Origin of the sequence: Chryseobacterium paludis (genome assembly GCF_025403485.1) — a bacterium.
Lineage (GTDB): Bacteria > Bacteroidota > Bacteroidia > Flavobacteriales > Weeksellaceae > Chryseobacterium > Chryseobacterium paludis.
Genome location: NZ_CP099966.1, coordinates 1211103 through 1268773 on the forward strand (window position 1 = coordinate 1211103; position 57671 = coordinate 1268773).

Sequence of the window (57671 nt, forward strand, 5' to 3'; positions counted from 1 at the left end):
GTGGGAACGGAGGTAACTTTGCTCCGTCGTTATTTGCCGGGGGTACAGTAGGTTTTCTTTTTGCCATGATCTGTCAACAAATTGGTTTTGAAGATGTACCTGTTACCAACCTTGTTCTTGTCGGAATGGCTGGAGCAATGAGTGGAGTATTGTATGCACCTCTTACTGCCATTTTCCTTATCGCTGAATCCAGTTTCGGATATGATCTATTTATTCCGTTAATGATCGTTTCTGTGATGTCATATCTAATGGCAAAATGGTTTTCACCAATATCTCCGGAATTAAAAAACATGGCTGATGAGGGAAAAATATTTACGCATGAACATGATAAAAACCTGATGTCTTCTCTCCGTACAAAAGATTTGATTGATATAGATTCTCAGATCGTTAATTATGATGCACCCATTAATGATCTGTATGAATTAATTAAAAATGGGAAAAAGAATATATTCGCAATAGTAGACGATGAAAAAATGCTCAAAGGAATCTTAACCTTAGATGATATACGTCCACTTCTTTTTAACCGGGACAAAGATGTATCATTTACAATCCAACAGATCATGAAAGCACCACCCGCTGTTATTCATCCTGAAGATGAGCCTTTAAAGATCATTCAGGTTTTCGATGAAACAGGAGTGTGGAATTTACCTGTTGTAGATGTACATAATCGATTTATAGGATTTATTTCAAAATCTACCGTTTTAATGAGTTACAGAGAATTACTAAAAGAATACTCCGACTAAAACTTTTTCATTTACCGAAACAATATTTGATACATTTGTACTTATGAACATCCTAATCATAGAAGATGACCAAAGAGTAGCCCAACTTACGCAAAGAGGTTTGGAAGAACAGGGTTTTATGGTAACGTTGGCTTATGATGGGCTTTCAGGAAAAAAATTAGCATTACAAAATGATTATGCTCTGGTCATTACAGATATCGTTCTTCCTAAGATGGATGGTATTGATCTTTGCAGGGAAATACGTCAGATCAAACCAGATTTAGCGATCATTATGCTTACTGCTTTGGGAACAACAGACGACAAGGTGGAAGGTTTTGATGCTGGTGCAGATGATTATCTGGTAAAACCCTTTGAGATGAGGGAATTATTGGCACGCATCAGGGTTTTATTAAAAAGAAATAATAAATCATCCAAAAACCTGGGCTTTATTTTGCGATATGCTGATCTTGAAATGAATCTCCATACCAAAATGGTCAAAAGAAATACTAAAGATATTAATCTTACTCCCAAAGAATTCAAATTACTGGAGTATATGCTGCAAAATCCAGACAGGGTTTTATCTCGTGTAGAGATTGCTGAAAAGGTATGGGACACCCATTTTGATACCGGAACCAACTTCATAGACGTGTATATTAATTATTTACGAAAGAAAATTGATAAAGATTTTGATCAAAAGCTCATCCATACCAAATCTGGTATGGGATTTATCCTTAAATTAGAGTAATGCAAATCAAAACCCGGCTTACCATATTATTCACCATTATTACAGCAACTATTTTATTGATATTTGCATTTGTAATCTACTTCTCTGCAAGCAAAAGTCGTGAAACTGAGTTTTATGCACTTTTAAATAAAGAGGCCTTTACAAAAGCAAATTTGTTTCTCAAGGCAAAGGTAGATAAACGAACTTTGCAGGAGATCTATCATAACAACCGTAAAACATTAAATGAAGTAGAGGTAGCCATTTATAATACTGATCATCAACTTTTGTATCATGATGCAGTAGATATTGATTTCGTAAAAGAAACTCCAGAAATGCTTAATGAGATCAATTCTAAAGGCTCCATAAGCTTCTATCAGAATAGCTGGCAGGTAATTGGAGTAGTATATCAGCATCAGGGGCAAAAATACCTTGTTACCGCTGCTGCCTATGACCAATATGGATACAGTAAGGTTAATAATTTACTAAAAACAATCGTCATTGTATTTATATTCTCAATCATTATCATCTTTCTGGCTGGAAGAATATTTTCCAGAAAAGCATTTCAGCCTGTCAATGAAATGACAGAAAAAGCAAGAAACATTTCAGCGACCAATCTTGATCTGCGTTTAGAAACCACCGGAAATAAAGATGAACTGTCCCAACTTGCCAATACATTCAACGATATGCTGGATCGTTTGGAAAGTTCTTTTGATGCTCAGAAAAACTTTGTATCCAATATTTCCCACGAATTAAGAACACCACTTGCGGCGATTATTACCGAGCTGGAACTTTCTATTTATAAGGACCGAACTACTGCTGAATACAAAATGGTAATCAATAACGTATTGGATGATTCTAAAAGACTGGTTCGCTTATCCAATAGCTTATTAGATTTTGCCAAAGCAAGCTATGATCCTACCGAAATTTCATTCAAGCCTGTAAGGATCGATGAGATATTACTGGATGCCCGCCAACAGGTTCAAAATTATAACCATAATTATAAAATTGATCTTAATTTTAAAACTGATATTGATGATGAAAATCAAATTTCAGTTAATGGTAATGAATACCTCTTAAAAGTAGCATTTGTCAACCTTCTTGAGAACGGCTGCAAATTTTCTGATGATCATAAAAGTACGGTCTCCATTATATTCAGTGATGATCAGGTGATTCTGGCATTTTCTGACCTTGGAATAGGTATTTCAGAAAAAGACATGAACTTTATTTTCGCGCCATTTCACAGAGGGGAAAATAAAGAATTTGCAGATGGTAATGGGATAGGGCTTCCGCTTACCAAAAAGATTGTTGATCTTCATAAAGGTACGATCAATGTATCTTCACAAAAAAACACAGGAACTACTTTTACTGTGGAATTACCCCATTTATAATTTCTCTAATAAAATTCTAATTTTTTTCTACAGATTCTCTAACCGGGTCTAAGGCAGATAGTACAGACCTTTGTGCCAGCAAATAAAAGAAGAGGACTCATGGGAATACTGGAATTTACAATAAGACTTTTAAGCGGAATGTTATTAGGTTCCGCCATTGGTATCGAAAGACATTGGCGTCAAAAAAGTGCGGGTTTGCGTACCAATACTTTAGTCTCCCTTGGCGCAACAGCCTTCATTCTTCTTTCTATAAAAATAGGTGGTGATGCTACCGGAAGAATTGCTTCATATATTGTGAGCGGTATAGGCTTCCTCGGTGCCGGAGTTATCATGAAAGACGGACTCAATGTACAGGGACTTAATACTGCTGCAACGATATGGTGTTCTGCTGCAGTAGGTGCCTTAAGCGGCATGGGTTTACAAATGGAAGCCGCAGTAGTTACCGTTACCGTTATGTTTACTCACATTATTCTCCGCCCGATAGGGATTCAGCTCAACAGATTAAGCTTCGTGAAATCCGGCAATGTACAAACCGATTATCTCTTTACCATAAAATGTACGGCAGAAGTAGAAAATCATATCCGGGTATTGCTAATGCAAATGCTGGGTAACGATGAAAAACTATTGCTTAAATCCTTATCGAGCGACGATACTGACAATAATGTCATCATCACCGCGGTCATCGTAACAGCAACACCCCAGGACAGTCTTATCGAACGAACGGCAAGCCGCCTTACTATTGAAGAAAAAGTACATAAGGTCAGTTGGGAGATTATAGGAACCCAATCGGAATTATAATCTCTTTTTACCCTTCAGGAAATACTGCCATCTCAGGCAATCTTATCAATATTCATTACAACAAACATCAGCTTCTATGAAGCAGGGTATTCTATTCCTTTAACTCATAAACAAAATGAGGAATCATGTTAAAGCTAAAAGAAAAAATTAAAAATCCATTTCATTCCGTGATTAATTCTGACGGAATGAATGTAGGAACTATTACTAAGCTGCAGAATGCATCCAGCCAGGATGATAAATTCGTATTCGCTATGCTGGAAACCAGTGAGGAAGGCATAACAAAAATAACGGCGGATGAACGTAAAGCCAGATTTGGGCATAATGAAATTCAGCACCAGAAAGCTCCAAAATGGTATATACAGCTGCTAAAAGCTTTTGCTAATCCATTTATTTATATCCTGATGGCTATTGCATCGGTATCATTTCTCATTGATGTATGGCTACCTTCTGCAGAAGAACGGGATTATAAAACAGTGATCGTTGTATCTATTATGATACTGATCAGTACTTTGCTGCGTTTCATCCAGGAATACAGAAGTAACAATGCTGCCGAAAAACTGAAAAGTATGGTCAAAACGACAGCTACTGTTCTTAGAAAATTTCAAGGTAAACAGGAAATACCGATCAGCGAGCTCGTTCCGGGGGATATCATTTATCTGTCTGCAGGAGATATGATTCCGGCTGACTGTAGAATTGTCGTAAGTAAAGATTTATTTGTGAGTGAAAGTATGCTTACAGGCGAAGCATTACCCGTAGAAAAAAACCATCTTCCTATCCGTAATGCTGAAAATAAACAGGTTATCGAACTGAACAATCTCTGCTTTATGGGAACCAATGTTGTTAGTGGTTCTGCAACTGCTGTCATTGTGGTTACCGGAAGCTATACCTATTTTGGAAGTATCAGTAAATCCATCACTGGAGAACGTCCTGAAACCAGCTTCGATAAAGGAATTAATAAAGTTAGTTTTCTATTGATCCGCTTTATGCTGGTTATGGTTCCTGTGATATTTTTAGTCAATGGACTTGCAAAAGGAAACTGGCTTGAGGCATTATTGTTTGCTATTGCTGTTGCCGTAGGATTAACTCCCGAAATGCTGCCTATGATCGTTACTGCTAATCTTGCCAAAGGTGCCGTAAACATGAGCAAGCGTAAAGTCATTGTAAAAAGATTGAATTCCATTCAGAATATTGGGGCAATGGATATCCTTTGCACTGATAAAACAGGAACCCTTACGCTAGATAAGATCGTTCTTGAAAAACACCTAAATGTACATGGAATAGAAGATGATGAAGTGTTGAAATGGGCTTATCTCAACAGCTATCATCAGACAGGACTGAAAAACCTTTTAGACAAAGCTGTTCTGGAACATGTTGGACTTCATGACTATCTTAAAGTAGAAGAACAATATCTTAAAATAGACGAGATCCCATTTGATTTTCAACGCCGCAGAATGTCTGTTATCCTGAAGATGAATAATGGGAATCATTTACTTATCTGTAAAGGAGCTGTCGAAGAAATGCTGGAATTATGCAGCAAAACTTTTGACCCTGGAGACAACAGAAATATCCATATTGAAAATGATAAAGCTGTTCCCATGGATGATGCGATGCGCAAGATCGTTTTGAAAACTTCAAAAAAAATGAATGAAGAAGGACTACGTGTGATTTTGGTTGCCATCAGAGAATTTGACGCTTCAAATCCGCTTACGTACACATTAGAAAGTGAAAAAGATCTTACCCTAACAGGTTTTATTGGTTTTCTGGATCCTGCTAAACCATCTGCTAAACCAGCAATTGAGGCTTTACAAAAACTAGGCGTTAGTGTAAAAGTACTCACCGGAGATAATGAGATTGTTACCCGCAAGATCTGTAAAGATGTTGGGATTCCGGTACATCATATTATTAACGGAAGAGATCTGGATGAAATATCAGATGAAATATTGGCAGAAAGAATGGATTCAGTTTCTGTATTTGCTAAACTAAATCCTTTGCAAAAAGTTAGGGTAGTACAGGTTTTACGCAGCCAGGGACATACTGTTGGTTTTATGGGAGATGGAATTAATGATGCAGCAGCCCTCAAAGAATCCGATGTAGGGATCAGTGTGGATACTGCTGTTGATGTAGCGAAAGAAAGTGCTGATATCATCCTTCTCGAAAAAGACCTTATGGTACTAAGAAAAGGAGTGATCTATGGGCGAAGAACCTTTGGAAATATCATTAAATATATCAAAATGACAGCAAGCAGTAATTTCGGGAATATGTTCAGTATGTTGGGAGCCAGTGCATTTCTTCCATTTCTTCCAATGCTGCCGGTTCATTTACTGATCCAGAATTTATTATATGATATCTCACAGATTTCTATTCCCTGGGACCGAATGGATGAAGAGTTTTTAGAAACCCCTAAAAAGTGGGATGCAGGCGGAGTGGCTAAGTTTATGTTCTTCATAGGACCAATAAGTTCAATCTTTGATTTTGCAACATTTGCGGTTATGTATTATGTATTTAAAGCAAATACAGCTGAACATCAGACCTTATTCCAGACAGGATGGTTTGTTGAAGGGCTACTCTCACAAACCCTGATCATCCATATGATCCGGACGAGAAAAGTACCTTTCATACAAAGCTGGGCTACAGCACCTGTGGTTGCTTTAACCTCATTGATTATGATCGTAGGAATTCTTTTGCCATTTTCTCCTTTTGCCACCGCATTAAAAATGCAGCCTTTACCGCTGAGTTATTTCCCTTGGCTATTAGGGATACTCACTTGTTATTGTCTGCTTACTCAATGGATAAAAACATGGTTCATCAAGAAATTCAATGCCTGGCTATAATCACACAAAGAAGCTGTTTTGTTTAAAACGGTTTCATTTAAAAAATAAACAATTAAAAATATTAACGTAATGACGATCAAATCAAAACGATTGAGGAGCGGTATGCCAACAATGCTCATACTTACTACAGCCTCAGTGATCCTTTACTCCTGCAGTGGTAAAAAAGAACCGTCTGAAAATACGAATTCTTATATTACCAAAGGAGACACTATTGCTCTGCAAAAAAACTCTCCAATTACTTCTAAACTGAAATTATATACGGTAAAGGAAGAAGAATATAGTCCCAATCTTATCACGGTCGGAACAGTTAAGGCCATTCCCAATACCTATGCTGAAATAGCTTCCCCATTTGCGGGAAGGATCTTAAGATCCTACGTTAAACTGGGACAAAAGGTGATACCTGGATCACCTTTGTTTTCAATAAGTTCTATAGATTATTTTGCAGCACAAAAAGACTATCGTGACGCTCAGCAGGAATATCACCAATCGGAGCTTAATCTTAAACGTCAACAGGATCTTTTAAAACATGGAGTAGGCATACAACGAGAAACTGAAGAAGCTGCTACTGAATATCAGATAAAAAAAACAGCACTTTCCAACGCTTCTGCAGCATTAGAGATTTTTAAAAACACTGGTAAAATGTCTGCCAACACACCATTAGTTGTCGTATCACCAATTAAAGGAGAAGTCGTAACCAATAATATTGTGATAGGGCAGTATTTAAAAGAAGATGCACCTCCGATTGCGGTAGTTGCTGAATTATCCAAAGTCTGGATTGCGGGGCAGGTGAAAGAAAAAGACATCCGTTTTCTTCAGAATCTTACTGGAGTGGAAGTAAATATCAGTGCCTTACCTGATCAAAAAATTACAGGAAAAATATACCATATCAATGAAATTGTAAATGAAGAAACACGAAGCGTAGAGGTTTTGGTGGAATGTGATAATAACGAGCGTCTTTTAAAACCCGGAATGTTTGTGAATGTAAAATTTACCAATACTTCAGAAAAGAAAATCTTTGTCCCTGCTAAAGCTGTCCTTCAGTTCAATGACAAAAATTATGTTCTGGTACAGACATCAAAAAATGAGTATGTAAAAAAATATGTAGTAACAGGGATCACAGAAAATGATAAGATTCAGATTACAAATGGATTAAACTCTGGAGAAACCATTATCAGTGATGGAGCTTTTTACTTATTAGATGCTAAATAAAAGACTCAATGAAAAACATATTAAACAATATAATTGCTAAACGATGGCTAATTCTGGCATTGTTTACACTACTCGCTCTTTTTGGATACTACTCATGGAAACAACTCTCTATAGAAGCTTATCCAGATATTGGAGATGTTACATCACAGGTCGTAACACAGGTTCCGGGCTTAGCAGCTGAAGAAATTGAACAACAGATTACTATTCCTATTGAGCAGGCTATCAATGGACTTCCCGGAATGCACGTGATGCGGAGTAAAAGTACTTTTGGATTATCCATGGTCACTATTGTATTTAACGATGGGGTAGATGACTACTGGGCAAGAACAAGAATTAAAGAAAGACTGGGTGATCTGGAACTTCCTTATGGAGTAGCTCCCGGACTAGATCCTTTAACATCGCCTACAGGAGAGATATACCGATATATTATTGAAAGTAAAACCCATGATCTCCGCGAGCTTACTGATCTGCAGAATTTTGTGATCATTCCTAAAATAAAGCAGGTTTCAGGAGTCACTGATGTAACTAATTTTGGTGGAATTACCACTCAGTTTCAGGTAGAACTGGATCCTGTAAAATTGGAACAGTACAATATTTCCCTTAAAGAAGTCGCAGAGAAACTGGAAGCTAACAATGCTAATTCCGGCGGAAGTGTAATGAACAGGGGAGACCAGTCTTATGTTATTCGTGGTATAGGCTTGGTAAAGTCTTTAGAAGATATGGGCAGCGTAGTTGTAAAATCAGTCAATGGAACACCTGTTTATATGAATGATATTGGTAAAATAAAATACGGAAATCTTGAACGAAAAGGAGCACTAGGTTATTCTGATCAACGCGGTGTTAATTATTCTGATAACATTGAAGGTATTGTTTTATTACTGAAAGGTGAAAACCCATCCGTTGTATTGAAGGGAGTGAATGAAGCTGTTGATGATTTAAATAAAAACATTCTTCCAAAGGGTATCCAAATTCACGTTGTATTAGACCGTACAAATCTTGTTGAAAACACTTTACATACTGTTTCTAAAACTTTACTTGAAGGAATGGCATTGGTTATCATTGTATTGATTGTATTCCTGGGAAGCTGGCGTGGTGCATTACTTGTTGCCATTACAATACCATTATCTCTGCTCATTGCATTTATATTAATGCATTTTACCAATATTCCAGCTAATCTTTTATCGCTTGGAGCTATAGACTTCGGAATTATTGTAGATGGTGCTATTGTCATGCTGGAAACTATTTTAAAGAAAAGGGAAGATCACCCTGAGGACGAGCTGGAAGAGAAAACAATTACCCAGAAAGTAAAAGAGGTAGCCAAACCTATATTTTTCGCTACTATCATTATAATCACTGCTTATTTACCATTGTTTGCTTTTGAAAGGGTTGAAAAAAAGCTATTCACCCCAATGGCATTTACAGTAGGATATGCATTAATCGGAGCATTAGCTGTGGCATTATTTCTGATTCCTGGATTGGCTTTTGTGATCTATAGAAAGCCCCGTAAAATTTACCATAACCGCTGGTTAGAAAAGTTAGGAGCAGCCTATCATCGCAGGGTTCAGAGGATCATGAGCCATCCTAAAAGGATATTTATCCCTTTAACAGTTATCCTGTTAACTACAGGAGGATTAACTGCAATCGTTGGAAAGGACTTTTTACCTCCATTGGATGAAGGGTCAATTTGGTTACAGGTTTCATTACCACCAGGCATTACCGTTGAAAAATCGAGGGAAATGAGCGATACCCTTCGTGCACGAACCCTTAAACATAAAGAAGTAACCTATGTCATGGTACAGGCGGGTAGGAATGATGATGGAACGGATGCATGGACACCCTCACATTTTGAAGTCAGTGTAGGATTAAAACCTTATAGTGAATGGAAATGGGGTAGAAATAAAGCCGGCCTGATCAAAGAACTTGAAGCTGAATATGCAACAATGCCCGGCTATAATATTGCTTTCACCCAACCCATGATCGATGGTGTCATGGACAAAATCTCAGGAGCACACAGTGAACTGGTTGTTAAGGTGTATGGAAATGATTTCAAAGAAACCAGGCGGATCGCTGAAGAGGTGATGACGGCTTTGAAAAAGGTAAAAGGCGCAGTAGATCTTGCGATAGATCAGGAACCACCATTACCGCAGTTACAGATTAAAGTGGATCGTGAAAAGATTGCTCAATATGGACTAAATGTCTCCGATGTTTCAGACCTTATAGAAGTAGCTATTGGTGGAAAAGCAGTTTCAAAAGTCTATCAGGGAATTAAAGTCTATGACGTTATCACCCGTTACAATGAAACAAGCCGGAATACGCCTGAAAAAATTGGCAGCCTTATGCTAACAAGTGAGTCTGGAGCGAAAATCCCCCTTTCCCAGGTGGCAGATATACAAATGAATACCGGGGAAAGTATGATCGCCCGTGAGATGAATAAACGTCATCTGACAGTACGTCTCAACCTTCGTGGGATTGATCTGACTTCCTTTTTATCTAAAGCTGAAAATGCCATTGAAAAAAATGTACAGTATGATCATGAAAAATACAATATTAAGTGGGGTGGACAGTTTGAAAATCAGAATCGTGCCTACGGTAGGCTTTCGGTGATTGTTCCTTTGGCACTTTCTATCATGTTCATATTGCTTTATGGAGCCTTTCAATCATTTCGTCAGGCGGGACTTTTAATAAGTATTGTTCCGTTAGCCCTTTTTGGAGGAATGCTGGCCCTTAATCTCCGCGGAATGACCCTGAATATTTCATCTGCAGTAGGTTTTATCGCATTATTTGGGGTCGCTATCCAAAATGGGGTGATCATGATTTCACATATTAACGATTTGAGAAAAAAAGGGTATGATCTCAGAAGAGCTGTTATTGAAGGAGCTTCACACCGCTTCCGTCCTGTTTTAATGACGGCTACTGTTGCCATACTTGGATTATTTCCAGCCTCACTGGCAACAGGTATCGGATCTGATGTACAAAGACCTTTAGCTACGGTCATCGTTTACGGTCTCTTATTTTCTACCATCATTACCTTATTTGCACTTCCAGCTCTTTATTATCTGATAGAGAACAAATGGGGGAAAAATTTTAACGCTCCAAAAGAAAATTAAAATGATTATCAAAAACAAACATATCAAGCTCTTTTTGAGCAGTATCATCCTAAGTGTGTCATGTTCTATCAATGCTCAGAAAGTAGACACTGCATTTGCTAAAAAGATGATTGATTATACTACTTTCATTAATCTTGTAGGAAAGAACAATCTGGCTTATTCAGCAGAGAAATTTAATATTAACATCGCTGATGCAGCCATACAAACAGCCAGAATATTTCCGGATCCCCAACTTGGATTTGGATGGTTTGATAACGGACAGCGAAGAATGAAAATGGGTTATGGTTTTAATTCTGAAGTAAGCTGGACCCTAGAGATGGGTGGGAAGAGAAAAGCACGAATAGAAGTTGCCCGTAATCAGGCACAGCTTAGCCGTCTTCTCTTTGATGATTATTTCCGTAACCTTCGTGCTGATGCAACATTAGCTTATTTATCAGCTCTTCAAAATCGAATTGTACTGGATGTGGAAGCTGATTCTTATATGCAGATGAAGAAACTCGCAGAATCTGACAGTATCAGATTTAAATTAGGGGTTATCACTCAGGTAGATGCCCGGCAATCTAAACTGGAAGCGGGTACGATGTTAAATGATGTTTTTTCAGCAGAAGCAGAATGGAAAACTTCATTAGCAAATCTCTCGCTCTTGTCGGGGAAAACAAAAAACGATTCATTATGGTACCCTCAAGGTGACTTTTCCGGTTTTGGGCGTCAGTTTTCTTTACAGGATCTGATTATTGAAGCACAGAACAGCAGAGCCGACTTAAAAGCAGCATTACAAAGTAAAAATGTCTCCCAGAGTGTATTGAAGCAAGCTAAAGCAGATAGGGCAATGGATCTTGGATTATCGTTCGGTGTCAACAATGCTTCTTATGTAAGAAATACGATTGCTCCTACTCCTGCAATGACCACAGTGAATGCAGGAATAAGTATTCCTCTTAAATTTTCCAACAACCGATCAGGAGATTTGCGTGCCGCACAATATGGCACCTTACAGGCTGATGCTGTTTACAAACAAACAGAGCTTCAGATCCAAATCGAAGTTACCCAGGCTTATTATACCTATATCGCTGCTCAAAAAAAGGTAAATCAGTTTAAATCAGGTTTATTAAAGGAAGCTCAGGCAATCCTTGATGGAAAAATGTACAGTTATAAGAGAGGACAGTCTTCTTTACTGGAAGTACTGAATGCTCAGCGTACCTATAACGATGTTCAACATGATTACTATGGAACTCTTCACGATTATGCTGTTGCTTTGGTAGAACTGGAAAGGGCTGCCGGAATATGGGATATTAATCTGTAATAAAAAAACAATGAAAAAAATATTAATTATACTTATTATCATATTGGGGCAACAGTTTTCGTATGCCCAAACCATATTTGAAAATAACAGTTCTTCAGAAATTGATACTTTTGAGCTGAATACAAATCGTATAGGCTGGGGAGTGAAAGCCGGACTTAATTACTATAATTTCTATGGTAAAGAAAGAGACTTTATTTTTGCAGATTCAGATACGAAATTCAAACCGGGTATTTATGTGGGAATCTTCGTTAATACAAAGATCAACAGAAATATTGGGCTTACTCATGAACTGATTTTTAATCAAAGAAGAGTAGGTGTCATTTATAAAGACACTGATGATCATCTCTATAAATCGGCCATTAATAGCTCTTATATTGATATTGTTCCTGCCAATATCAATTATCAACTCTCAAAGTTCCGGCTCTATGCTGGACCTTATGTAAGTGTTTTAGTAGCTGCCAACACAAAACGGAAAGACCAAAATGGGGATCTTTTCCGGGATAAGAGTATTTTTGGAGATGCTGCTAATGATGAAAGTAAAAGCTATTATCTTCAAAAGTTTGATTTCGGAATAAACCTTGGTGTAGATTATCAACTAAAAGACAGATGGTCTGTTGGGTTCAGATATAATCACGGTTTTACAGATCTCTTTCAGAATGCCAACAGTTCTGCCAATGGAAATTCTAAAAAAGATAAGATTAAAATATATAACCGGGGGTTTATGCTTTCATTGGCCTATGACCTGGCATCACATCATTCTTCAGCTGAATAATGTATACAAATAGATTCAAAGCCTGAAGGTATTTTAAGAACTGGGTTAAAATCTCTTTCTATTTAGCATTTTATTCTCTCGCAGATTGAGCAGATGACATAGATTTTTTTATTAGAGTTTACGAAAGGGTTTAAATACCAACTTTGTCATTGTCTTCCTCAAACTTTCAGTTTTCGCACGAATTCTAACTAAATCCATATTCATTCGTAGACTCGTATATGTTCCGTATTATCAATAGAGCCTGGCTTTAGCCAGGCTTATTTAATCTAACATGCATTGGCTTTAGCCAAAACCTATAGTATTTTGTAAGTTTTGGCTAAAGCCATTGAATATGTAAAAGAATAAACGGGCTAAAGCCCGTTTCTATTGATCTTTTTTCTCTCACCGATCAAAGAGATCTGTTCAATCTGTGTCATCAGCGAGAAAGAAAATAAACATCCATTTTGTCATTGACTTCCTCGAACTTTCAATTTCTTTGAGAATATAAACCAAACCATATTCTTTTAAAAATCACTTTTCACATATAATGGGTACTCCTGTTTTGCTTCTTTAGATTTTTCTAAGTCAATTTCATGGGTTATAAATTTATCCTCAGCAGAAGATCTCCCTAATAGATTTCCGTTCATCGGTTCTGCGATCCAACCTGTACCTCCCCATTCAAAGTTATTCTCACCCAATCCTGATCTGTTGGAACTTAAACAATATGCTCCCGAAATAATAGCGACAATTTTCCCACAGTTAATCCACTGTTCTACAGAAGTTTTCCCTGTTGCTCTCGGACAGAACAGAATATCAATTCCCTGTTTTCCATAATGACGGGCTTTTTCTGTAAACCAAAGTTCAGTACATAAGAGAATCCCTATTTTAAAATTTCCGAGATCAAATGCTTCAAAAGTAGCGGGCTCTTCTCTGTCAAACCATGTTTCCTCCCAAAAATGAGTTTCTTCAGGAAAATAAGCTTTTGTATGAAGTCTGTGGTGTCCTTTCCCTTTTTCGAATACATAAGCGGTGTTCAGATATCTATCTTCCACAATTTCCGGTATAGAATACACTACGTATTGAACTCCAAGAGTTTCTATTTCTTTCAACCATAACTGATGTTCCTTTACACTTTCCTGTTTTAATTCATCCGATGTAACATTGCTAGCTGACAACCATTTATAAAAAGGCATTTCAGGTAATAGTAGAAGGTCAGAGAATGTAGTTTCAAGATAAAGCTTTAGATCTTTCCAGTCATTTTGAAATTGTTGCTTATTATCGCTAAGCTCGCAAACGGTAACTTTCATATTTAAATGTATTAGAGTAAAAGGGATCCAATATAATTTTTAATTCTGCCAAATTAGAAATTGGCTAAAAATGATATGGTTTCGTAGTACCACAAATTTAATTCTTTAAATTTCTGAAAACAAGTTTCCATAAAATGAATTTATAAAAACAATCAAGATTTATTCATCGCGTGCAATACCATAGGATTGAGGTTTAACCAAAATTTAGATTTTTTTTTGGTTTCGGTTAAAGCCATTAGAATGCATAAAAAAGTAAACGGGCTAAAGCCCGTTTCTATTGATCTTTTTTCTATCACCGATCAAAGAGATCTGTGTCATCTGCGAGAAAGAAAATAAATATCCAATTTAAATCATGAGAATATTTTTGACGTTTCCTCAATCAGGCTCTCCATTAAAACCGATGCATTTTTATACTTTAAAATAGGAGCAATCTGACCTCCCCAGAAAAATACCATTTCATTCTTTCCTTGTTCCAAGGCAGCTTTTCGCAATGGTGACATGAAAGTAGTCTGCAATGGAAAAGGTAAGTGGGCGATTGACTTTTCAGAAAGATCTTTTAGTATTTCAGTAGTAATTCCTCTACCAAGTCGTCCCGTGTAAGCTCTTGAAAGCCTTGTATTTTTAGAGGCTTCAGAAAAAAGAGCTTCTCTATGGTCAGGTAGCGCGCCAGATTCTTCACATGCCAGAAAAGCTGTTCCGATCTGTACTGCTTCAGCACCTAACGTTAATGCAGCAGCAATACCTTTTCCGTCTGCTATTCCTCCTGCAGCAACCACAGGAATTTTCACTTTATCTTTAATAAGCTGAATCAGAACAAAAGTTCCTGTCGTGGAAAATTCAGCTTTATCGAGAAAAGAAGGTCTGTGGCCTCCGCTTTCAAATCCTGAAGCAACAATGAAATCCACTCCAATATTCTCCAGAGCTATCGCTTCATCTAATGTTGTAGCATTCCCCGCGAGTAAAATTCCCCTTTTATGACATTCTTCTACAATATCCGGATCCAGTAAACCAAACATAAAACTGAAAACTTTGGGCTTGATATCCAGAACTGCCTGCAGCTGATTCTGGAACCTGGATTCAAAAGAGGGTGGAAGAGTAGGAATCTCTATTCCTAAACGATCAAAATAAGGTCTAAACGTCTCTACCGTTTCTTTATATTTTCTTTCAGTATCCTCGTGATCTCTATAATCCGTATCAGAGACCCAGAGATTAAGATTATAGGGATTTTTTGTTTGTGATCTGATCTGTTGATCTTTCTCATAGATCTCCTGTGGACTAAGAGTATATGCACCAAATCCTCCCAATCCACCCATATTACTAACCGTAGAGGTCAATTCAACAGTAGATAAGCCACCACCAAAAGGCCCTTGCCATATTGGGTATTCAATGCCCAAGAAATCTGTTATTCTTTTTTTATTCCACATAAATAAATACGATTGATTTGGTTTAAATAACTATTCTACATCCGTAAGGGTTTTATTGACGATCAGCCATTTACCATCGATTTTATGAAAAGTAATAAAATTATAGTAATTATAATTGTACATCTTTACATTTAATTTTACCGCAGCAATAGAGTTGATCACATCAATAGAAATAATTTCCGGTTTAAACTGTACCCCTGCTTTTTCAGGACTTACCCTGTTACCCACACCTTCTATGTATTGTGCTGCTGTTTTATGATAAGCAACACCTTTTACATCTCCAAAAAGAAGCGCATCCTTAAAAAATACTTCTTTCAAAAGTTTTGTATTGCCCTCAAAAATACCTTTAAAATAATATTGCTCAAGAGCCTTTCTTATAGCGGTTTCTTCTGTACTATTTTTCATAGTGTTAGTTTTTTGAGCATGGCTGTTTATTGGGAAACTAAGCAGCCATGCCATTAATAATACAATTTTCATTACAGATAATGACCGGCTCCCATACCGCCATCCACATTAATAATAGCTCCAGTTATCAGCTTATTACAAGCAATACTATACACCATATGTGCTACCTCTTCCGGTTCACCAATACGGTTTAACAGATGAAGTCCCGCAGCTTTATCAATATTTTCATCATGCATTGGTGTCCTGATCAGTCCTGCAGCAACAGTATTCACTCTGATATTATCCTTTCCAAATTCAGCAGCAAGCTGATGCGTTAAAGCATGGATCGCCCCTTTGCTGGATATTGGAGCTGTAGAAGGTGATCCTGCCATAGCATGATAGACCAATGGTGATCCAATATTAATGATTACCCCATCTTTCTGCTTTTGCATCTGCGGAATAACCGATTGCGTGGTAAAGAAAGTTCCTTTAAGATTTGTTCTTAAAAACTTATCAAAATGTTCTTCTGTTACTTCTAAAAATGGTTTATTTTCGTAAATTCCTGCATTATTAACCAGCACATCCACAGAGCCAAATCGCTCAAGAGCGGTTTTTACCAATAAATCACCAATAGATTTGTCAGCAACATCACCAGCAACCATGGCAAGCTTATCCCCACCTCCCAATTCATTGAAAACCTGTTCTAATTTAGAAAGTGTTTTTGAATTGATTACAACGTTATCTCCCTTTTCCAGAAAATATCTTGCTACTTCCAATCCTATTCCTGATGAAGCTCCTGTTACAATAACGGTTTGTTTTTTCATTTCTTTACTTTTTTTCCGTTGAAAATCCTTGTTCTTTTAATACAGAAACCTGTTCTCCTGCATATCCCCAGTTATCATCTTCTTTTTCATCAATCACTACATGGGTAAGGTGTGGATCTTTATTCAATACTGATGTTACCAATTCTGTTACTCCTTTTATCAAAAGTTGTTTTTGTTCTCTGGTAACTCCGTCACGTAAAACTTCTATTTTTATGTAAGGCATGATTTTAAATTTTAGATGTTAAAAATTATTTTCAGCTGCTTCTGCAACCAAATTAATATTAAGGTCGAAATTGTTGTATATCAGGGTATCCCCAAGATCGGTAAAGAAATTCCCTGATCTAAATTTCATATTATACTTGGTTCTATCAAGAACAATTTTGCTTTGAACAGTAGCTGTGTTTTCCTGAGTCGCAATTTTCAAAACTGCATCAACAGGGTGGGTGATTCCTTTAATCGTAAGGTCACCGGTTACATAATACAGATGATCGTCTCCTGGTTCTGCATGCTTAATCTGAAATATTGATTCAGGATACTGATCAGAATTAAAGAAATCATCGGAAGCTAAATGCCCTGCAAATTGTGCATTGGTTTCAGCATCTTCAATATCAAGAATTTTTATGGAACGGGTGTCAATAATAAATGTTCCAGAGGAGAGTTGGTTGTCCTTAAAAGAGAATGTCCCTTCTTTAATTCCAATAGTTCCGTTATGTGCTCCGGTTATTTTTCTTCCGGTCCATTCTACAATGCTTTTTTCATTGTTTATTTTAAAATTTTGTGTATTCATTTTTTCTATGTTTAAATGTTGACACAAAGTTCCGTTGAGACCATCAAAAAGTTACGTGACCTGGGTCACTATTTATACAACTGAAGAATTATATTTAAAAGAGATTAAGCGTGATATAATCTGCTGAGCGTTTCTCTGGAAACTCCAAGGTAAGCAGCAATCAGATGTTTAGGAACCAGATTATACAGTTGCGGATACATTGATAAAAGCTCTTCATACCTGAATTTTACGTCATTATTCATCAGTGAAAGAAGTCGCTTCTGTACAGCAACATAACCTTTATTTGTTCTCCACCTGAAAAAATGCTCTATCTCATGAATCTCACCACATATTTTCTCCCTGTTTGCATTGGATATGGCCAATACCGTTGCATTGGTAATACAATCAATATTTACCGTTGCCTTCTGATGACTATAGAGTGCATTATAATCCGAAACCCACCAATTAGGCATGGCAAACTGAAGGATAAACATTTTCATACTATCATTTACATAAAAAGCTTTCAGACAGCCATCCAGTACAAAATATTCCTGATCTATGACAGTACCTTCAGATAATAACATTTGACCTTTTTTTAAAGTGATCATAGTAAAATGGGAAAACACATATTCCAATTGCTCTTCGTTCAGAGAGACAAATTGTGATAAATGCTGCTGTAATATCTCTTTAGGATCGGTCATTATGTTCTGTTATACTCTTACAAATATACAACGTAAACAGTTTTGATAAATGATTTTGTTAAACCTCATTTTTATTTTTAATAAAAGAATATAGCCAGTGACATCTAGTAATTGTAAGACAGCATTTTATTAAAAACAACAGAAATACTATTTGACTTACAATCACTTTCATTTTTAACTGATTCATTTTTATTTTCTTTTCTACAAATGATCATTATAAATTTGAATGCTGATAATTTTGTCACGGCATCTGTCTGCTCATCAATTTCAAAATAATCCAACAGCCCATATTCTTTAAATTCCTTCTGTACAGCCTCCATGTCATAGAAAAAAAGCTGTCCTCCTTTTCCAATTTCAAAAGTATCCTTTCCGATCCCTTTTCCTTTTCCATAGTTTGGAGAATTTTTAGAAATTACCGAAAAGACCATCCAGCCTTCATTTTGTAATTGATTAAAACAATCACTGATCATTTTCTTTCTTTGATCACCATTTAATAGATGAAGAAGTGCATAGCAGAAAATTCCATCATACAAATGGAGGTCAAAGGGCATCTCTGTGACCGATCCCTGAAAAATTTTCATTTTATTTTTAAACTGCTCTTCAGCCAGTTTAATGGCAGTTTTAGAGATTTCTATTCCTGTTACCTTAATTTTATTTTCTATAAAGATCTGAGCATTCCTACCATATCCTATCCCTGGAATAAGAATATTATTCACATCCTGTTCCATAAACAGTTCTTTAGTCAGTACTGCAGAATGTGAAGGTTCAAAACCCCACATGGTCTTATGTTTAATAAAACTGTCGTCCCAAAATACTTTCATATCTTCTGCTGAATTAATCCCACCAATATTTATTTTATCTATTATTTGTCCACAGTTGAAACCTAATTTTCCAGCCTCTGAAATAATAAGTTCAGTGTCCACTGAGCATCCATCAACCTGAAGCAATACCTCAGAATTCTGTTTAATGAAATCAATATTACAGTCAGTCAAAACATTTCTCAAAGCTTCCAAAATAGGATCTGTATCATCTTGTCCATGAAGGTCTGTTTTAAATATCCATCTATTTTCCATTGAATTTTTTTAACTTAAAATTTCTTTATTTATCCTTTTAGGTCCATACACAAGAACATACATGAACAGGATCAGCATAACAACAGCACCAACCCACATGGCCTGTTTCCAACCATATACAAAAGATTCACGGGCAATGCGAATTAGTAAAGCAGATTGATCACCTGTTTCCGGAGCAACAGCAAGTGCATTAGAAATGCCTTCTCGAGCCAACGTCGCAGCATGCGTAGAAATTCCATTTAACTTTTTATCGATCATACTCTTGTAGCCTGCACTTACCAGAGATCCTAGTAAAGCAACCCCGAGAGCTGTTCCGAGTTCCCTGGTAATATCATTAAGCGCAGAAGCGATTCCCTGGCGACTAGCAGGCAATGCTGAAGTTATAGCTTCGGTAGAAGGAGTCATACTTAATCCCATTCCAAATCCCATAGCAAGCATTCCGGGAAGTACCGACAGATAACCGCCGTCTACAGATACAAATACAGCCATAAGAGCAGCACCAAAACCGCCTAATAAAATCCCAGATGCCATGGTAAAACGTCTTCCTATTCGCATGGCTACTTTAGGAGCAAAACCTGAAGCAAGCATCATAAGTAAAGCCATAGGCATCATCGCAAGTGTAGAACGTAGACCTGACCAACCTAATACACCCTGAAAATAGGGGAAGAGCACTACAAATATTCCGGCTTGTACCCCAAAAATCGCCAGTAATGATATAGATCCACTGGATAAACCACGTTCCATAAAAAGAGATACATCAAGGATTGGCGCTTTCTGGCGCAATTCCCAAAGCACAAATAGTACAGCCGATATCACTCCTGTAATCAGGGATCCTAACGTTAGTGGTTCTGTCCAGCCATGAACCGGAGCTTCATGTAGTGTATAAACGATGCCAATTACTGCAATTATCGATAGGAGAGAACCTACCAGATCAAACTGCGGTTCTGTTTTTTCTGTAGAATCGGGAACATATCGAATCGCCAGAGCAATTGATACCAAAGCAAGGACCACAGGAATAACAAAAAGCAGACGCCAGGTGGCAAGGTCAACCAAAACCGCAGAAAGGTACATCCCCAGAATCCCGCCACCTCCAGCCACACCGGTCCAAATACCAATGGCCTTCGAACGTTCTTCCTCAGGAAATGTAGATGTAATAACGGCAAGTGTCACGGGCATGATCATTGCCGCACCAACACCACACAAAAATCTAGCAACAATCATCATAAAAGAAGAAGTTGCCCAACCCGACATCATACTTGCTATTCCAAAAATAAATAAACCAACAAGCAGTATTTTTTTGCGTCCAATTCTGTCGCCAATAGCACCGAGAGGCAATAGTAAAGCGGCTAAACTTATTGTATAAATGTTGATCATCCACAATATATTAGTCTGAGATGCATTGAATTCTATTGCCAATTTCGGTTGTGCCACATTAAGCCCGCTTACAGAAGCAATTACTGCCATTAACGCAAGGCAAACTGTGATAAGTATCATTCTTCTTTGACGCTTACCTTCATCAAAAATTGTTTGTTTTGTGAGATCTTTTTCTTTCATGCTACAAAATTAATTACCTTTACTATCCAAATGATATTACTTCCCCTTTGGATAGCACTATCCAAAAAGAAAGTAAGTTAAATACTGTAACTATTATGATACCTGATAATGATTGTTCAAAAGCCATGTTATCTATAAAAGACGCTTTGGATGCAGTAGAGGGCAGATGGAAACTATTGATCCTTTATTCATTGTGCAGTGGACCAAAGCGTTTTAAAGAGCTCTCAAGAGAGGTCCCTGGAATAACAGACAAAACCCTGTCAAAAGAGTTAAAGAATTTACAGGCTAATAAATTAGTCAATAGAGAAGTCTTCGATACTTCCCCTCCAACAGTAGAATATACCATGACGCCACATGGTATGTCATTAAAAAATGTATTGTTTGAACTTTGGAACTGGGGGCTTATTCATCGTGAAGAGGTGATAGGAAAGTAGTATTGCAATCTTAGATGGTCAGTTCAAAATCATTAAGCAGATTTTTAAAGAATAAGGATTACTCAGAAAGCAACTTACGATCTTTTAATAATGTTTAAAATAAAAGCCGTTCAAACTAATAAATGTTTTTTTATTATTCAATATTAAAAATTATACCGATTGGTATATTTATTTTATATCTTTGCAACTTATTTTGAATCCGACACAAAACGAATAAAAAAAACAAAAACAGCTTTAATAATTAAGTGTTTTTTTTGAAATAAAATATACCGATCGGTATATTAAAATATTATAAAAACTTTAGAAATGAAGAGAATAATTCTTATCATAACCGTGATCTCCGCAGCTATAATGGAACTGATAGATACTTCCATTGTGAATGTAGCCCTTAATTATATGAGCGGAAATCTTGGTGCCACCTTAGAAGATATTTCCTGGGTAGTTACAGCCTATGGTATCGCCAATGTGATCATCATTCCTATGACCAGTTTCCTTGTAAATAATCTGGGGCGCAGAAATTATTATATCGGTTCTATTATACTATTTACCGTATGTTCCTTTATGTGTGGGAATTCAACCAACCTTTGGGAATTGGTGATGTTTAGATTCCTTCAAGGTATTGGAGGAGGGGCTTTACTTTCTGTATCAGCAATGGTGGTGTATGAATGTTTTCCAAAAGAAAAACAGAACATTGCCAGTGCTTTATTTGGAATCGGAGTTTTCATCGGACCTACTATTGGCCCTACACTAGGTGGGTTTATCACCGATAATTTTTCATGGAGATGGATTTTTTACATTAATATTCCTTTAGGTATTCTGGCTGCGATTTTATGTTTCCGTTTACTCCCGGAATCACCGACAAGACAGAAGGTTAAAAAGATTGACTGGTGGGGAATTATTTTATTGATTATTGGAATTGGCTCTTTACAAACCGTGCTGGAACGTGGAGAAACAGAAGACTGGTTTGCTACAAGATATATTGTTTTTCTCACTGTTGCCGCTGTTTTGTCGCTTGTTTTATTTGTACACAGAGAACTTACTATCCCGCATCCGGTGGTTAAACTATCAGTACTTAAGCATCCTTCGCTCAGTATATCGGCTATTCTTACTTTCATAACCGGCATTGGTATGTTTACTTCCATCTATCTTACTCCGGTACTTGCTCAGCGATTTTTAGGATTTAATCCTGCTCAGGCAGGTCTTTTGCTCCTGCCAGGATCTATTATTGCCGTATTTGCACTGATCATTACCGGGAAAGTACTGCAAAAAGGAGTCCCACCTGCTTTAGTTGTATTATTGGGATTTTGCTGTTTTATTTACTTTAACTGGTCTATGGGTCAGGTGAATCTGGAAGTTTCATTTGCAACAATTTCTATTAATTTAATATTTAGAGCACTGGGAATGGCTTTACTTACGGTTCCGTTGGCATCTCTTGCTGTTTCCTCTTTGAAATCAGAAGATATGCCACAGGGAACAGCGATCAATAATATGATGCGACAGCTTGGCGGATCTTTTGGAATATCAATCATCAATACTTATATCGCAAGAAGAGTAGCCCTACACCGCACCGATTTAATTTCAAATCTTACTCCTGATAACAGATCAGTGATGGATCGATTACAAACCTACACTTCTCTTTTTCAGAGCAAAGGTTTTGGATTTCCTGAAGCTCAGCAAAAGGCAATTGCCTTAATGGAAAAAATAGTTGTAAAACAGTCCTTTTTTTTAAGTTATATTGATGCATATATGGTTATTGGTCTGGCATTTATATTTGTATTACCTTTATTATTATTTTTTCTGAAAAGAAATAAGAACAAAAAAATAGTGATCGTTTCGGCAGATCATTAGAAAGAACTAAATAATATTCAATAAAAATCTATAAAATTATCATGAAAGAAGTATTTATTGTATCAGCAAAGCGCACCCCTGTAGGTGGATTACTTGGAAATTTATCTGGTTTTTCTGCACCACAATTAGGAGCTTTAGCCATTCGTGAAGCATATAAAAGCATTTCATTGGAACCCGAATTATTAGACAGTGTTTATATGGGAAATGTACTGAGTGCAGGAGTAGGACAGGCTCCGGCAAGACAGGCTGCTATTTTTGCTGATATTCCTTATGACAAAGATGCCACAACAATTAATAAAGTATGCGCCTCAGGAATGAAAGCCACTTCATTGGGAGCACAGCAAATTCAGACTGGTTTAGAACATCTTATCGTAACCGGAGGTATGGAAAGCATGAGCAATGTTCCACATTATGCTTTTCTAAGAAACGGAAAGAAATTGGGTGATATTACCCTTACCGATGGGATGACCAAAGATGGATTATGGGATGTCTATCATAATTTCCACATGGGAAGTGCAGCAGAGCTGGGTATAAAAAAATACGGACATACAAGACAGGAGCTGGATGATTATGCCTTATCTTCTTATCAAAAGTCGCAAAATGCAACGGCTCAGGGAAAATTTAAAAATGAAATTGTTCCTGTTGAAGTCACCAAAGGAAAAGAGACGGTTACAATCGATAAGGATGAAGATATTTATAAGCTTATCCCGGAAAAAATAGCTCAGCTGAAACCTGTTTTTGAAAAAGACGGATTACTTACTGCAGCTAATTCCAGCAATTTAAATGATGGAGCTGCTGCCTTAATTCTGGCTTCTGCAGAGGCTGTACAAAAATATCAGCTAAAGCCACTTGCCAAGATCATAGGATATGCAGATGCCGCTCAGGCTCCGGAATGGTTTACCACTTCGCCAGCGTTAGCAATTCCAAAAGCACTTTTAAGTGCTAATCTGGATCTTTCTGCAGTAGACTATTTTGAAATTAATGAAGCTTATGCTTCAGTAGTTCTTTCAAATCAGAAAATCCTGGGATTTGATCCTGAGAAGGTTAATGTTTATGGCGGAGCAGTAGCTATTGGTCATCCGATAGGAGCTTCGGGAGCAAGAATCCTGGTTACCCTTCTTAATGTGTTACAACAGGAAAAAGGAAAATATGGAGTAGCAGCGATCTGTAATGGTGGTGGGGGAGCTTCAGCGATGGTTATTGAAAATTTAAATAGGTAGAATGAAATCTTGTTAAGATCAATCATTTCTAACTTAATAGAAAAAAATGTCTGACCGAATTTACAACAGATTCGGTCAGGCATTTTCTTTTTAATTAATGAAAATATTCAATTAGCTATGCCGGTAATTGATCTAAAAAAATTCTGATATCCTTACTTATTTCCTGTACATGAGTTTCCAGTGCAAAGTGACCGGTTTCATAAAACTTTATGGTAGCATTCGGAATATCTCTTTTATAAGCTTCTGCTCCCGGAGGTAAAAAGAAAGGGTCATATTTCCCCCAAGCGGCTAATAATTGTGGTTGATATTTTCTGAAATATTCCTGAAATGCAGGATATAAAGCAACATTAGTACGATAATCCAGCATCAGATCCAATTGGATATCATTTCTTCCCGGACGGTCCAGAAAATACTGATCCAATGCATAGGACTCCGGAGCAATAAGCGATACATCACGAACTCCTTCTTCGTATTGGAATATGGTCATCTTTTTTGAAGTAAAATCGCTTAGTGCTTCTCGATTTTCCTTACTTGGATCTTGCCAGTATTTTTTCATAGGATTCCAACCTTCACTTAAACCTTCTTCATAAGCATTCCCATTTTGAGAAATAATCCCCGTTATTTTTTCAGGATTGGCTAAGGCAAGTCTGAGACCCGTGGGAGCACCATAATCAAAAATATACAGAGCAAATCTTTTTAGTTCCAGAGTATCAATAAACCCTTGCATAGTTTTAGCAAGATTATCGAAAGTATAGTCAAACTGCGATGGATCCGGAGCATCGGTAAATCCAAAACCCGGCAGATCAGGAGCTATGATGTGGTATTTATCATTTAAAGTAGGAATCAAATCCCGAAACATATGTGAGGAAGTAGGAAATCCGTGAAGCAGCAATAGAATTGGAGCATCTTTTGGTCCCGATTCACGATAAAAAATATTCAGGCCGTTAACATCTACGTTTTTGTAATAAATAGTTGGGTTCATAATTGTTTTTGTTTTTTGTTATTTCAAAATTACGTCATATATTTGATTACATAAAACGATTAATTATGATTGCAACTATCACAAAAAATGATATATGAATTTAAATGATCTTAAAATATTTGAGGCAGTAGCGGTTCACGGAAGTTTTACTAAAGCTGCAGATGTGATGTGTACGGTACAGTCTAATGTTACTGCAAGAATAAAAACATTAGAGGAAGAATTGGAAGCTCAACTTTTCACCCGTACTTCAAGAAAAGTTTCTTTAACCAAATCCGGACATGCATTCATTCAGTATGCGCGTCAGATTTCTCATATTATTGATGAAGCTAAAAAAGAAATCAAAAAATCGGATCAGATAGGGGGAAATTTATGTATTGGATGTATAGAAACCACTTTAGTATTTAAGGCTCCGGGTATCCTTTCAAATTTTATGAAAATATATCCACATGTAGATTTGGAATTCAAATCAGATTCCCGTACCAAACTGATTGATGATGTATTAAATTATAAACTGGATGCTGCATTTGTTTCGGTTCCTATTCATTCTTCACAACTTGAGCAGGTCCACATTAAGGAGGATGAATTGGTTATCGTTTCTTCTCTTGAAGAAAAATCAATCAACCAGATCCTTAAAAAAGAAAACCTAAGTATTGTTGTATTTGAACAGGGATGCGTGTATAGAGCAAGGCTTGAAGCAATGCTTAATTCAAGGGGTATCATTGAATACAAAAGTATGGTATTGAATTCCATAGAAGGTATTATTAATTTTGTTGAGGCTGGTCTCGGAATCACCATACTCCCTGTTGAACTGATCGAACAATATTATAAGTCCCGTAAGTTAAAGGTATTTAAACTTAACAAAGAGATAAGCAGCATATCAACTTCACTTATTTATTTAAAGAATATTCCAAAATCTCAAGCTTTAGAGGCATTTATAGCAATGCATACTTAATTCATTAAACAGAAAAGGCTACCTCATAAATTGGCAGCCTTTTCTGTTTAATATTACTTAATGTCTATAGCTCAGCAGCTATTGGCCAATCTACGGGTATCTTTGTGACAGCATATAAATAATTGGTTATGGTCTTATCACCAATAGCAATAATCACATCAACTAAATTTCCTTCTGTATATCCTTCATTAAAAAAGTTTTCTTTTGCTTCATCAGATATTTCTCCTTTTTTACTTACTACTTCCTGAACCAGATTAGCCAAAGAACTTAGTTTTGAGTCAAAAGAAATATTTACTTTTCTGATCTCTAAAATTTGTTCATCATTAAATCCATTAAGCTTTGCGACAGCAGTATGAGCACTTAAACAGTAAAGACATTTATTATATTGACTTACCACCAGACTCACCACCTCTTTTTCTTTTGCTTTTAGAGAAGATTTTGCATTTTGCAATCCCATATAGGTACTTAATCCATTTTCAGAATGAGCGAAAGTGGCAAAAAGGTTAGGAACATATCCAATCCCTTTTTCCAGTTGATTGAAAATACTTTGGTTAGCTTCTGAAAGTTGTTCTTTTTGAGGAATTTGAAAATTTTTCATTTTTAATTATTGTTTAAAATTAATAGTACAAAGTTGCACCATCACTGACCTAAAAAGAATAGAGTAATTTCCCGAAAGCTTATGCTTTTTTCCCTTTTATTAAATAAGCCTGTACATTCACATTTTGCTAATCTGTTCTAAATTTATTTCTTTATATTAGTATTTAGTATGAGGAATTATTCTTAAAAAAAATAAACACAAATGATAAAGAGACTGTCATTATTAATAATACTACTATGCTCAATTGTTCTTTTTGGGCAAAATAAACAACCTTCCGATGAGTATGCTAACGCCAAAGAAATCATTAAAGATTTGGATTCGATTGCTAATCCCAATGGAATCCAGGAAAGATATAAAGCTCAAATTGGAGGGATAGATCAATGGGTATATGTAAGAGGACAAAACAAAGACAATCCTATGATTTTATTTGTGCATGGTGGTCCTGCATCTCCAATATCTCCGGTGATGTGGATGTTTCAAAGGCCTATTGAGGAATATTTTACGGTCGTCAACTATGATCAGAGAGCATCTGGTAAAACATATAATGCGAATGATACATTAAGATTAAACAATACTATAAAAATTGATCAGTATGTTGATGATGCAATACAGTTGGCCGAGTTGATTAAACAAAAATATAAAAAGAAAAAAGTGATCCTCATTGGACATAGTTGGGGAACTGTAATTTCCATGAATGCTGCATTAAAAAGGCCTGATTTATTTTATGCTTATGTTGGCATCGGGCAAGTAATTAACACCAAGGATAACGAACGGTTAAGTGTTGATTATGCAGTAAAGGAAGCTACCAGATTAAAAAACACTACTGCCTTGAAAGAACTGGCCACAATAGCACCATATCCTGGGAATATTCCCATTACAAGGCAGCGGATTATTATTGCAAGAAAATGGCCTCAATATTATGGAGGCTTAACAGCATTTAAAGATAACTCAAAGTATTTCTTCCAGGCTCCACTGCTATCTCCTGAATACTCTGATATAGATGCCGAAGCAATTGGCAAGGGAAGTCTCTTTACTCTCGGAAAAATTCTTCCTGAATTTCTACAGGTTGATTTCAAAAGCATCAAGAAATTTCCTATTCCAGTCTTTATGTTTATGGGAAGACATGACTATACAACTCCTTCTGAGCCAACCGAAAAATGGATACAAAATGTAAAAGCGCCTACAAAAAAGGGGATATGGTTTGAAAATTCAGCTCATTTAATTCCTTTCGAGGAGCCTGGTAAAATGTTAGTTACTTTATTAAATGATGTTAAGCCTGTTTGTCAATAGCCTTTTTGAGCATTCATTTTCATTTTTTAACCAGCAATTTAAGCTCCAAAAAAAGCCTCCCGAGGGAGGCCTTAAAAAACACAAATGATGAAAAAAAATTATTTCGAAGTGCAAATATAATAAAATATATTATGTAACACATTGTAATTTTATTAATATTTTAATTTATTTATTAATAACATATTAATGTTATGCATGCATATAATTAAAATATTTTCAAATATACATTTTTATTCTTTAATAAAAAATCAGCTGTTCACGGGCATTTATTCCCTTGCAGTAGATCAAAAAAAACCTTCAGGAATTCCTGAAGGTTCTCTGAAACTTTTTATTTCCTAAAATTTAAACACACAGCCGCAAACGCTCATTTTGCCTTCAACAACTGTTGTCCATTGTCCATTCCAAGTACCTCCATAAGATGCACAAATAGACGGACATATTTCTTTAGCATCATCATTACTCCAGATAGGTCCTGCAAGAACGTCTAAAGTATATTCAGTATCCCCTGAAGGAGCAGTATCATACTCAACTTCAATTACACTCATTTCTCCCTCAACAATGGTACTCCATTGTCCAGTAAATTTTCCTAAATGTGCCGCAGCGATACGGCCACCTAATTTCTGTGCTTGATCGTTGCTCCAAAGCGGACCTGCTACGATGTTAATTTTGAATTTTGACATGGTTTTTGTTTTTAAAGTTTAACATTCCAAAATTGCGATTATAAAAAAACAAATAGTAGAGTATAAAGCACCATTTTTTTTATTCAGTACTTATACTTAGCATGCCCATGACCAGTGCTTTTATCCGATTAATAAAGGATAAAACAATATTTATTATTTCTCTTAAAATTGATATAAATGTATTTTAACAGTAGGAAAGTGATAGAAAAGTTGAAAGCAAAAGAAAAAAAATATTGACATTATGAATCTCAACAAATATTGGAGACGATAAAAAAAGACGAAGCTATAAATATTACTTTACAGCCTCGTCAATTTTTAAAATCATTTGGTTTTGTTGTTTACAAATTTAGAGCAATCAGTATGAGAGGTACAGATACAGTTGATGTTTTTTATTAGGGTACAGATCACCAGGCTTTAACAATTTTCCCGAGGGTCTGGAGGTCAGTGTTTATTTTCTCATTCCATTCCATTGCAAAATTCAGTCTCATACAGTTGTTATATTGATTGTATTGAGTAAACATCCTTCCCGGAGCGAAACTTATATTTTGACGGATGGCAATATCATACAGTTTTACGGTATCAATTTTTTTATCAAGCTCCAACCATAGCATAAAACCTCCTTTTGGCTGAGAAACTTTCGTGTTATCCGGAAAAAAATCCTCTATTCCTTGTTGAAGTTTTTGACAATTAGCCTGTATTGTTTTTCTGAAAGTCCGCAAGTGATGATCATATCTTCCGTTCTCTAAAAAATGTGATATCGTTTCCTGATAAATTGCAGGTGTAGAAAGTGTTTGAATTAATTTTTGCTGAATAATCCTGTCTTTGTATTTTCCAGGAATAATCCAGCCTACACGATAACCTGGCGCCAGTGTTTTAGATACAGAATTGACCAGCATTACAATGCCAGCTTCATCAAATGCCTTACAGGGTTTTGGCCTTTCTGCTCCATAATAGACTGTCCTGAATATATCATTTTCTACCAGTGGAATATCACGCTCCGTAAGCATTTTTACCAGTTCTCTTTTATGATCGTCAGACATCAGAGTGCCCAAAGGATTATTAAAATTTACTATAAAGCAACATGCACTTATCGTAGGCAAAACCTTTTTAAGAGCTTCCAGATCCAAACCGGTTGCAGGATCTGAAGGTATTTCTACAGCTTCAAGTCCCATGGCGCTTATCATCTTAAGGATTCCGAAATAGGCTGGGCTTTCAATAGCTACTTTATCTCCAGGTTTCGTAACTGCCATCAGGCACATAAACATTCCATTCATAGCCCCTGATGTTACCACGACATCATCTTCAGTTATTTTACCTTCCAGCATAAACGCCCATCTGGCAACGGTTCTTCTGAAGTTAAGATTACCCTGTACCGATTCGTAGGTTGCACCACCGTTGGCTAAAGTGCGCATCACCGTAGCGACACTTTTGTTAAGCTGAGCAATTGGTAGAAGACTTTTTTCAGGCAAGCCAAGAGAAAAATGGGTAATATCTTTATTATCGGATGAAGCAAAAGTTTTATTAAAAAGATCTTCAGGATGTTTTTCTTTCTGTAATGATTCTAATATAATAACCGAGGGAAGTGAAAATTTCCTTTGAGAAGCCCGACTTACATAATAACCCGATTTTGGAACAGGCTCTATTAATGATTTACTTTCAAGTTCCAGAAATGCCTGTCGAACAGTATTGATACTTACATTATACACTTTCTGTACAGTTCGTATAGACGGGAGTTTATCGCCAAGCCTTAAGGTTCCATTAAGAATTTGTTTCTCAATGATTCCGGCAATCTTTAAATACAGGACTTCTTTTTTCATTCAATCATTTTATGTATCTGTTAAAATTAAGAAATTTAATTCCCTTCTCCATGAAATTATTACAGAGTCACCAGATACCAACAAAAGAGGGTGTATATATTAAATTGATTTCAAATAAACAAAATGATTTCTATCAGAAATACCCATCAATACTGTATATTTCATACAAAAGTGAACAATATGCAAAATATTGTTCTATCACATTATTAAATTGTATGATAAAAAACATTAATTTTAAGTGATTTTAGGTTTTTTTGACAATTTTTAACAAAAATTATATTTCTATTTTTGCAACCAAATCTTTAAATTATGAAAAAAATTTTATTAACCTTTTCCATTTCTTTTGGAATTTTTGCTTCTGCACAAGAGGTAAAAACTGAAGCTCCTGTAGTAGATACAACTAAAGCATGGAGCATTCAGGGTCAAAACACTTTAATGCTAAACCAAGCTGCATTTTCGAATTGGGTTGGTGGTGGAGCTAACAACGTGGGTTGGCTTGCAGGTGTAAATTACAACCTTACTTATGAAAAAGGAAAAGATCTATGGGAAAACATTATTATTCTTGGCTATGGGCAAAATAACACCCAGGGAGTAGGAACTAGAAAAACACAGGATGTCATTAATCTCTCCAGTAATTATGGTAGAGAGATTGCCAAAAACTGGTACGTATCCGGTGGTGTAAGTCTACAGACTCAGTTTGCAGCAGGATATGAAGATGGAAATAACCCTGATGCTAAAAAGATCTCGAATTTTATGGCTCCCGGTTATTTAAATGTAGGTGCCGGTTTTACTTACAGACCTAATGATAACTTTACCATGACCCTACGTCCAGCTAATGCAAGAGTGACATTTGTATTAGATAAAGATCTGCAATATGCCGGAACTTATGGATTAAAAAATGATGGAGATTCTTCATTATTCCAGTTCGGTTTCTTAGGAACAGCTATTTATAAACTGAAAATCATGGAAAACATCAACCTTACCAATACAGGTTCCGTATTTTCTAATTATTTAGATCATCCAGATCGATTGGTTCTTTCTTACAGTGGAATTTTAAATATGAAGATCAATAAATTCATTTCTACTAATATAACTCTAGACTTACTATATGATCACAATCAGATCAGAAGGACACAGCTAAAACAAACTTTAGGAGTTGGTTTTGCTTATAATATCGACAATGGTAAAAAACGCTCTGATAAAAAAGACAATCAGTCTTGGATGAAAAAATAAATGAGTCCATCAATACAAACAAAAAGACTAACCTTTCCGGGTTAGTCTTTTTTTATAAATCAGATGATGAGAAGTAGTTTAAAATCACCTTACTCATGACTGTTCTTTCGCATTACCAAAACCAAAATGGCAAGCATACCACCTACAGCACCGAATATATAAATAGACTGGTAGCTGAACCATCCGGCAATGATCCCGGCTATTGGACCTGCCAATCCTAAGGAAAGATCAAAAAAGGCTGAGTAAGCTCCTAAAGCTGTTCCTCTCATATGTGGAGTAACTTTCTTGATTGCCAAAACTCCCAGAGAAGGAAATACCAGGGAAAAACCTATTCCTGTAAGAGCACAACCTACAATAGCCATCCATCCTGAATGAGAAAAACCAATCAATAGCTGACCAATAATTTCAATAACAAATGAAACCAATGCAACCTTATAACCACCATATTTATCAGGGAAGGAAGAAAATAATATGCGGGTAAGAATATAAAAGCCCCCAAAACAGATAAATCCCAAAGAAGCATTATCCCAGTTTTTTTCAGCGAATAGTAAAGCGATAAAAGAAGCTATACAGGCAAATCCTAAAGAAGAAAAAGCCAATGCCAATCCCTGATCCGAAACCTTTCCTATTACTTTATAAAATGGAGTTCTTATGTGGGTCGGATCAACTTCAAGAGTCGGTAGTTTAGCGGTAGACAGCCAGCTTATACCGGATAATGCAAGAATCAATAAAAAAGGAACACCTGTTCCAAATCTATTTCCTAACCACATACTTAAAGGCGCACCTATAGCAATTCCTGCATACATTGAAATTCCGTTCCAGGTCATTACTTTACCTGATTTATGAGGTCCTACCAAACCAATTCCCCAAGTCAAGGCTCCTGTTACCATCATACTTTCAGATATACCGTGTATTATCCTTGAAAGGATGAGTATCCCAAGTGCTATTAATGGAAAATGGACTGCGGAACTACCTATAATATAAAAGACTCCTGCGATTAAAACCAGAAATATTCCCCGGTGATTACTTATTTTAGCACCAAGTGTATCTGTAATTTTCCCAGCATAGGCACGAGTTAATAACGTTGCCAAAAACTGAAGCCCCACCACAATTCCTACAATGAAAGTATCAAATTTTAATTCATTTTTGATTAATGGTGGTAATGCACCCAAAGCGATACCTATTGTAAGGTAGGCCGAAAATACGGAGACCACTATTGGAGCCAAAACTTTTGTTAGTGGGATTTTTTGTTCCTTAACAACAGTAGCATCTGGACCCTGAGCTACTGGATTTGTACTTTTACTTGCCATATTGCATCGTTTTTTTTAATTATTTTACGAGTACAAAAGTAAATTTGAAGAGCAAATCTGACGATAGCTATTCCATGGCTATAATTGGACAAATAATGGTTTTCGTTTTCGGAACTGAGATGCTGTAAATCCTGTTTTATTTTTAAAAAACCTGGAAAAATAGGCGTAATCTTCATAACCCAGTTCAAAGGCAATCTGTTTTATATCCAGATTGGTATAATATAATAGCCGTTGAGATTCAATAATAATTTCCTGCTGTATCCAATGACTGGCCGCAAAACCTGTAATTTCTTTTACTACTTCATTCAGATAAAGAGGAGTTATATGAAGTTCCGATGCATATTCTTTTACCTGCTTCAATTGTTTATAATGCGTCTGAATCAATTGTTTAAACTGAAGTACAGTTTTATATTTCTGTCCGGCAATAATCTTTTCAGAATGTCGGTTCTCTATGAATACTCTAATAATAAGCCCTGTCAAACTATCAGAGAGCGAACTTATAAGGTTATTCTGAAAAGGAGCTTCAGGATTCTTTAAAATAGAATCAAAGACAGGAATAAATGAAAATAAATCACTATCTCTTGTTATTGAAGCTACCTGATTGGAATTAAGATAGGTATTATAGATCTCAAGATACGTTTTAGGGATTAATGCGGTTTCTATAAATACAAACCAACCTTTACAATTTTCATGTTTTAAATACCGATGAACCTGACCTGGTGCTACATACAAGATTGATGTCCCAAATAATTCAATTTCACGAAAATCAAGTTCCCATAAAGAATTACCTTCCTGTTGAACAACAAACATAAAATGCTCATCCCTATGTGGAATTTGTAATATTTTATCAGGCTTAACAATAGGGCAGATTTCAATACCAATAATGGGAAGCTCGTTTTTATGGAGTGGTATTGTAGATTTTACCATGGTATATTTATTAGAACGTTTATCAACGTAAATGTAATAATAATGCAGAAAATAATATACTAAAACAAAATTCTCCCATATTGCTTTTATTGTAAATTATAAAAAATTTCAATCTTAAATCTACTATCGGTGTAAAAATAGGATAAAGAAAGCTTCATCTATTTTTTCATTTTAATCCAGATTAAAAAATAGGATTAACTATTTATTCTGATTAAATAATCTTTCTAAAACCTGAAAACGATAATCAAAAATATGCTCAAGTTTCTTTTTAACAAATAAACCATGTGCAATTTCTCCTAAAAATCCCATAGGAAGTTCATAATCGATAGTATCTCTTATCAGTACTCCTCTTTCATTAGGAATAAATTCATGAAAATGATTCCACAATTTATAAGGTCCTTTTTTCTGAAAATCTGTAAAATTCTTTTGAAAAGAAACCTGGGTAATTTCTGTTTGCCAGGCCATTTTAACTCCCAATAGAGGAGAAACATAATAATCGATGATCATTCCTTCATAAATCTCATCATTTTCCAGCTTGGTAAGAACAATAAAATTCATGTCTTTGGGTGTAATTTCAGACAGATTATTAGCCGAAGAAAAAAAATTCCAGGCCGTTTCCAGATTACAATATAATTGTTGCTCACGCTGAAGCTGATGTACCATACTTTTCAAATTTTTATTTATTGATCCTTTAAAACAAAGTAAGGTATTACTTTCTAAAACTGCGTTTCTTTTTCATTTTTTTTTACCTGATTTTTTTTATAAAAAATATCTTTTTAATTCCCTTTTAATATCATTATTCTCATATACTGTAAAGGTATACTTTAGTAGATAATAGTATAAGATAATTAAGGGTTTCAAACTATCTTTTCAAACTAATTTTATTAATAAAAATGAAAAATAAACCCTTACACAATTTTCATATTCCTGTGATGGGACTCGCCTATACCATAGACAGTCCGATACGGGTGGCACACTATGGAATTTCTTCTGTTATTTCTATCATAGATGATGAGATCATCGAAAAAATGAAAGACTTTTATAACAAAAAATTCAGTTTGGATTATCGCAGTATTTCTCATAAAACAGACGATTACCGCGCCAAAAGAATTACGGATTACCTAGATATGATGGATGATATCGTAAATGAAAAATTTGAAGCTTTTAAACAGGAACTTAGTAAAAATAAGGAAGTACTAAAGAACTTCATTGCAATGCTTCCTAACACTTCTGACCTTAAAAACGGACTACAAAGTTTTTTAAATCAAAAGGATTATCTCAGTTCGAGCATCAAACATTTTATTGAAACCAATCTGAAACCCGGAGGTATCGATGTCAATATCATGACCAAAGTAGACAAAGACAATTTCAGAAAAAACGAACAGCTCCCGGTTATTTATAATGATGCCCATGCTTCGCTGCGAGGATTTGCCAAGAGCAAATTATCATCATCAATGGTGCTTTCCGCTGGAATGAATCCACGATTATACAGTTATATCGAAGAGTTTGATGATTTTTTCCCCGATCAGAATGGTATTTTAAAGAAGAAGATCATTCTTAAGGTCAGCGATTTCCGTTCAGCAATGATACAGGGGAATTTTTTAGCAAAGAAAGGATTATGGATTTCTGAATATAGAATAGAATCAGGATTAAATTGCGGCGGACATGCCTTTGCAACCGAAGGTTTGTTATTGGGACCGATCATGGAAGAGTTTAAACAAAAAAAGAATGAACTTATACAGTCTGCACATACAATAATGAATAATGCTTTAGAACAGAAAGGCAAATATATTGTTGTACAGCCACTGGAAATGAAAATTACAGTTCAGGGCGGGGTAGGCACATCGGAAGAGCACGAATTTTTACTTGAAAATTACAATGTTGACAGCGTAGGGTGGGGATCGCCATTTTTACTCGTTCCGGAAGCTACTTCCGTAGATAAAGCAACCAGAGAGCTTCTCCTGAAATCAAAGGAAGAAGATTTTTATCTCAGTAACATTTCTCCTTTGGGTGTTCCTTTCAATACTGTTCGTGGTACTTCCAATCAGCTTTTGAAAGATAAGAAAGAAGGGAATAAAAAATATGGAAGCTCATGTCCGAAAAAGTTATTAGCTCTAAGTAAAGAATACTCTCCGAAAGGTATATGCACAGCCTCAAAGAAATATCAGGATATTAAACTTGATGAACTTCAAATGGAAAAAAAAACCTTAACGACTGATGAGTTCAATAAAAGGAAAACCGAAATTACCGATAAAGCATGTTTATGTGTTGGATTGGTTAATTCCGCATATCTGGAACAGAACATAGAAATAAAAGGAGAGAAGCAAGGGGTTGTAATTTGTCCAGGTCCAAATCTTGCCTATTTCAATAAAGAAGTTTCATTATTAGAAATGGTCCAGCACATTTACGGTAATTCAAATATTCTACCGGACAACCGACGTCCGAATATGTTTATCAATGAACTTAAAATGTATGTTGATCATCTGAAAAAAGAGATCGCGGATTCATCTGTAGTTACTACTCATTCTCAGACAAAAAAATGGAACTCTTTTAAAAAGAACATTTTGGATGGCATTACTTATTATGAAGATCTTTTCAGTACTTCAATCTTTTTCAGGGATAAAAAAGAAGCCATACCTCTTCAATTACAGAAATACAAAATGATGGTTTCAGAAATTGAAATTCCTCAGGTCGGAAAATAAAAATTTACTGAATTTATTAAACACAAAGACGCCATTTATTTTACAATTATGATGTTAAGGCGCAAGGATAATAATCGAAATTCCTTTGCGCCTTTGCGTTTAACTAAAATCAAAGCTTAATACTTCAAATTAATCTATCACGATACTCTCAACCGCCTTCTGCATAGCGTGTTCCTGGACTCCAGGTACTTTTAAACCCTCAGCACGGAATACAGTAAGATCTGTCATTCCCAAAAAGCCAAGGAAAGCTTTCAAATAAGGAGCCACAAAATCGTTTTCTTTTCCAGGTCCTTCAGAATAAATACCTCCTGAAGACATGGCCACATATACTTTTTTTCCTGTCACCATTCCAATCGGACCATTTTCCCCGTACCCAAAAGTTATTCCAGCTCTTGTAATGTGATCGATCCACGCCTTTAGAGAGGAATGAATGGTAAAATTGATCAAAGGAGCACCAATAACAATGATATCCGCAGCCAATAACTGTTTAACAAGTTCATCAGAAAGACGGATAAACTCTTTTTGCTCTGCTGACATCTCATTGCCGGGTGTAAAGAATGCACGAAGAACTTCAGGACTGAGATGTGGAATTTCAATATCTACAAGGTTCAGTTCTTCCAATGTACTTCCTTGATATTTTTCCAGAATTTTCTCAACGATGGTATTTCCTAGTTTAATACTATAAGAACCTTTACCCTGAAGGCTTGACTTTAAGTGAAGAATGTTTTTCATAAAAATTTACTTATTTAATAATCCTTTTATTGTTACATGATGAGCTTATTCTGATTTTTTCTGTTATTATAAAATGATTCTTTCGCTCAAATAATTAAAGCAAATGTATAGCTACCGTATGGCGAAAAGAATAGACTTACCTAAAGGAAAGCGCTTACGTTGGGGTAAGTCATTATCTTTGTCTTATGAAAGACACCAATAAAGAGCTTCTTCTCAATAGTGAAGAATGTGCCGGCTCACTCAGAAATGTCCTCGATGCATTATATGTATTGAATGGAAAATGGAAGTTGGCCTTGATCTTGTCTTTGATTCAATCATCAAAACGCTTCAATGAGATTCAGCATGAAGTTACCGGGATATCTTCAAAAGTACTGGACAAAGAACTAAAAACTCTGGAACTGAATGGCTTCATTACCCGGAATGTATATCCTACCAAACCCATAACGATCATTTATGAAGCAACCGAGTATAGCATGACTTTAAAGGGTGTAATGGCGGAATTAAGTGTCTGGGGTAAACGGCACAGGGAAAAAATTAAAGAAAGTATGAGAAAGTAATCTTATCTGTTATACTATAAAATTAAATAGGATTATATTAATATTATCTTAAATAGTCCATTCTCCTACATTCTTCAGAAAATTTTTCCCTAAATTTATACTACTGAAGATGATTCTAAATCTTCAAACTATTCAGAAAACAAATAGATCAACCGTCTTAAAGGTTTTCAATTGTGAAGTTCTGTGACTTTACATCAATTATCATTGCTAAAAAATTAAATTTCTTAATTAATGGAAAAACGAATCATAAAAAATACAGATCTATCAATCGCTCCGATTAATTTTGGAGGAAATGTTTTTGGATGGACATTAGACGAACAGCAGTCTTCTGATATCCTGGACCAGTTTACACAAGCTGGATTTAATTTTATTGATACTGCTGATACCTATTCATGGTGGGTAAATGGAAAAGGTGGCCAATCTGAAGAGATCATCGGAAAGTGGATGAAAAGCCGGGGAAACAGAAACGATTTGGTGATCGCTACAAAAGTAGGATCGGAAACTAAAGAACATGGTTTTGATATCAGTAAAAAACACATTCTGAAGTCAGTAGATGAATCACTAAGCAGACTTCAGACCGATCATATTGACCTTTACTATACCCATTTTGATGATCATACAACACCTGTGGAAGAGACTCTTGCAGCGTATGATGAGATCATTAAAGCTGGAAAAGTGCGCTATATCGCAGCTTCAAATTTATCTCCCGAACGGTTAACAGCATCTTTTGAGGCTTCGGAAAAATATAATCTCCCAAAATATGTTGCCTTACAGCCTCATTATAACTTATTGGAAAGAGAGAATTTCGAAACTAAATATGCAGAATTGGTTAAAAAATATGACCTGAGTGTTTTCCCATACTGGTCCTTAGCAGCCGGTTTTTTAACAGGAAAATACCGTAGTGAAGAAGATCTTTCAAAAAGTGCAAGAGGTGAGGGAGTCCGAAAATATCTTAATGAAAAAGGGGAAAAAGTATTAAAGGCATTGGATGAGATTAGTGCAAAGCATCAAGCTAATCAAGCTTCTGTTGCATTGGCATGGTTACTGGCTAATCCACTCATTACAGCTCCGATCGTCAGCGCCACAAGCCAATCTCAATTACAAACATTATTTAAAGCCACAGAACTTCAATTAAATAGTGATGATATCAATCTTCTGAATGAAGCAAGTAAATAAAAAGAAGCCTCTTAATGAGGCTTTTTTTATTCATTTTATTAAGATTCTATTCAGTATCCTTGGTTTACATACATTGTTCAGCGTTTTGCATACATCGAATTTCTGATTTCTAACGAATTTTGAATCATTAAAATCAACAGTATGAAAATGAATACAATACAATTAGGAAATCAGGGATTAATGGTTCCCACTATCGGTCTGGGATGCATGGGAATGACAGGCTTTGAGGATAATAACATGTATGGTGAAGCAGATGAAAAAGAAGCTATCGCCACTATTCACAGATCTTTGGAACTAGGAGGTAATTTTCTTGATACCGCAGATCTTTATGGTCCGTTTAAAAATGAGCAACTTATTGCAAAAGCAATCGGAAATAGCCGCAGTCAATATATTATTGCTACTAAATTTGGCTGGGAAATCGATGACAGTGGCAAAGTGACTTGGGCAATTAAAGGAAATAAAGATTACATAAAAAAATCAGTAGAACGTTCATTAAAGAATTTAAAAACAGATTATATTGATCTCTACTATATGCACAGGCTTGACAAAAACACTCCTATTGAAGAAACTGTTGGTGCCATGAGTGAATTGGTACAGGAAGGAAAAGTAAAATATATTGGCTTATCAGAAGTTTCTTCTGAAACAGTAAAAAGAGCCCATATGGTCCATCCAATTACTGCAGTACAAAGTGAGTATTCTTTGTTTGAACGTACGGTCGAAGAAAGAGGGGTGATTAAAACATTGCATGAACTAGGCGTAGGCTTTGTTCCTTATTCACCTTTAGGACGTGGTTTTTTATCTGGGCAAATCCGTTCTATAAATGATTTACCTGAGAATGATTTCCGAAGGGGAATCCCACGTTTTCAGGAAGCATATTTTCATAAAAATATTGAATTGGTAGATGCAATTGAAATGATGGCAAAAGAAAAAAATATTACATCTACCCAATTAGCATTAGCCTGGATCATCAGTAAAGACTTTGTTCCTATTCCTGGAACAAAACGTAGAAAGTATTTGGAACAGAATATTGATGCAGCCAGCATCCGATTAACTGAAGCTGATCTTTTAAAACTGGAAAGTATAATACCGTTAGGCACTGACACCGGGGCTCCATATGATGAGTTCAGTATGGGACTTTTAGATTAATTCTTACATTTGTTTTATGAATGCCATTCAATCAATTTCTGCTTTTCATCGCTTACTATCTTTACCGGAACCAAAACATCCACTGGTAAGCGTTATCAATTTATCTGACAGTATTTTTCTGGAAGATGAGATATGGAAAGGCTTTGTAAACAGGTTCTATTGTGTTGCATTAAAAAGAGATGCAAAAGGAAAGATCAGATATGGCCAGCAGCATTATGATTATGATAAAGGAGTACTAAGCTTTACTGCACCTAATCAGGTGCAGTACTTAGACTTACATAATATGGAATGTGGTTCAGGCTATCTCCTGATCTTTCATCCTGATTTTCTATTGAAACATCCTTTGGCTTCTGCGATTACAGGGTATGGCTTTTTTTCTTATGCTGTAAATGAAGCTCTGCATCTATCAACAGATGAAGAAAATGATCTGATTGAAATACTCCAGAAAATTGACAAAGAATGCCAGCATATCGATCGCCATACCCAAGAGATCATTTTATCACAAATAGATCTTCTACTTAATTATTCCAACCGTTTTTATGAACGACAGTTTATTACCCGTAAAAATAACAATCATCAGCTGCTTGTTAAATTCGAGCGTTTCCTGAACGATTATTTTGATAATGATCAACCCTCAGATCGGGGTCTATTAACAGTTCACCTTATCGCTGAAGCAATGAATCTGTCTCCCAATTACCTCAGTGATCTTCTCAGGATTCATACGGGACAAAACACCCAACAGCATATCCATGAAAAACTAATAACTAAGGCCAAGGAAAAACTATCAACTACCAGTTTATCTGTTAGCGAAATTGCTTACGCTTTAGGGTTTGAACATGCTCAGTCATTTAGTACTCTTTTTAAAAAGAAAACAAAAATGGCTCCGATGGAATTCAGGGCTTCTTTTGGTATAGATCAATAGTCTATTCTTCATCCGTTTTTTAGGATAAAGGATCAACTTCGTTACGAGACTTTTTTATTGATATGATCACACTTAAATTCAAAAAAAATTCCTCAATACAAGATTGAGGAATTTTACTTACGAAAACTTTTTATTCTTATTAATTCATCGCTTTCTTATTCAAAGCTGTATCTGCAATGCTGGTAAGAAGTACATCACATTTTTTCTCTTCTCCCAATGTTTTAAGGAGTGCTCTAAGGCATTTATTCTGTTTCAAAACTTTGGCATAAGCTGCTAAAGTTCCGTAGGTTGCAATTTCATAATGTTCTACTTTTTGGGAAGCGGCAATAATACCGGCATCACGAACAGCACCTGGTTTTGTTTCCTCCATGATACTTTTACCCTCATCAAGCAATCCCTGCATGGCATCGCATTTTTTAGCCTGTGGTTTTTTACCCAGCGCAGCAAAACAATCCTCTAATCTCTTTACCTGCTCTTTAGTTTCAGCCAAATGAGCACCTATTGCATCTTTCAGCTTTTGATCGGTAGCATTCTTTTGCATTTTTGGTAATGCTTTAGTCAATGCCTTTTCTGCCCAATAAATATCTTTTAACCCATCTTCAAACAAATCTTTTAATTCTTTTGCTGCATCTTTTTTCGCCGGAATCTTTTTTGCAGAAACAGATGTTACCTTACTTTTTGCAGGTGTTGTCTTTCTGGTACTTGGTGTTTTGGTTTTAGTTGCCATAAATAATATTTTTAATGATTTGTTAATAATTTATTAACCATAACAATAATAAAGCCAAAGATTTTTAAATAAAACATCATTTACTTATTAATACATTGGCGTGTTTTTTGGATAGCATATAATATATTTTCTACATTAATTAAAATAGCCACATCATTTTAACTGAAGAATAATTCTTGGGGAAAAATTTTCCTCAAAGACAATTGTTCTCGTTTCGCTAGCATATCTTATCTTACTTTTTGGCTTATACATGTAAAAAACATTTTGCAGAACCATAATATATAGATTTCATTTTGGTAATCTATAGGAAAATACAAATCAAACCATCAAAATATATATACAATGAAAGACCCTAAAAATCAAAAAGACCCCAAATTAGATCAACTTCAGAACCATACCACTGATAATACTGATCAGAATCTTACCACTAATCAGGGATTAAAAATCAATAATAATCAGGATTCATTAAAATCTGATGATCGGGGACCAAGTCTGCTTGAAGACTTTATCCTTAGAGAAAAGATCACTCATTTTGATCATGAAAGAATTCCTGAAAGGATTGTCCATGCCCGAGGTTCAGGAGCTCATGGCATATTTAAATTAAATAAAAGCTTAAAAAAATATACTAAGTCAAAATTCTTAGGAGAAGAAGGTAAGGAAACTCCTGTTTTTGTCCGTTTTTCCACTGTTGCCGGAAGCGCAGGGAGTACCGATTTAGCGCGTGATGTAAGAGGTTTTGCTATTAAATTTTATACAGAAGAAGGTAATTATGATTTAGTAGGTAATAATATTCCTGTATTTTTTATTCAGGATGCTATGAAATTCCCTGATCTTATTCATGCCGTAAAGCCTGAACCCGACAATGCAATTCCACAAGCTGCTTCAGCACATGACACTTTTTGGGATTTCATTTCGTTAATGCCGGAAAGCATGCATATGATTATGTGGGCAATGAGTGACAGGGCAATCCCGAGAAGTTACAGGATGATGGAAGGCTTTGGGGTTCACACCTTCAAATTTATTAATGAAAAAGGAAAAATGCATTTTGTGAAATTTCATTTTAAGCCTAAACTGGGAGTTCATTCTGTAGCTTGGGATGAAGCCACAAAAATATCTGGAAAAGATTCAGATTTCCATAGAAGAGATTTATGGGAAGCTATTGAAAATGGAGCATTTCCGGAATGGGATTTTGGTGTACAGATCATCCCCGAAGAAGATGAACACCGATTTGATTTTGATTTGTTGGATCCAACCAAATTAATTCCGGAAGAAGAAATACCGGTGGAACTTGTAGGTACTTTAACACTCAACAGAAACCCAGACAATTTCTTTGCTGAAACAGAACAAGTTGCTTTCCACCCGGGACACCTGGTTCCTGGAATTGATTTTACCAATGATCCATTATTACAAGGAAGATTATTTTCCTATACAGATACACAATTATCGAGGTTAGGATCTCCTAATTTCCATGAAATACCTATCAACAGATCCATCAATACGGTTCACAATAATCAACGGGACGGACATATGCGCCAGCAAATTGTAAAAGGCAAGGTAAGTTATGAACCCAATACTATGGGTGGAGGCTGTCCATTTCAGGCCATGATGAAAGACGGTGGATTCTCTACACAAAGTGAAAGGGTAGATGGCAGTAAAATACGCGCCAGAAGTCAAAGCTTCGTAGATCACTATTCCCAGGCTAAATTATTCTATAACAGCCAATCTGTTGATGAAAAACGACATCTTCAAAATGCCATTATTTTTGAATTATCTAAGGTCACTATTCCTGCCATCCGTGAAAGAGTGGTTGGACAATTGGCTTTTATTAATAAAGATTTAGCTTCTACGGTAGCAAAAAAAGTAGGGGTAGAGGCTACCAAACTGAAACAGCCTAATGGAAGTATACCCGCAGATACCAATCCTAAAACATTACAAAGTCCTGAAAAAGAACCGCTGACAAAAAGTTCTGAGGCACTAAGTATGGCCAATACCGTGAAAGATACGATAAAGAGCCGTGTCATCGGTTTTATGATGGAGAATGGGGTGAAAGCAGATGACGTAAAAACATTACAATCTAAGCTTCAAAGTAAAGGAGCCGTAGTTCAGATCATTTCCGGAAACTTAGCTCCTGTTAAGGCGGATGATGGGACAATTTTTGAGCCTAAACATTCTCTTACAAGTACGTCCAGTGTATGTTTCGATGCCCTTTATGTATGCAGTGGTAAAAAATCGGCTGAAAATTTAATGAACGAAGATAATCGACCGGGAACGCTGTTATTTGTTAATGAAGCTTATAAACACTGTAAAGCCATTTACTTTGGAAATGAAACAGATTCAGTTTATCAGGCAAGTCATATTAAAAATAAAAAACATGACGATCCTGCTGTTATTACTGCTGAGAACAAAGATGCCGATACCCGATTCATCAAAGCAATTGCCAATCATCGGGTTTGGGAATTAGAAAAAGAAAGAAATAACCCAGTTTAAAACTTGATTAACATGCAACTTCAACAGACTTTACTTGATTATATCAGCCAATCTTTACTTACGATCAACGAAACCGTTTCAGTTGCTGAAACGGTTACATCTGGTTTTTTACAATTTTCGTTTTCACAAATGCAGAATGCCTCCTTATTTTATAAGGGTGGACTTACTGCTTATACGTTAGAAGAAAAAGTGAAAATCTTAAATGTTGACAGAAAAGAGGCTGAAGAATGTGATGGTGTATCACAAAAAATTGCCAATACAATGGCTCTTAGCGTAGCCAAATTATTCTCAACACAATGGTCAATAGCCATTACAGGATTTGCCACACCAAGTCGATATTCGGATTATAATCTTTTTTCTTTTTTCTCAATTAATTATAAAAATGAAATTGTTCTTTCCAAAAGAATAGAATTGCCTTATAAAACTTCAGCAATGAAGGCTCAGCTGTATTATGCTGAGTTTATATTAGGATGCTTTAAAAGCAAATTGAACCAACAATTGATATTAAAGTAAAATGTATAACAGCAGACCTAACTCTCTAACAAGATGAATAAATTCCCTTTTCATTAATCATGATGAAATATTAATTCATCTTTCAAACTTATTATTATGAAAAATATTATATTAAACAAAATCACAGATCAACCCATACGTTTTACAGGAACTGTCATCGCATTTATTGTAGTCGGAGTATTGGTTCTTGTATGGGGTATCCTGGGATCTGTCTTTTCTTTCTCACCCACCTGGAGAATAGCCATCAGTACAGGGATAACCTTAATTACCTTTTCAATGATTTTCTTTACTCTAAAATCGCAAAATAATGATTCAAAAGCAATGCAGATAAAATTAAATGAATTGGTTAAAGCCCATGAACAGTCAAATAACCGGATCGTTGACATAGAAGATCATACAGAGGAAAAATTTCAAAAACTATATGAGAAAAGAAGAAAAATTGATTCAAACCAAACTCGTTTGAAAAACGAACAACATGCTTCTAATCATCGTTACAAATAAGTTTTATCCTTTTTAAGGAATCAAAATAATTACTGATACCGCAATTATAATTGTTTATAAATGCATGATATTTGCTTATTATAAAGTAGCCAAAATTCAAAAAAAAGTAAAATATGAAAACGGATATTCTAACAGAAAAGTACAAATTAGGATTAGGAGGAGTAGCTATAGGAACTGCTTTTGCGGCTATTACGGACGATGAAGCGCACAATATTCTGCAGAAAGCATGGGATCTGGGGATACGTTATTATGATACATCACCCTGGTATGGATTGACTAAAAGCGAAAGAAGGTTTGGCAAATTCCTACAGGACAAAGACAGAAATGACTTTGTCTTTTCTACAAAAGTAGGTCGGTTATTTAAAGAAGTTCCTGAATCTGAAGTTCCACCTACCATGTGGAAAAAACCACTGAATTATGATTTCAAACATGATTACACAGCCGATGCTATCAAAAGATCGATAGACGACAGTCTTGAAAGAACAGGATTGGATCGAATCGATATTGTGTATATCCATGATCTATCAGAAGATCAGGTAGGAGACCGGTATCCATACTATCTGGAACAGGCTAAAAAAGGAGCCTTTAAAGTACTTTCAGATCTTCGTGATCAGGGAATTATCAAAGCATGGGGAATGGGAGTCAATAAGATTGAGCCTATTTTAGACTGCATAGAGGCAGCAGATCCGGACATCTGTCTTTCTGCCACACAATATTCTATTTTAGAACATGAAGATGCTGTAGACCGATTACTTCCGGCCGTAAAAAAAGCTGGAGTACAATTAGTTTCCGGAGCTGGATATAACTCAGGTTTTATAGCGGGTAGAGATCGTTACAATTATAAAGATGTTATTCCTAAAGGAATGACTGAAAAACGTGATAGGATAGCCAAAATAGCAAAAAAATACGATACAAATATTATTCATGCTGCTCTGCAGTTTGTTTTAGCTGCTGATGAGTTTGCTGCTATTATTCCCGGAGCCAGTAAACCGGATCAGGTAAAGGATAATATGAATGGATTAAATGCAGTTATTCCACCTGACTTCTGGAATGAATTAAAATCTGAAGGCCTCATTTATGAAAAAGTCCAAACTACTGATTATCAATAGAATTTTAATTTTAAAATAATACCAAGCCTCCTATAATAGGAGGTTTTATATTGAAGCAAAGAAGATATCATTGCATCAGCCATTAAGTAATTACTTGTTCATAAATAGAATAAAAAAAAACAATCTTTTTTATAGTGTTAATATATCCTAATGTTCATTCATCATTTCTTTTTTTGGGGTAACTTAGAGGTATTATTAAAACAACAGAAATGAACACCCCAAACGCAAAATCTGTACAAGAGCTCACTATTGATGGAAAATCTTATCACTACAGTTCTTTAAAAAACCTTCCGGAAACTGTGGATCATCTGCCATTCAGCATTCGTATTCTTTTAGAAAATGTACTAAGGAATTATGATGGTTTTGGTATTACAAATGAACATATAGATACCTTACTCCAATGGACACCTGCTCCTAATGATAAAGATATTCCATTTAAACCCGCCAGGATTTTAATGCAGGACTTTACAGGAGTACCGGCAGTAGTAGACATGGCCTCTTTGCGTTCAGAATTTGTGAGACAGGGAAAAGACGGACAAAAGATAAACCCTGCTATTCCTGTGGATCTGGTTATAGACCATTCCGTTCAGGTAGATTATTTTGGAACCGATTACTCTTATGATAAAAATGTAGAACTTGAGTTTGAAAGAAATAAGGAGCGGTATGAGGTTCTAAAATGGGCTCAACACGGACTGAATAATTTCACCGTAGTCCCTCCCGGAATGGGGATATGCCATCAGGTTAATCTGGAATATTTAGCAAAAGGAGTCATCAGCAAGGATGAGTGGCTTTTCCCTGATACTTTAGTAGGAACCGATTCTCATACCCCAATGGTGAACGGAATTGGAGTGATTGCATGGGGTGTTGGTGGTATAGAAGCAGAAGCAGCCATGCTGGGACAGCCTATTTTCTTTACTTGCCCAGAGGTTGTAGGTTTAAAACTGACAGGAAAAATTCCGGATCATTGTACCGCAACAGATATGGTACTTTCTATTACTAAAATTTTAAGAGATAAAGGTGTTGTAGGCAAGTTTGTTGAAGTTTTTGGTGATGGGCTGGATCATTTAACAGTAACTGACCGTGCAACGATTTCCAATATGTCACCTGAATTTGGATGTACTGTTACGTATTTCCCTATTGATACGCGGACTTTGGAATATATGCACGCCACCAACCGTTCTCCGGAACAGATCAAAATTGTTGAAGAATATTGCAAAGAAAATCTTTTGTGGAGAACAGGAAAAGAAGAAATCAAATACTCTTCTGTAGCAGAACTTGATCTATCGACTTTAGAACCTACAGTATCCGGTCCTAAGCGTCCACAGGATAAGATTTTAGTTAAAGATCTCAGTCAGAGATTTTCAGAAGTTTTAAAGGATGAACATCACCGTAATTACGAACCTATCTCCAAACGAACAGAATATGCCTGGCTAGCTGATGGCGGGTCAGGAACAGAATTTACTTTTGGTAAAGTCCCTATTGAAGGCGAAATCCATTCAGAAGTCATTCAGGATTCTTTGCGAACCGTAAGGATTAAACAAAATAATTCAGAATTTGTATTGAGTGACGGAAGTATTGTGATTGCCGCTATTACCAGTTGCACCAATACATCAAACCCTGCTGTTATGGTAGGTGCCGGACTTTTAGCTAGAAATGCCATAGAAAAAGGACTTAGGACAAAGTCATGGGTAAAAACCTCTCTGGCACCAGGCTCTAAAGTAGTGACCAAATATTTGGAAAGATCGGGTTTAAATACAGATCTTGAGGCACTTCGTTTTCATACCGTCGGTTATGGATGTACTTCATGTATCGGAAATTCAGGACCACTTCCACCTGCTATTGCAACAGCGGTTGATAATGGAGAACTAGTGGTAGCCTCCGTATTATCCGGAAACAGAAATTTTGAAGCAAGGGTACACCCACAAGTGAAAATGAACTTCCTAATGTCCCCGATGTTGGTGGTTGCTTATGCTTTGGTAGGGCACGTGGACATTAACTTAATTACAGACCCTCTGGACTATGATCCAAACGGACAACCTGTTTATTTAAAAGACATCTGGCCTTCAAGGGAAGAGATTCAAAAAACAATTAATGAATGCATGAAACAGGACGACTTTGAAGAAGTATATAATGTGATCTTCGATGGTTCGGAGGATTGGCAAGACCTGGAAGTTAATCTGGATCAGAATTTTGAATGGAACAAAAACTCAACGTACATCAAAGAGGCTCCTTTTTTTGAAAACATAAAAGCTGATCCTGATGTTGTAACCGATATAAAAAATGCAAGAGTTCTCTTATACCTTGGAGATTCCGTAACCACCGATCATATTTCACCTGCCGGATCATTTAAAGAAGATTCTGCTGCAGGAAGCTATTTGAAGAGTAATAACGTGAACAAAGAGGATTTTAATTCCTATGGATCCAGAAGAGGAAATCATGAAGTAATGATGCGTGGAACTTTTGCCAATGTAAGGATAAAAAACAAAATAGCTGATAAAGAAGGTGGATATAGCCGTTATTTACCAACAGGAGAGGTTAAAACCGTCTTTGATACAGCGATGCAATATCAAAATGATCACACCCCGTTGATTATTTTAGCAGGTAAAGAATATGGCTCCGGTTCTTCCCGTGACTGGGCAGCAAAAGGTACTTTTCTACTCGGAGTAACAGCCGTAATTGCTGAAAGTTTTGAACGTATTCACAGAAGTAACCTTGTTGGAATGGGCGTTGCTCCATTGGTTTTCAATGATGGAGAAAGTGCATTATTATTAGGATTAGATGGAACAGAAACGTATACCATTACTGGCTTAGAGGAAAATTTAACCCCTCATAAAATGCTTAATGTAAAAGCTGTTCATCCATCTGGAAAAGAAACCGTATTCACGGTTAAGGCCAGACTGGATTCGGCAATAGAAATTGAATATTATAAAAACCAAGGGATTTTACAATATGTTTTGAGGGATTATTTAAAAAATAACTAATCTCCGGAATCAGGACTACACGATATGAAAACAAGTGCTGGCATCTTACTATTTAAAAAGGAAAATAACGATCTGTTTTATTTTCTGGTTCATCCGGGAGGTCCCTTCTGGAAGAATAAAGATAATGGTGCCTGGTCCATTCCCAAAGGCGAAATAGAACAGGATGAAGATCCTTTGGAACGGGCTCTTGTAGAGTTTAAAGAAGAAACCGGACAGTCTGTAAAAGGAGAATTCATCGAATTGTCTCCGATCCGGCAGAAAGGAGGGAAAACAGTATATGCCTGGGCTGTAGAAGGCAATGTAGAAACAGCCCGGCTTTTCAGTAATTCTGTAGAGATAGAATGGCCGCCAAGATCAGGAAAACTTATTGAAATACCGGAAGTAGATCAGTGGAAATGGTTTGGTTCGGAAGAAGCGAAGATCCGTATTAATATAGCACAAGCAGGATTATTATCAGAATTGGAAGAACTAATAACAAAAGAAAAGTAAGATTCTTACAGCTCTTTAATTAATCGAAAAGTGAGATTGATCCGGGGTTGCATCGGTTTTACTGATTTAGCGATCCGATGTTCCCAATGAAGCTGTAGGTCACCTTTCATAATCAGTAATGAGCCGTGTGAAAGGGCTAAGCTGTATTTTACCTGATGATCATCAAATTTACGGAAATCAAAATTCCTGACCTGCCCCAGACTAAGGGAAGCAATCACAGGTCTGTTACCAAATCTACTATCTCTATCCCGGTGCCACGCTACAGAATCGTTCCCGTTACGGTATAAGTTTAACAATACAGAATTGAATGTATATCCTGAAAAATGCTCTAAACGGTTTTTTAGTGCCAGTAATTCAGAAGTCCATGGATTGACCACAACACGGGTTCCACTCAATTGATAGGCTTTGCCCTCATCTCCATACCATGCCGTCAGACGGGGAGTCAGAACCTCTTTGTCGTACATCTTCTGAGTAGTCTGTATCCATGGAGTGGTTTCCATTAAAAACACTTTAAGCGCTGTCGCTTCGTTTTCCGGTAAAAAATCATCTGTATATTCCAGTAACTCCTGTGGAAACTGATAATATTCGTCTGCATCAAATAAACTTAGCTGATCCATGGTAAAAAATTATCCTTTATTGCAGGGTGATTCTGTCTGCAATAAAGGATATTAATATTTTTTAATCAAGAGGTTTTCTGCCTGAAATAATATTGTAAAGAACTACAATAATGGCAATAACCAATAAAACATGAACTAAATAACCTGTACTGATTCCCGGTATGATGTTTAACATTCCTAAAAGCCAAACAACAATACAAATAACTGCTACTAACCATAATAAACTTCTCATAATTGTAATTTTTTTTAATTATTATTAATTAAGATAAAGCATACTTTATGCTTCGTATGATAAACAAATGCTGTTTACGTATTACTTCAAATATTCTTTGTCGATTGAGAATACCTGTAAAATAATCAGTGTAAGCAAGAAACCCTGCTACCTGTTTTTATCCTCAACACCGTCTTTTCTAAAACTGACCACCTCATATTCATCATCTGAGCAAAACTTTTTGCAACTTTCGTCACTAAAGGTTTTTGGGCTGTCCATAAAAGCTTTAATATGCTTTTGACTTTCGTCAGTATTAGCTGGCGTAATGATGATGTGATAATCCTTTAACACTGTTTCATCAGCTTTTTTTAAAGCCTCTTTTTTATGTTGAACCGCTTCATTATATTTCATATCACCTATATTTATTATTTTTCAAAAATAATTCTGCCATCAAATGGCTCACTCCAACTTATAAAAATACTATCCTCGAATCTTCTGATGATAACCTGTATAACTTCATAGCTTCCATCTTCATTTTTTTTCTCTACCGTTAAATCAGAACCTTCTCCAATTTCTCCTTTTTTATATTCAACCTGATACAGGTTGTTATCAGTCGGTACAAAATCTTCTTTATGTAAATCTTGATGTGCCATAATAAGTTAGAATTTGATTGATATAAAGAATAAATTGTGCCATTTTACTCAAAAACATTATTTATTTTCATATTTAACATCAAATATTTATGGTATTATTATATTAAATAAAATTTTGACGAACCAGGTATATCTCCTGATAAATTTGATATTCAAATATTTACAACAATTCCTTTTAATCCTTTTAGTGGATTTATCAACTGTGGATTTTTATCCGAAAATTTATTACAATTCCGAAAATTTTTTATTCAAATCTTTAATATCTTTCCGTAATTCCAGAAACATATCTTTCACATTTTGGGTATTATTTTCAGTTTCAAATTCCTGGGTAGAAATACTACACGCATATTCCCAGATTTCCAATACATCATTCAGAAGAATGTCATACGGCTCATAAAACGGATTATCAGCACCGACATGAATTGTATTTTCTTTTCTGGATTTAAATCTTTTATAGGTAATACCATCATTCAGCGTTACGAAAATGTATGTTTTATCAGCTTTTAGATCTTCTGTTTTTTCAATATATTTTCCGACAATATAAGCGCCATCTTTAAAAGGGGGCATAGAATCTCCTTCTACAGGAAAAGCCCTGTATTTTCCGTTGGTAAGAAAGGGTAACGAAATATTCTGCAGGCTTTCGATATAACCGGGATCTGTATATCCGGACAGATATCCCATCGATGCTTTTTGAGGAATGATTTCAATACTGTTATTCCCGGATTGATCTACTACAACAGGAAGTACAATTCTGTTATCAGGTAAATTAACAATATCATTCAAGGGGTATTTTTTGAGATCTATAGTCACCATCAGATCAATACTTATCCTGTAGTATCTGGATATTTTAATCAATAATTCTATTGGAGGCTGTGAAGCACCATCTTCATATTTGGCATATCGACCACGGGTGATTGATAAGTGATCCGCTACCGTTTGTTGAGATAATTTTAATTGATCTCTCAGATACCTGATGTTTTCTGCTAAAACTGACATTGCTATAAATTATAGCAACAAATATAATCATTTTGATATAAATTGTAACTAATTTTGTTCCGTGGAACGATCGATTGTACATATGGACCTGGATACCTTTTTTGTGTCCTGTGAGCGTCTTAATAATTCAGAACTTAACGGAATCCCCCTGATCATCGGAGGTGGGGACCGTGGAGTAGTAGCATCATGTTCCTATGAAGCAAGAAAATTCGGCGTTCGTTCTGCAATGCCTATAAGAATGGCACTTAAACTCTGTCCCGATGCTAAAGTAATCCGTGGAGACCATGAATTGTATTCTAATTTATCTCATTTGGTAACAGAGGTGATCCAAAGTAAAGTTCCGGTCATGGAGAAGGCGAGTGTTGATGAATTTTACCTTGACCTGTCCGGAATGGATCAGTTTTTTGGATGCTATCAGTGGACGAAAGAAATTGCTGCTGCGGTAACCAAAGAAACAGGGCTTCCGATCAGCTTTGCCCTATCCAACAACAAAACCGTTTCAAAAATAGGAAGCGGGGAATCTAAGCCTGAAGGAAAACTGCAAATAGAACCTCAGAATATGCAAGGATTTCTCAATCCTTTATCCATAAGAAAAATTCCGATGGTGGGCAATGCTACCTTTCAGCTTCTTTCGAGAATAGGCATCCGTACCATCCATACTCTATCCGACATGCCTGTCCTGGTGCTGCAGCAGATGATTGGTAAAAACGGAATTGAACTATGGAAAAAAGCAAATGGCATTGATGAAAATCCAGTCATCCCTTATTCGGAAAGAAAATCGATCTCCACAGAAAGGACTTTTTCAAATGATACCATGGATATTATCTCTTTAAAAGGATTAATATCAGGAATGGCAGAGCAGTTGGCTTATCAGCTGCGGAAGGAAAAATGGCTGACTTCAACGGTAACTATTAAGATCCGGTATTCCAATTTTGATACAGAAACCAAACAATGCAAGGTATCCTATACGTCTGCGGATCACACGCTTTCACGGGTTGCCCTGGAATTATTTCAAAAAGCCTATACCAGAAGAATGCGTCTTCGTTTGGTAGGTTTACGCTTCACAGGACTGGTTCATGGAAATCACCAGATGGATCTTTTCGAAGACACTGAAGAACTGATGAACCTGTATCAGTCGATGGATTACATCAAAAACCGTTTTGGAGCACAAGCTGTCGGCAGGGCTTCAGGGTTTGATTTAGAAAATAAAAACAGATTACTCTAACGCTATGTTTCTCAATTGTCATTCTTTTCACAGCCTTCGTTATGGCACATTATCCATAAAGGAATTAGTAAAACAGGCTTATGAGCTGGGAGTTAAGGAACTGGTTTTAACGGATATCAATACCATCACCGGGATTTACGAGTTTAAAACCCTATGTGATGATTGTGGTATAAAACCCATTGCCGGAGTTGAAATAAGGAAAGAAGGCAGGCTTCTTTATGTTGCGATTGCAAAGGAATTCAGTGGTATTGGGGAAATCAACCGGATCATTACAGACTATAACTGTGAGGAGAAAAATTTAACGGCAACCGCTCCCGAATTTGCCAATGTATTTGTTATTTATCCGAAAGAAAATATTCCCGAAGTATTAAAAGAAAATGAATTCATAGGTCTCCGGGAAGAAGAATTAACGCTTCTTATACGCCCTGAATATCAAAGTCTCACCCATAAAATGGTGATTCTCCATCCGATAACATTTGCCACCAAGAAAGATTATAATTTACACCGAATTCTCAGAGCTATAGATAACAATACACTCCTCACTAAACTAACTGAAAACGAAACCTGTCATAAAACGGAATATTTTAAGCAGGAACAAAGTCTCAGAGATTCTTTCCAGCAGTTTTCTGGAATTATTGAGAATACACAACAGATTCTAGATGACTGTTATTTTGAATTTATTTATAGAGATAAAGTCAAAAACAAACAACATTACACCCGGTCTAAAGAAGGAGATCTTAAAATGCTGACCCGACTGGCGTATTTAGGGTTAAAAAAACGCTATGGCTTGGATCATGAAATAGCCACAGCAAGGGTTGAAAAAGAACTTAAAGTGATTGACGAGCTCAATTTCAGTTCTTATTTTCTGATCGTCTGGGATATTATAAGATACAGCAACAGAATGGGTTTTATGCATGTAGGACGGGGAAGTGGTGCCAATAGTATCGTCAGCTTTTGTTTGGAAATTACGGATATCTGCCCTTTGGAACTTGATCTTTATTTTGAACGATTTCTCAATCTAAACCGAAAAACTCCACCTGATTTCGATATCGACTGGAGCTGGCAGGAAAGAGATGCCATTCTGCAATATATTTTTGACCGATATGGAAAAGAACATGTCGCCTTCTGCGGAACAAATGTTGAATTTAAATACAAATCGATATTACGGGAAGTTGGAAAGGTCTTTGGTTTACCGAAAGAAGAGCTGGATGAGCTGACCAGTCAACGGATAGAATTTCATGATATAAACCCAGTTGTAAAGCTCGTTCATAAATATGGCAAGCTATTGGAAAAGTTTCCGAATCAAAGAAGCATGCATGCCTGTGGAATTCTGATTTCAGAAGAACCTATTACCCATTTTACGGCCCTTGAAATGCCACCAAAAGGATTTCCCATTGTTCAGTTTGATATGAATGTGGCTGAAGATATCGGTTTTGAAAAGTTCGATATCCTTTCCCAAAGAGGCTTAGGAACGATTAATGATACCGTTAAGCTGATAAAAAAAACAAGGAATATCGAAATAGATATTCGGGATACATCAATTTCTAAAGATGAAGAGGTATGCAATGAATATTTAGCACAAGGTAAAACAATAGGCTGTTTCTATATTGAAAGTCCTGCCATGCGTGGACTTTTACGAAGGCTGAAATGTGATAATTATAAAATTTTAGTCGCCGCATCCTCGATCATCAGACCTGGTGTCGCCCAAAGTGGGATGATGCGCGAATATATCTTCAGACACAATCATCCTGACCAGTTTGAATATTTTCATGAGGTGTTCAGGGAGCATTTAGGGGAAACATATGGAATTATGGTCTATCAGGAAGATGTGATCAAAATTTCCCAACATTATGGCGGCTTATCTTTGGCCGACGGAGATATTTTACGACGTGCTATGAGTGGAAAAGGCCGTTCCATTGAAAAGCTTCAGGAAGTAAGAAGTAACTTTTTTGCATCCTGTTGTGAAAAAGGACATCCCGAAGCTCTGTCGGCAGAAGTTTACCGCCAGATCGAGTCCTTTGCCGGATATTCTTTCTGTAAGGCACATTCGGCTTCCTATGCCGTAGAAAGTTATCAGAGTTTATATCTAAAAGTATACTACCCGTTAGAGTTCATGGTTTCTGTGATCAATAATATGGGTGGGTTCTACCGTACTGAGGTTTATATTCATGAAACCAAAATGTCCGGTGGGATTGTCTGCAATCCTTGTGTAAATACCAGTGATTTTCAAACCACCTTGCACGGAAAAGAGATCTATCTTGGATTTATGCATTTGCAGGGGCTTGAAACGAGAATTGCCCATTTTATTGTTGAAGAAAGAATCAGAAATGAGGATTACAAATCCTTAGAAGATTTTATCCGCAGAGTCCCCATTGGACTCGAAACCGCGCAGATCCTCATTTTCATCGGAGCTTTCAGATTTACAGGAAAACAAAAAAATGAATTACTGGTAGAAATCAGAATGCTTCTCGTGAATTTTAAACCAGAAAACAGGGGTTTGATGTTAATTGAAGAACCCGTTAAGGAATACAAGCTTCCCCAGTTGAAAAGGGAAACTTTTGAAGATGCTTTTGATGAAATTGAAATTCTGGGATTTACCGTATCATGCGGCCCTTTTGATTTATTGAAGACCCAATACAGGGGTTCCGTTTTTGTAAAAGACCTGCTACAGTACCATAAGAAACAAGTGAAGATGATGGCTTATCTGATCTCCAGAAAACATGTTCCGACCAAGAAAGGAACTATGTATTTTGGAACCTGGATCGATGTAAACGGGGATTATTTTGATACCGCTCATTTTCCGGACAGCCTTGAAAAGTATTCATTTCAGGGTGGCGGATGTTATTTGCTTTTAGGAATTGTAGAAGTCGATTTTCATTTTCCTACCATTACAGTCACTAAAATGGCTAAGATGCCATTTATTCCCGATCCAAGATATGCCTATGATAAAGAAATGCAATATGATATTCATAAGCAAATTAAAGAAGATGTAAGTATGACCAACCGACCTCCTTACCCACAGGCTCATGAAATCGGATTACCCAGAAACAAGTTTAAATAATATGTAAAACTTATTTCTTTTTATAAGGCAGGTTCCAGATCAGATCAGCAGCCAGATAATGAACTCCGCCCTTGGTAATACTGTGACTGCCTCTGATGAGATCATCCATATAACCAATATCTACTGTAAAAGGAGAGTTTGGAATATTAAACATATAATAGGCAGCAATACGCATTTCCCGATATCCAAAAGGAGTCCATTCCGGATTGGGTTCATTAAGATAACTCGCAGAAAACAGTCCCTCTACACTTAATGCCAGTTTCTGATTATTTTCTGAGGGTAAATTATACGTGATCTGGCTTTTGATACGGGTTCTTAATTGGAAGTTTTCTTCCACATTGTGAAAATCGGGATCAAAAAACTTTCTGAATTCCTGTCGGATCGTATTTTTCAGTTTCCATCTTTCCCCAAATTTAAAGGTATAGGCATATCTTCCGTAAATCCTGAATTCCTGTTCTGTGCCTTCTTTTTCATAAGGTGAAACCTCATCATATTGAGGTTGTCGACGATAGCTTATCGCATAGCTATACTGTTGATGGGGAGCAAAAGAATGATACACTTCGTGATTCAACACAAAAATGGCTTGCTTTGAGAATAAATTATCCTGATCGGGCTGACTCTTACGTCCTATGGCAATATAGCTTAAAGCCTGTTTCGTTCCTAAAGAATCCAGCTGGCGTCTAACACCAAATGCACCCCAAAATGCAGTATT

Annotated in this window: 52 protein-coding genes (2 of these 52 cut by a window edge); 28 read left to right on the forward strand and 24 right to left on the reverse strand. The window is 36.2% G+C overall.

The window, feature by feature from the left end; translation table 11 throughout:
* The 9 genes from NG806_RS05170 to NG806_RS05210 all read left to right on the forward strand — a co-directional run.
* On the forward strand, positions 1-743 hold the end of the coding sequence (locus tag NG806_RS05170) for a chloride channel protein (RefSeq protein ID WP_214824933.1). Its footprint begins 1105 nt before the window's first position; only the last 743 of its 1848 coding nucleotides appear in the window; its start codon lies beyond the left edge, outside the window; it ends in the stop codon at positions 741-743.
* A 43-nt stretch (positions 744-786) separates the two neighbouring features.
* Entirely contained in the window at positions 787-1467 is a 681-nt protein-coding gene (locus NG806_RS05175; protein ID WP_214824931.1) for a response regulator transcription factor, read from the forward strand.
* The gene (locus NG806_RS05180) at positions 1467-2834 is read left to right on the forward strand and encodes a HAMP domain-containing sensor histidine kinase (RefSeq protein WP_214824929.1); all 1368 of its coding nucleotides are present in this window, start codon (positions 1467-1469) and stop codon (positions 2832-2834) included. The genes NG806_RS05175 and NG806_RS05180 overlap by 1 nt, the downstream gene beginning before the upstream one ends.
* 99 nt (positions 2835-2933) lie before the next feature.
* On the forward strand, positions 2934-3632 hold the full coding sequence (locus NG806_RS05185) for an MgtC/SapB family protein (protein WP_214824927.1): 699 nt from the start codon (positions 2934-2936) through the stop codon (positions 3630-3632).
* 125 nt (positions 3633-3757) lie between these two features.
* The gene (gene mgtA, locus NG806_RS05190) at positions 3758-6463 is read left to right on the forward strand and encodes a magnesium-translocating P-type ATPase (RefSeq protein WP_261512212.1); all 2706 of its coding nucleotides are present in this window, start codon (positions 3758-3760) and stop codon (positions 6461-6463) included.
* A 69-nt stretch (positions 6464-6532) separates the two neighbouring features.
* Positions 6533-7672, forward strand: coding sequence for an efflux RND transporter periplasmic adaptor subunit (locus NG806_RS05195; protein WP_261512213.1), 1140 nt, complete (start codon positions 6533-6535; stop codon positions 7670-7672).
* Positions 7673-7680: 8 nt separating this feature from the next.
* Positions 7681-10779 (forward strand): efflux RND transporter permease subunit, encoded by a 3099-nt coding sequence (locus NG806_RS05200; protein ID WP_261512214.1) that lies wholly within the window; start codon positions 7681-7683, stop codon positions 10777-10779.
* A gap of 1 nt (position 10780) precedes the next feature.
* The gene (locus NG806_RS05205; protein ID WP_261512215.1) at positions 10781-12079 is read left to right on the forward strand and encodes a TolC family protein; all 1299 of its coding nucleotides are present in this window, start codon (positions 10781-10783) and stop codon (positions 12077-12079) included.
* Positions 12080-12089: 10 nt separating this feature from the next.
* A complete protein-coding gene (locus NG806_RS05210) occupies positions 12090-12851 on the forward strand; it encodes a porin family protein (protein WP_261512217.1) in 762 nt (253 codons plus the stop codon).
* 503 nt (positions 12852-13354) lie between these two features.
* Here NG806_RS05210 and NG806_RS05215 read toward each other — a convergent pair.
* The 9 genes from NG806_RS05215 to NG806_RS05255 form a co-directional block, all read right to left on the reverse strand.
* Positions 13355-14137 carry a carbon-nitrogen hydrolase family protein gene (locus NG806_RS05215; RefSeq protein WP_261512218.1) on the reverse strand — a complete coding sequence of 261 codons (783 nt, stop codon included), beginning with the start codon at positions 14135-14137 and terminating at the stop codon, positions 13355-13357.
* 350 nt (positions 14138-14487) lie between these two features.
* Entirely contained in the window at positions 14488-15561 is a 1074-nt protein-coding gene (locus NG806_RS05220; RefSeq protein ID WP_261512219.1) for an NAD(P)H-dependent flavin oxidoreductase, read from the reverse strand.
* Between the two features lie 30 nt (positions 15562-15591).
* Positions 15592-15966: a nuclear transport factor 2 family protein gene (locus tag NG806_RS05225; protein WP_261512220.1), complete on the reverse strand. Its 375-nt coding sequence runs from the start codon at positions 15964-15966 to the stop codon at positions 15592-15594.
* 71 nt (positions 15967-16037) lie between these two features.
* A complete protein-coding gene (locus tag NG806_RS05230; RefSeq protein ID WP_261512222.1) occupies positions 16038-16769 on the reverse strand; it encodes an SDR family NAD(P)-dependent oxidoreductase in 732 nt (243 codons plus the stop codon).
* A gap of 4 nt (positions 16770-16773) precedes the next feature.
* Positions 16774-16992, reverse strand: a complete 219-nt coding sequence (locus NG806_RS05235) for a tautomerase family protein (RefSeq protein WP_200246236.1) — start codon at positions 16990-16992, stop codon at positions 16774-16776.
* Between the two features lie 18 nt (positions 16993-17010).
* Positions 17011-17556 carry a YceI family protein gene (locus NG806_RS05240; protein ID WP_261512223.1) on the reverse strand — a complete coding sequence of 182 codons (546 nt, stop codon included), beginning with the start codon at positions 17554-17556 and terminating at the stop codon, positions 17011-17013.
* 104 nt (positions 17557-17660) lie between these two features.
* Positions 17661-18236 carry a Crp/Fnr family transcriptional regulator gene (locus NG806_RS05245; protein ID WP_261512224.1) on the reverse strand — a complete coding sequence of 192 codons (576 nt, stop codon included), beginning with the start codon at positions 18234-18236 and terminating at the stop codon, positions 17661-17663.
* A gap of 104 nt (positions 18237-18340) precedes the next feature.
* A complete protein-coding gene (locus NG806_RS05250; protein ID WP_251040444.1) occupies positions 18341-19309 on the reverse strand; it encodes a class I SAM-dependent methyltransferase in 969 nt (322 codons plus the stop codon).
* 9 nt (positions 19310-19318) lie between these two features.
* Positions 19319-20863 carry an MFS transporter gene (locus NG806_RS05255; protein WP_315941757.1) on the reverse strand — a complete coding sequence of 515 codons (1545 nt, stop codon included), beginning with the start codon at positions 20861-20863 and terminating at the stop codon, positions 19319-19321.
* A gap of 95 nt (positions 20864-20958) precedes the next feature.
* On the opposite strand from NG806_RS05255, the gene NG806_RS05260 reads away from it, so the two are divergent.
* The 3 genes from NG806_RS05260 to NG806_RS05270 all read left to right on the forward strand — a co-directional run bounded on the left by NG806_RS05260 (position 20959) and on the right by NG806_RS05270 (position 24365).
* A complete protein-coding gene (locus NG806_RS05260) occupies positions 20959-21297 on the forward strand; it encodes a winged helix-turn-helix transcriptional regulator (protein WP_214824898.1) in 339 nt (112 codons plus the stop codon).
* A gap of 306 nt (positions 21298-21603) precedes the next feature.
* The gene (locus NG806_RS05265) at positions 21604-23145 is read left to right on the forward strand and encodes an MDR family MFS transporter (RefSeq protein WP_261512226.1); all 1542 of its coding nucleotides are present in this window, start codon (positions 21604-21606) and stop codon (positions 23143-23145) included.
* Positions 23146-23186: 41 nt separating this feature from the next.
* Positions 23187-24365 carry an acetyl-CoA C-acyltransferase gene (locus tag NG806_RS05270; RefSeq protein WP_261512227.1) on the forward strand — a complete coding sequence of 393 codons (1179 nt, stop codon included), beginning with the start codon at positions 23187-23189 and terminating at the stop codon, positions 24363-24365.
* Positions 24366-24480: 115 nt separating this feature from the next.
* Here the strand turns inward: NG806_RS05270 and NG806_RS05275 are convergent, their stop codons facing one another.
* Complete coding sequence (locus NG806_RS05275) at positions 24481-25347, reverse strand: alpha/beta fold hydrolase (RefSeq protein ID WP_214824888.1); 867 nt, start codon at positions 25345-25347, stop codon at positions 24481-24483.
* Positions 25348-25441: 94 nt separating this feature from the next.
* On the opposite strand from NG806_RS05275, the gene NG806_RS05280 reads away from it, so the two are divergent.
* The gene (locus NG806_RS05280) at positions 25442-26299 is read left to right on the forward strand and encodes a LysR family transcriptional regulator (protein WP_214824884.1); all 858 of its coding nucleotides are present in this window, start codon (positions 25442-25444) and stop codon (positions 26297-26299) included.
* A 64-nt stretch (positions 26300-26363) separates the two neighbouring features.
* Here NG806_RS05280 and NG806_RS05285 read toward each other — a convergent pair whose 3' ends face one another.
* A complete protein-coding gene (locus NG806_RS05285; protein WP_261512229.1) occupies positions 26364-26897 on the reverse strand; it encodes a carboxymuconolactone decarboxylase family protein in 534 nt (177 codons plus the stop codon).
* A 201-nt stretch (positions 26898-27098) separates the two neighbouring features.
* On the opposite strand from NG806_RS05285, the gene NG806_RS05290 reads away from it, so the two are divergent.
* Positions 27099-28187, forward strand: a complete 1089-nt coding sequence (locus NG806_RS05290) for an alpha/beta hydrolase (protein ID WP_214824879.1) — start codon at positions 27099-27101, stop codon at positions 28185-28187.
* A gap of 335 nt (positions 28188-28522) precedes the next feature.
* Here the strand turns inward: NG806_RS05290 and NG806_RS05295 are convergent, their stop codons facing one another.
* Positions 28523-28867 (reverse strand): mannan-binding lectin, encoded by a 345-nt coding sequence (locus NG806_RS05295; protein ID WP_214824876.1) that lies wholly within the window; start codon positions 28865-28867, stop codon positions 28523-28525.
* Positions 28868-29271: 404 nt separating this feature from the next.
* A complete protein-coding gene (locus NG806_RS05300; RefSeq protein ID WP_214824873.1) occupies positions 29272-30684 on the reverse strand; it encodes an aminotransferase-like domain-containing protein in 1413 nt (470 codons plus the stop codon).
* 309 nt (positions 30685-30993) lie between these two features.
* Here NG806_RS05300 and NG806_RS05305 point away from each other — a divergent pair, with 309 nt between their 5' ends.
* On the forward strand, positions 30994-31917 hold the full coding sequence (locus NG806_RS05305; protein ID WP_214824870.1) for a DUF3078 domain-containing protein: 924 nt from the start codon (positions 30994-30996) through the stop codon (positions 31915-31917).
* An 89-nt stretch (positions 31918-32006) separates the two neighbouring features.
* Here the strand turns inward: NG806_RS05305 and NG806_RS05310 are convergent, their stop codons facing one another.
* The 3 genes from NG806_RS05310 to NG806_RS05320 form a co-directional block, all read right to left on the reverse strand.
* Complete coding sequence (locus NG806_RS05310) at positions 32007-33227, reverse strand: MFS transporter (protein WP_261512231.1); 1221 nt, start codon at positions 33225-33227, stop codon at positions 32007-32009.
* A gap of 78 nt (positions 33228-33305) precedes the next feature.
* A complete protein-coding gene (locus tag NG806_RS05315; RefSeq protein ID WP_261512232.1) occupies positions 33306-34154 on the reverse strand; it encodes an AraC family transcriptional regulator in 849 nt (282 codons plus the stop codon).
* 198 nt (positions 34155-34352) lie between these two features.
* Positions 34353-34817, reverse strand: a complete 465-nt coding sequence (locus NG806_RS05320) for an SRPBCC family protein (RefSeq protein ID WP_214824861.1) — start codon at positions 34815-34817, stop codon at positions 34353-34355.
* 230 nt (positions 34818-35047) lie between these two features.
* On the opposite strand from NG806_RS05320, the gene NG806_RS05325 reads away from it, so the two are divergent.
* Positions 35048-36856, forward strand: a complete 1809-nt coding sequence (locus NG806_RS05325; RefSeq protein WP_261512234.1) for a hypothetical protein — start codon at positions 35048-35050, stop codon at positions 36854-36856.
* Between the two features lie 129 nt (positions 36857-36985).
* Here the strand turns inward: NG806_RS05325 and NG806_RS05330 are convergent, their stop codons facing one another.
* Positions 36986-37588: an FMN-dependent NADH-azoreductase gene (locus NG806_RS05330; protein ID WP_261512235.1), complete on the reverse strand. Its 603-nt coding sequence runs from the start codon at positions 37586-37588 to the stop codon at positions 36986-36988.
* A 185-nt stretch (positions 37589-37773) separates the two neighbouring features.
* Between NG806_RS05330 and NG806_RS05335 the strand changes: the two genes are divergently transcribed.
* The 4 genes from NG806_RS05335 to NG806_RS05350 all read left to right on the forward strand — a co-directional run bounded on the left by NG806_RS05335 (position 37774) and on the right by NG806_RS05350 (position 41389).
* Complete coding sequence (locus NG806_RS05335) at positions 37774-38145, forward strand: winged helix-turn-helix transcriptional regulator (protein WP_261512236.1); 372 nt, start codon at positions 37774-37776, stop codon at positions 38143-38145.
* 231 nt (positions 38146-38376) lie between these two features.
* Entirely contained in the window at positions 38377-39321 is a 945-nt protein-coding gene (locus NG806_RS05340) for an aldo/keto reductase (RefSeq protein WP_261512238.1), read from the forward strand.
* A 147-nt stretch (positions 39322-39468) separates the two neighbouring features.
* Positions 39469-40467, forward strand: a complete 999-nt coding sequence (locus NG806_RS05345; RefSeq protein WP_261512239.1) for an aldo/keto reductase — start codon at positions 39469-39471, stop codon at positions 40465-40467.
* A 16-nt stretch (positions 40468-40483) separates the two neighbouring features.
* Entirely contained in the window at positions 40484-41389 is a 906-nt protein-coding gene (locus NG806_RS05350) for a helix-turn-helix domain-containing protein (RefSeq protein ID WP_261512240.1), read from the forward strand.
* 139 nt (positions 41390-41528) lie between these two features.
* Here the strand turns inward: NG806_RS05350 and NG806_RS05355 are convergent, their stop codons facing one another.
* A complete protein-coding gene (locus NG806_RS05355; protein ID WP_214824850.1) occupies positions 41529-42116 on the reverse strand; it encodes a YciE/YciF ferroxidase family protein in 588 nt (195 codons plus the stop codon).
* A gap of 342 nt (positions 42117-42458) precedes the next feature.
* Here NG806_RS05355 and NG806_RS05360 point away from each other — a divergent pair, with 342 nt between their 5' ends.
* From NG806_RS05360 to NG806_RS05385, 6 genes are all read left to right on the forward strand, one after another.
* Positions 42459-44603, forward strand: coding sequence for a catalase (locus tag NG806_RS05360; RefSeq protein WP_261512242.1), 2145 nt, complete (start codon positions 42459-42461; stop codon positions 44601-44603).
* Between the two features lie 12 nt (positions 44604-44615).
* On the forward strand, positions 44616-45116 hold the full coding sequence (locus NG806_RS05365; protein ID WP_214824845.1) for a CinA family protein: 501 nt from the start codon (positions 44616-44618) through the stop codon (positions 45114-45116).
* A gap of 96 nt (positions 45117-45212) precedes the next feature.
* Entirely contained in the window at positions 45213-45617 is a 405-nt protein-coding gene (locus tag NG806_RS05370; protein WP_214824841.1) for a low affinity iron permease family protein, read from the forward strand.
* 113 nt (positions 45618-45730) lie between these two features.
* Entirely contained in the window at positions 45731-46726 is a 996-nt protein-coding gene (locus NG806_RS05375) for an aldo/keto reductase (protein ID WP_261512246.1), read from the forward strand.
* A 209-nt stretch (positions 46727-46935) separates the two neighbouring features.
* On the forward strand, positions 46936-49707 hold the full coding sequence (gene acnA / locus NG806_RS05380) for an aconitate hydratase AcnA (protein WP_261512247.1): 2772 nt from the start codon (positions 46936-46938) through the stop codon (positions 49705-49707).
* Between the two features lie 24 nt (positions 49708-49731).
* Entirely contained in the window at positions 49732-50196 is a 465-nt protein-coding gene (locus NG806_RS05385; protein ID WP_214824834.1) for an NUDIX hydrolase, read from the forward strand.
* Positions 50197-50201: 5 nt separating this feature from the next.
* Here the strand turns inward: NG806_RS05385 and NG806_RS05390 are convergent, their stop codons facing one another.
* The 5 genes from NG806_RS05390 to NG806_RS05410 form a co-directional block, all read right to left on the reverse strand.
* Positions 50202-50813 carry an alpha-ketoglutarate-dependent dioxygenase AlkB family protein gene (locus NG806_RS05390; protein WP_261512249.1) on the reverse strand — a complete coding sequence of 204 codons (612 nt, stop codon included), beginning with the start codon at positions 50811-50813 and terminating at the stop codon, positions 50202-50204.
* Positions 50814-50874: 61 nt separating this feature from the next.
* On the reverse strand, positions 50875-51045 hold the full coding sequence (locus tag NG806_RS05395) for a lmo0937 family membrane protein (RefSeq protein WP_034684968.1): 171 nt from the start codon (positions 51043-51045) through the stop codon (positions 50875-50877).
* 147 nt (positions 51046-51192) lie between these two features.
* Complete coding sequence (locus tag NG806_RS05400; RefSeq protein WP_214824831.1) at positions 51193-51435, reverse strand: hypothetical protein; 243 nt, start codon at positions 51433-51435, stop codon at positions 51193-51195.
* A gap of 14 nt (positions 51436-51449) precedes the next feature.
* Positions 51450-51677, reverse strand: a complete 228-nt coding sequence (locus NG806_RS05405) for a glutathione synthase (protein WP_214824830.1) — start codon at positions 51675-51677, stop codon at positions 51450-51452.
* A gap of 225 nt (positions 51678-51902) precedes the next feature.
* Positions 51903-52673, reverse strand: coding sequence for an XRE family transcriptional regulator (locus NG806_RS05410; protein WP_261512250.1), 771 nt, complete (start codon positions 52671-52673; stop codon positions 51903-51905).
* 61 nt (positions 52674-52734) lie between these two features.
* On the opposite strand from NG806_RS05410, the gene dinB reads away from it, so the two are divergent.
* A complete protein-coding gene (gene dinB / locus NG806_RS05415; protein ID WP_261512251.1) occupies positions 52735-53898 on the forward strand; it encodes a DNA polymerase IV in 1164 nt (387 codons plus the stop codon).
* Positions 53899-53902: 4 nt separating this feature from the next.
* Positions 53903-56959 (forward strand): DNA polymerase III subunit alpha, encoded by a 3057-nt coding sequence (locus NG806_RS05420; RefSeq protein ID WP_261512252.1) that lies wholly within the window; start codon positions 53903-53905, stop codon positions 56957-56959.
* A 10-nt stretch (positions 56960-56969) separates the two neighbouring features.
* Here the strand turns inward: NG806_RS05420 and NG806_RS05425 are convergent, their stop codons facing one another.
* Positions 56970-57671, reverse strand: the 3' portion of a protein-coding gene (locus tag NG806_RS05425) for a DUF2490 domain-containing protein (RefSeq protein WP_214824820.1). Its footprint extends 120 nt past the window's final position; the window shows 702 of its 822 coding nt (coding positions 121-822); the start codon falls outside the window, past its right edge — the gene reads right to left on this strand; it ends in the stop codon at positions 56970-56972.

Bases quoted from the DNA above. Each gene is read 5' to 3' on its own strand.
- NG806_RS05175 (WP_214824931.1), top strand. From the start codon at position 787: ATGAACATCCTAATCATAGAAGATGACCAAAGAGTAGCCCAACTTACG.
- NG806_RS05180 (WP_214824929.1), top strand. From the start codon at position 1,467: ATGCAAATCAAAACCCGGCTTACCATATTATTCACCATTATTACAGCA.
- NG806_RS05185 (WP_214824927.1), top strand. From the start codon at position 2,934: ATGGGAATACTGGAATTTACAATAAGACTTTTAAGCGGAATGTTATTA.
- mgtA (WP_261512212.1), top strand. From the start codon at position 3,758: ATGTTAAAGCTAAAAGAAAAAATTAAAAATCCATTTCATTCCGTGATT.
- NG806_RS05195 (WP_261512213.1), top strand. From the start codon at position 6,533: ATGACGATCAAATCAAAACGATTGAGGAGCGGTATGCCAACAATGCTC.
- NG806_RS05200 (WP_261512214.1), top strand. From the start codon at position 7,681: ATGAAAAACATATTAAACAATATAATTGCTAAACGATGGCTAATTCTG.
- NG806_RS05205 (WP_261512215.1), top strand. From the start codon at position 10,781: ATGATTATCAAAAACAAACATATCAAGCTCTTTTTGAGCAGTATCATC.
- NG806_RS05210 (WP_261512217.1), top strand. From the start codon at position 12,090: ATGAAAAAAATATTAATTATACTTATTATCATATTGGGGCAACAGTTT.
- NG806_RS05215 (WP_261512218.1), bottom strand. From the start codon at position 14,137: ATGAAAGTTACCGTTTGCGAGCTTAGCGATAATAAGCAACAATTTCAA.
- NG806_RS05220 (WP_261512219.1), bottom strand. From the start codon at position 15,561: ATGTGGAATAAAAAAAGAATAACAGATTTCTTGGGCATTGAATACCCA.
- NG806_RS05225 (WP_261512220.1), bottom strand. From the start codon at position 15,966: ATGAAAAATAGTACAGAAGAAACCGCTATAAGAAAGGCTCTTGAGCAA.
- NG806_RS05230 (WP_261512222.1), bottom strand. From the start codon at position 16,769: ATGAAAAAACAAACCGTTATTGTAACAGGAGCTTCATCAGGAATAGGA.
- NG806_RS05235 (WP_200246236.1), bottom strand. From the start codon at position 16,992: ATGCCTTACATAAAAATAGAAGTTTTACGTGACGGAGTTACCAGAGAA.
- NG806_RS05240 (WP_261512223.1), bottom strand. From the start codon at position 17,556: ATGAATACACAAAATTTTAAAATAAACAATGAAAAAAGCATTGTAGAA.
- NG806_RS05245 (WP_261512224.1), bottom strand. From the start codon at position 18,236: ATGACCGATCCTAAAGAGATATTACAGCAGCATTTATCACAATTTGTC.
- NG806_RS05250 (WP_251040444.1), bottom strand. From the start codon at position 19,309: ATGGAAAATAGATGGATATTTAAAACAGACCTTCATGGACAAGATGAT.
- NG806_RS05255 (WP_315941757.1), bottom strand. From the start codon at position 20,863: ATGAAAGAAAAAGATCTCACAAAACAAACAATTTTTGATGAAGGTAAG.
- NG806_RS05260 (WP_214824898.1), top strand. From the start codon at position 20,959: ATGATACCTGATAATGATTGTTCAAAAGCCATGTTATCTATAAAAGAC.
- NG806_RS05265 (WP_261512226.1), top strand. From the start codon at position 21,604: ATGAAGAGAATAATTCTTATCATAACCGTGATCTCCGCAGCTATAATG.
- NG806_RS05270 (WP_261512227.1), top strand. From the start codon at position 23,187: ATGAAAGAAGTATTTATTGTATCAGCAAAGCGCACCCCTGTAGGTGGA.
- NG806_RS05275 (WP_214824888.1), bottom strand. From the start codon at position 25,347: ATGAACCCAACTATTTATTACAAAAACGTAGATGTTAACGGCCTGAAT.
- NG806_RS05280 (WP_214824884.1), top strand. From the start codon at position 25,442: ATGAATTTAAATGATCTTAAAATATTTGAGGCAGTAGCGGTTCACGGA.
- NG806_RS05285 (WP_261512229.1), bottom strand. From the start codon at position 26,897: ATGAAAAATTTTCAAATTCCTCAAAAAGAACAACTTTCAGAAGCTAAC.
- NG806_RS05290 (WP_214824879.1), top strand. From the start codon at position 27,099: ATGATAAAGAGACTGTCATTATTAATAATACTACTATGCTCAATTGTT.
- NG806_RS05295 (WP_214824876.1), bottom strand. From the start codon at position 28,867: ATGTCAAAATTCAAAATTAACATCGTAGCAGGTCCGCTTTGGAGCAAC.
- NG806_RS05300 (WP_214824873.1), bottom strand. From the start codon at position 30,684: ATGAAAAAAGAAGTCCTGTATTTAAAGATTGCCGGAATCATTGAGAAA.
- NG806_RS05305 (WP_214824870.1), top strand. From the start codon at position 30,994: ATGAAAAAAATTTTATTAACCTTTTCCATTTCTTTTGGAATTTTTGCT.
- NG806_RS05310 (WP_261512231.1), bottom strand. From the start codon at position 33,227: ATGGCAAGTAAAAGTACAAATCCAGTAGCTCAGGGTCCAGATGCTACT.
- NG806_RS05315 (WP_261512232.1), bottom strand. From the start codon at position 34,154: ATGGTAAAATCTACAATACCACTCCATAAAAACGAGCTTCCCATTATT.
- NG806_RS05320 (WP_214824861.1), bottom strand. From the start codon at position 34,817: ATGGTACATCAGCTTCAGCGTGAGCAACAATTATATTGTAATCTGGAA.
- NG806_RS05325 (WP_261512234.1), top strand. From the start codon at position 35,048: ATGAAAAATAAACCCTTACACAATTTTCATATTCCTGTGATGGGACTC.
- NG806_RS05330 (WP_261512235.1), bottom strand. From the start codon at position 37,588: ATGAAAAACATTCTTCACTTAAAGTCAAGCCTTCAGGGTAAAGGTTCT.
- NG806_RS05335 (WP_261512236.1), top strand. From the start codon at position 37,774: ATGAAAGACACCAATAAAGAGCTTCTTCTCAATAGTGAAGAATGTGCC.
- NG806_RS05340 (WP_261512238.1), top strand. From the start codon at position 38,377: ATGGAAAAACGAATCATAAAAAATACAGATCTATCAATCGCTCCGATT.
- NG806_RS05345 (WP_261512239.1), top strand. From the start codon at position 39,469: ATGAATACAATACAATTAGGAAATCAGGGATTAATGGTTCCCACTATC.
- NG806_RS05350 (WP_261512240.1), top strand. From the start codon at position 40,484: ATGAATGCCATTCAATCAATTTCTGCTTTTCATCGCTTACTATCTTTA.
- NG806_RS05355 (WP_214824850.1), bottom strand. From the start codon at position 42,116: ATGGCAACTAAAACCAAAACACCAAGTACCAGAAAGACAACACCTGCA.
- NG806_RS05360 (WP_261512242.1), top strand. From the start codon at position 42,459: ATGAAAGACCCTAAAAATCAAAAAGACCCCAAATTAGATCAACTTCAG.
- NG806_RS05365 (WP_214824845.1), top strand. From the start codon at position 44,616: ATGCAACTTCAACAGACTTTACTTGATTATATCAGCCAATCTTTACTT.
- NG806_RS05370 (WP_214824841.1), top strand. From the start codon at position 45,213: ATGAAAAATATTATATTAAACAAAATCACAGATCAACCCATACGTTTT.
- NG806_RS05375 (WP_261512246.1), top strand. From the start codon at position 45,731: ATGAAAACGGATATTCTAACAGAAAAGTACAAATTAGGATTAGGAGGA.
- acnA (WP_261512247.1), top strand. From the start codon at position 46,936: ATGAACACCCCAAACGCAAAATCTGTACAAGAGCTCACTATTGATGGA.
- NG806_RS05385 (WP_214824834.1), top strand. From the start codon at position 49,732: ATGAAAACAAGTGCTGGCATCTTACTATTTAAAAAGGAAAATAACGAT.
- NG806_RS05390 (WP_261512249.1), bottom strand. From the start codon at position 50,813: ATGGATCAGCTAAGTTTATTTGATGCAGACGAATATTATCAGTTTCCA.
- NG806_RS05395 (WP_034684968.1), bottom strand. From the start codon at position 51,045: ATGAGAAGTTTATTATGGTTAGTAGCAGTTATTTGTATTGTTGTTTGG.
- NG806_RS05400 (WP_214824831.1), bottom strand. From the start codon at position 51,435: ATGAAATATAATGAAGCGGTTCAACATAAAAAAGAGGCTTTAAAAAAA.
- NG806_RS05405 (WP_214824830.1), bottom strand. From the start codon at position 51,677: ATGGCACATCAAGATTTACATAAAGAAGATTTTGTACCGACTGATAAC.
- NG806_RS05410 (WP_261512250.1), bottom strand. From the start codon at position 52,673: ATGTCAGTTTTAGCAGAAAACATCAGGTATCTGAGAGATCAATTAAAA.
- NG806_RS05420 (WP_261512252.1), top strand. From the start codon at position 53,903: ATGTTTCTCAATTGTCATTCTTTTCACAGCCTTCGTTATGGCACATTA.